Origin of the sequence: Moraxella atlantae NBRC 14588, from assembly GCF_001591265.1 — a bacterium.
Classification (GTDB): Bacteria; Pseudomonadota; Gammaproteobacteria; order Pseudomonadales; family Moraxellaceae; genus Faucicola; species Faucicola atlantae.
This window is the reverse complement of sequence record NZ_BCUL01000001.1, coordinates 288,358-346,028: the sequence shown is the minus strand read 5'-3', so window position 1 is coordinate 346,028 and position 57,671 is coordinate 288,358. Positions and strand designations below refer to the sequence as shown.

44 protein-coding genes and 2 pseudogenes (2 of these 46 only partly in view) are annotated in these 57,671 nt (G+C 49.5%); 34 read left to right on the top strand and 12 right to left on the bottom strand.

Features of this window, described 5'->3' with window-relative positions; translation table 11 throughout:
- From MA2_RS01435 to adk, 5 genes are all read left to right on the top strand, one after another.
- Nucleotides 1–1,306: the 3' portion of a heme lyase CcmF/NrfE family subunit gene (locus MA2_RS01435; protein WP_079351972.1), read on the top strand. Its footprint begins 767 nt before the window's first position; 1,306 of the gene's 2,073 nt are visible here — the last part of the coding sequence; the start codon falls outside the window, past its left edge; the stop codon is at nt 1,304–1,306.
- On the top strand, nt 1,303–1,899 hold the full coding sequence (locus MA2_RS01430) for a DsbE family thiol:disulfide interchange protein (protein ID WP_067055310.1): 597 nt from the start codon (nt 1,303–1,305) through the stop codon (nt 1,897–1,899). Before MA2_RS01435 ends, MA2_RS01430 begins: the two co-directional genes overlap by 4 nt.
- A complete protein-coding gene (locus MA2_RS01425; protein ID WP_067055307.1) occupies nt 1,896–2,393 on the top strand; it encodes a cytochrome c-type biogenesis protein in 498 nt (165 codons plus the stop codon). Before MA2_RS01430 ends, MA2_RS01425 begins: the two co-directional genes overlap by 4 nt.
- 4 nt (nt 2,394–2,397) lie before the next feature.
- A complete protein-coding gene (ccmI, locus tag MA2_RS01420; RefSeq protein ID WP_067055304.1) occupies nt 2,398–3,726 on the top strand; it encodes a c-type cytochrome biogenesis protein CcmI in 1,329 nt (442 codons plus the stop codon).
- Nucleotides 3,727–3,990: 264 nt separating this feature from the next.
- Nucleotides 3,991–4,647, top strand: coding sequence for an adenylate kinase (adk, locus tag MA2_RS01415; protein ID WP_067055446.1), 657 nt, complete (start codon nt 3,991–3,993; stop codon nt 4,645–4,647).
- Nucleotides 4,648–4,736: 89 nt separating this feature from the next.
- Here adk and rpsT read toward each other — a convergent pair whose 3' ends face one another.
- On the bottom strand, nt 4,737–5,027 hold the full coding sequence (gene rpsT, locus MA2_RS01410) for a 30S ribosomal protein S20 (protein ID WP_067055301.1): 291 nt from the start codon (nt 5,025–5,027) through the stop codon (nt 4,737–4,739).
- Between the two features lie 382 nt (nt 5,028–5,409).
- Between rpsT and MA2_RS01405 the strand changes: the two genes are divergently transcribed.
- Entirely contained in the window at nt 5,410–6,111 is a 702-nt protein-coding gene (locus MA2_RS01405) for an NAD-dependent epimerase/dehydratase family protein (RefSeq protein ID WP_067055298.1), read from the top strand.
- Between the two features lie 89 nt (nt 6,112–6,200).
- Entirely contained in the window at nt 6,201–6,743 is a 543-nt protein-coding gene (gene rraA / locus MA2_RS01400) for a ribonuclease E activity regulator RraA (RefSeq protein ID WP_067055295.1), read from the top strand.
- A gap of 17 nt (nt 6,744–6,760) precedes the next feature.
- Here the strand turns inward: rraA and MA2_RS01395 are convergent, their stop codons facing one another.
- On the bottom strand, nt 6,761–7,306 hold the full coding sequence (locus MA2_RS01395; protein ID WP_067055293.1) for a KwaA family protein: 546 nt from the start codon (nt 7,304–7,306) through the stop codon (nt 6,761–6,763).
- A 276-nt stretch (nt 7,307–7,582) separates the two neighbouring features.
- On the opposite strand from MA2_RS01395, the gene mfd reads away from it, so the two are divergent.
- Nucleotides 7,583–11,272 (top strand): transcription-repair coupling factor, encoded by a 3,690-nt coding sequence (mfd, locus tag MA2_RS01390; RefSeq protein ID WP_079351973.1) that lies wholly within the window; start codon nt 7,583–7,585, stop codon nt 11,270–11,272.
- Between the two features lie 39 nt (nt 11,273–11,311).
- The gene (locus MA2_RS01385) at nt 11,312–11,653 is read left to right on the top strand and encodes a hypothetical protein (RefSeq protein ID WP_067055290.1); all 342 of its coding nucleotides are present in this window, start codon (nt 11,312–11,314) and stop codon (nt 11,651–11,653) included.
- 13 nt (nt 11,654–11,666) lie between these two features.
- Here the strand turns inward: MA2_RS01385 and dapE are convergent, their stop codons facing one another.
- Nucleotides 11,667–12,893 carry a succinyl-diaminopimelate desuccinylase gene (dapE, locus tag MA2_RS01380; protein WP_067055286.1) on the bottom strand — a complete coding sequence of 409 codons (1,227 nt, stop codon included), beginning with the start codon at nt 12,891–12,893 and terminating at the stop codon, nt 11,667–11,669.
- A gap of 42 nt (nt 12,894–12,935) precedes the next feature.
- On the bottom strand, nt 12,936–13,592 hold the full coding sequence (locus MA2_RS01375) for a 2OG-Fe(II) oxygenase (protein WP_079351974.1): 657 nt from the start codon (nt 13,590–13,592) through the stop codon (nt 12,936–12,938).
- A 166-nt stretch (nt 13,593–13,758) separates the two neighbouring features.
- Between MA2_RS01375 and MA2_RS01370 the strand changes: the two genes are divergently transcribed.
- The 4 genes from MA2_RS01370 (at nt 13,759) to trmB (ending at nt 19,331) form a co-directional block, all read left to right on the top strand.
- Entirely contained in the window at nt 13,759–14,634 is an 876-nt protein-coding gene (locus tag MA2_RS01370; RefSeq protein ID WP_067055283.1) for a 23S rRNA (adenine(2030)-N(6))-methyltransferase RlmJ, read from the top strand.
- A 116-nt stretch (nt 14,635–14,750) separates the two neighbouring features.
- Nucleotides 14,751–15,614 carry a CDP-diacylglycerol--serine O-phosphatidyltransferase gene (pssA, locus tag MA2_RS01365; protein WP_079351975.1) on the top strand — a complete coding sequence of 288 codons (864 nt, stop codon included), beginning with the start codon at nt 14,751–14,753 and terminating at the stop codon, nt 15,612–15,614.
- A gap of 288 nt (nt 15,615–15,902) precedes the next feature.
- Complete coding sequence (gene gyrA / locus MA2_RS01360) at nt 15,903–18,665, top strand: DNA gyrase subunit A (RefSeq protein ID WP_067055280.1); 2,763 nt, start codon at nt 15,903–15,905, stop codon at nt 18,663–18,665.
- A gap of 6 nt (nt 18,666–18,671) precedes the next feature.
- Complete coding sequence (gene trmB / locus MA2_RS01355) at nt 18,672–19,331, top strand: tRNA (guanine(46)-N(7))-methyltransferase TrmB (protein WP_067055276.1); 660 nt, start codon at nt 18,672–18,674, stop codon at nt 19,329–19,331.
- Between the two features lie 63 nt (nt 19,332–19,394).
- Here the strand turns inward: trmB and MA2_RS01350 are convergent, their stop codons facing one another.
- Together MA2_RS01350 and ppsA are read right to left on the bottom strand one after the other, a co-directional pair.
- Nucleotides 19,395–20,369 (bottom strand): RDD family protein, encoded by a 975-nt coding sequence (locus MA2_RS01350; RefSeq protein WP_067055272.1) that lies wholly within the window; start codon nt 20,367–20,369, stop codon nt 19,395–19,397.
- Between the two features lie 122 nt (nt 20,370–20,491).
- On the bottom strand, nt 20,492–22,867 hold the full coding sequence (ppsA, locus tag MA2_RS01345; RefSeq protein WP_067055269.1) for a phosphoenolpyruvate synthase: 2,376 nt from the start codon (nt 22,865–22,867) through the stop codon (nt 20,492–20,494).
- A 450-nt stretch (nt 22,868–23,317) separates the two neighbouring features.
- Here ppsA and ppsR point away from each other — a divergent pair, with 450 nt between their 5' ends.
- The 15 genes and pseudogenes from ppsR to pepN all read left to right on the top strand — a co-directional run bounded on the left by ppsR (nt 23,318) and on the right by pepN (nt 39,500).
- Entirely contained in the window at nt 23,318–24,133 is an 816-nt protein-coding gene (gene ppsR / locus MA2_RS01340; protein ID WP_245945379.1) for a posphoenolpyruvate synthetase regulatory kinase/phosphorylase PpsR, read from the top strand.
- Nucleotides 24,134–24,328: 195 nt separating this feature from the next.
- Complete coding sequence (sthA, locus tag MA2_RS01335; protein ID WP_245945321.1) at nt 24,329–26,008, top strand: Si-specific NAD(P)(+) transhydrogenase; 1,680 nt, start codon at nt 24,329–24,331, stop codon at nt 26,006–26,008.
- A complete protein-coding gene (gene rsmG / locus MA2_RS01330) occupies nt 26,009–26,692 on the top strand; it encodes a 16S rRNA (guanine(527)-N(7))-methyltransferase RsmG (RefSeq protein ID WP_067055263.1) in 684 nt (227 codons plus the stop codon).
- A gap of 39 nt (nt 26,693–26,731) precedes the next feature.
- Nucleotides 26,732–27,517: a ParA family protein gene (locus MA2_RS01325; RefSeq protein ID WP_067055260.1), complete on the top strand. Its 786-nt coding sequence runs from the start codon at nt 26,732–26,734 to the stop codon at nt 27,515–27,517.
- Between the two features lie 132 nt (nt 27,518–27,649).
- Nucleotides 27,650–28,867 (top strand): ParB/RepB/Spo0J family partition protein, encoded by a 1,218-nt coding sequence (locus tag MA2_RS01320; protein ID WP_067055436.1) that lies wholly within the window; start codon nt 27,650–27,652, stop codon nt 28,865–28,867.
- Between the two features lie 67 nt (nt 28,868–28,934).
- Entirely contained in the window at nt 28,935–29,588 is a 654-nt protein-coding gene (locus MA2_RS01315; protein WP_067055433.1) for a MotA/TolQ/ExbB proton channel family protein, read from the top strand.
- A gap of 2 nt (nt 29,589–29,590) precedes the next feature.
- Nucleotides 29,591–30,067 carry an ExbD/TolR family protein gene (locus tag MA2_RS01310; RefSeq protein WP_067055257.1) on the top strand — a complete coding sequence of 159 codons (477 nt, stop codon included), beginning with the start codon at nt 29,591–29,593 and terminating at the stop codon, nt 30,065–30,067.
- Between the two features lie 5 nt (nt 30,068–30,072).
- The gene (gene msbA, locus MA2_RS01305; RefSeq protein ID WP_067055254.1) at nt 30,073–31,833 is read left to right on the top strand and encodes a lipid A export permease/ATP-binding protein MsbA; all 1,761 of its coding nucleotides are present in this window, start codon (nt 30,073–30,075) and stop codon (nt 31,831–31,833) included.
- Nucleotides 31,834–31,848: 15 nt separating this feature from the next.
- Nucleotides 31,849–32,955 (top strand): tetraacyldisaccharide 4'-kinase, encoded by a 1,107-nt coding sequence (lpxK, locus tag MA2_RS01300; RefSeq protein ID WP_067055251.1) that lies wholly within the window; start codon nt 31,849–31,851, stop codon nt 32,953–32,955.
- 17 nt (nt 32,956–32,972) lie between these two features.
- On the top strand, nt 32,973–33,761 hold the full coding sequence (gene kdsB, locus MA2_RS01295; RefSeq protein WP_067055248.1) for a 3-deoxy-manno-octulosonate cytidylyltransferase: 789 nt from the start codon (nt 32,973–32,975) through the stop codon (nt 33,759–33,761).
- 37 nt (nt 33,762–33,798) lie between these two features.
- The gene (gene ung / locus MA2_RS01290) at nt 33,799–34,515 is read left to right on the top strand and encodes a uracil-DNA glycosylase (protein WP_067055245.1); all 717 of its coding nucleotides are present in this window, start codon (nt 33,799–33,801) and stop codon (nt 34,513–34,515) included.
- Between the two features lie 17 nt (nt 34,516–34,532).
- A complete protein-coding gene (gene tadA / locus MA2_RS01285) occupies nt 34,533–35,045 on the top strand; it encodes a tRNA adenosine(34) deaminase TadA (protein ID WP_067055242.1) in 513 nt (170 codons plus the stop codon).
- Nucleotides 35,046–35,097: 52 nt separating this feature from the next.
- A pseudogene (locus MA2_RS10810) lies at nt 35,098–35,253 on the top strand (IS607 family transposase); the annotation flags it as partial.
- Complete coding sequence (locus tag MA2_RS01280) at nt 35,250–36,407, top strand: RNA-guided endonuclease InsQ/TnpB family protein (protein WP_067055240.1); 1,158 nt, start codon at nt 35,250–35,252, stop codon at nt 36,405–36,407. The pseudogene MA2_RS10810 and the gene MA2_RS01280, both read left to right, overlap by 4 nt.
- Nucleotides 36,408–36,854: 447 nt before the next feature.
- Nucleotides 36,855–39,500, top strand: coding sequence for an aminopeptidase N (gene pepN / locus MA2_RS01275; RefSeq protein WP_211269837.1), 2,646 nt, complete (start codon nt 36,855–36,857; stop codon nt 39,498–39,500).
- 23 nt (nt 39,501–39,523) lie between these two features.
- Here the strand turns inward: pepN and MA2_RS01270 are convergent, their stop codons facing one another.
- Nucleotides 39,524–40,099 carry an anthranilate synthase component II gene (locus MA2_RS01270; protein WP_067055234.1) on the bottom strand — a complete coding sequence of 192 codons (576 nt, stop codon included), beginning with the start codon at nt 40,097–40,099 and terminating at the stop codon, nt 39,524–39,526.
- 68 nt (nt 40,100–40,167) lie between these two features.
- Here MA2_RS01270 and MA2_RS01265 point away from each other — a divergent pair, with 68 nt between their 5' ends.
- The 3 genes from MA2_RS01265 to MA2_RS01255 are packed head-to-tail and all read left to right on the top strand — an operon-like array spanning nt 40,168 to nt 42,586.
- A complete protein-coding gene (locus tag MA2_RS01265; RefSeq protein WP_067055231.1) occupies nt 40,168–41,190 on the top strand; it encodes an aminodeoxychorismate synthase component I in 1,023 nt (340 codons plus the stop codon).
- Complete coding sequence (locus tag MA2_RS01260) at nt 41,187–41,789, top strand: aminotransferase class IV family protein (RefSeq protein ID WP_067055228.1); 603 nt, start codon at nt 41,187–41,189, stop codon at nt 41,787–41,789. The genes MA2_RS01265 and MA2_RS01260 overlap by 4 nt, the downstream gene beginning before the upstream one ends.
- Nucleotides 41,790–41,842: 53 nt before the next feature.
- Nucleotides 41,843–42,586 (top strand): nitroreductase family protein, encoded by a 744-nt coding sequence (locus MA2_RS01255; RefSeq protein ID WP_067055225.1) that lies wholly within the window; start codon nt 41,843–41,845, stop codon nt 42,584–42,586.
- A gap of 219 nt (nt 42,587–42,805) precedes the next feature.
- On the opposite strand, the gene MA2_RS01250 is transcribed toward MA2_RS01255, so the two are convergent.
- Nucleotides 42,806–44,197, bottom strand: coding sequence for an MFS transporter (locus tag MA2_RS01250; RefSeq protein WP_067055222.1), 1,392 nt, complete (start codon nt 44,195–44,197; stop codon nt 42,806–42,808).
- A gap of 50 nt (nt 44,198–44,247) precedes the next feature.
- Nucleotides 44,248–45,413: pseudogene (locus MA2_RS01245) on the bottom strand (RNA-guided endonuclease InsQ/TnpB family protein).
- 438 nt (nt 45,414–45,851) lie between these two features.
- Between MA2_RS01245 and MA2_RS01240 the strand changes: the two are divergent.
- The 3 genes from MA2_RS01240 (at nt 45,852) to cysS (ending at nt 55,221) form a co-directional block, all read left to right on the top strand.
- Nucleotides 45,852–48,890: an autotransporter assembly complex protein TamA gene (locus MA2_RS01240; protein WP_067055219.1), complete on the top strand. Its 3,039-nt coding sequence runs from the start codon at nt 45,852–45,854 to the stop codon at nt 48,888–48,890.
- Nucleotides 48,891–48,936: 46 nt separating this feature from the next.
- Nucleotides 48,937–53,673, top strand: a complete 4,737-nt coding sequence (locus MA2_RS01235) for a translocation/assembly module TamB domain-containing protein (protein ID WP_079352154.1) — start codon at nt 48,937–48,939, stop codon at nt 53,671–53,673.
- Between the two features lie 135 nt (nt 53,674–53,808).
- On the top strand, nt 53,809–55,221 hold the full coding sequence (gene cysS, locus MA2_RS01230) for a cysteine--tRNA ligase (RefSeq protein WP_067055426.1): 1,413 nt from the start codon (nt 53,809–53,811) through the stop codon (nt 55,219–55,221).
- 10 nt (nt 55,222–55,231) lie between these two features.
- On the opposite strand, the gene aroQ is transcribed toward cysS, so the two are convergent.
- The 3 genes from aroQ to MA2_RS01215 all read right to left on the bottom strand — a co-directional run.
- The gene (gene aroQ, locus MA2_RS01225; RefSeq protein WP_079352155.1) at nt 55,232–55,696 is read right to left on the bottom strand and encodes a type II 3-dehydroquinate dehydratase; all 465 of its coding nucleotides are present in this window, start codon (nt 55,694–55,696) and stop codon (nt 55,232–55,234) included.
- A 14-nt stretch (nt 55,697–55,710) separates the two neighbouring features.
- Nucleotides 55,711–56,907 carry a tRNA nucleotidyltransferase/poly(A) polymerase-related protein gene (locus tag MA2_RS01220; RefSeq protein ID WP_067055213.1) on the bottom strand — a complete coding sequence of 399 codons (1,197 nt, stop codon included), beginning with the start codon at nt 56,905–56,907 and terminating at the stop codon, nt 55,711–55,713.
- 136 nt (nt 56,908–57,043) lie between these two features.
- Nucleotides 57,044–57,671 carry the final stretch of an NADP-dependent malic enzyme gene (locus tag MA2_RS01215; protein WP_067055210.1) on the bottom strand. The gene runs 1,682 nt beyond the window's last position, so only the last 628 of its 2,310 coding nucleotides appear in the window; its start codon lies beyond the right edge, outside the window — the gene reads right to left on this strand; the stop codon is at nt 57,044–57,046.

The following is a 57,671-nucleotide window of genomic DNA, read 5'->3' as shown; positions in this document are numbered from 1 at the left end:
TGGTGCGGCATTGCTGCATTCGTTGGCGGTGACTGAAAAACGCGGCGTATTCAAAGCATGGACGATTATGCTGGCGATTTTTACGTTTGCGTTAAGTTTGCTTGGGACGTTTTTGGTGCGCTCAGGGGTGATTACCTCGGTGCACTCCTTCGCCGCTGACCCAACGCGTGGTCTGTTTATTTTGGCGATTTTGGGCGTGGTGATTGGCGGTGGATTGGTGCTGTTTGCATGGCGCGGCTGGCGTTTGACCCAAGAGAGCCATTATCAATTAAAATCGCGTGAGACGCTGCTGGTGGTCAATAACGCCATTATCTTGGTGGCAACGATTGTGGTGCTATTGGGTACGCTCTACCCAATGCTTGCTGATGCGTTTGAGTTGGGGCAGGTGTCGGTTGGTGCGCCGTATTTTAACGCGCTGTTTGTGCCATTGACGTGGCTGCTGTTGTTGTTCTTGGGGTTTGGACCTGTTAGCCGTTGGAAAAAAGACACGCGTCCGTTTTTGGGCATCAGCGTTGCGATTTTGGCAAGCACAAGTGTGCTGGCGGCGATTGTCAGCTATTTGCTAAGCGGCAGTATGGCGTTGTCTATTGTGGTGACGCTGGCGTTGTGCGGTTGGGTGCTGGTGTGGATAGGTGTGGATATTCGTGACAAAACCCGCAATGCGCCAAGCCTTGGGCGCGGTCTTGCACGTTTGCCGCTGGGTTATTGGGGCATGCACGTGGCGCATATTGGCATTTTGCTGACCGCGATTGGCATTGCATTGACGACCAGTTTAAGTATAGAAAAAGATGTGGCATTGGCGCAAGGTGAGCATATCACGGTGCAAGGCTTTGATTTTACCTTAAATCACTTTGAACAAATCCATGCCAGTAACTACGACAGTACGCGCGCGCAATTTAGCGTGACCCACAACGGGCGGCAAATCGCCACACTGTACCCTGAAAAACGCCAGTATGTCATCAGCCAAATGCCGATGACGGAGGCGGCGATTCATTATAGCCCATTGCGCGATGTGTATGTGGCGTTGGGTGAGCCGATCGCGTCAGATACACAACCGACGCAAGCAGGCAATCTTGCCACAAGCGAGCGTTGGGCGGTGCGGATTTATGTCAAACCTGCCGTGCGCTGGATTTGGTGGGGCGCATTTGTGATTGCGTTTGGTGGGTTGCTGGCAATGCTTGATAAACGCTACCGCAAAGCAGGGCGCGTCAAACCTGTGCCTGTCACCGTGTATGAACCCAATGCCGAACGCGCGCCTAAAAAATTGCCAAGCGACACGCTAAATAATCCCAAGGGGGTACTATGAACCAAAAAACGCGACGTATGCTGTGGTTTATCTTGCCATTGGTGGTATTTTTGTTGGCAATTGGGTTGTTTTATAGCCGTTTGGGCAAAGACACGCAAGTGGTCACCAACACTGCTGTGGACAAAACCTTGCCTACAATGAACCTACCTGCGCTGGATCTGGATGAGGCAATAGGACAAGCTACCCGTATGGTCACCAATGCCGATTTACCCAAACAGCCATTTTTGCTCAATGTTTGGGCATCGTGGTGTGCGACATGCCGCGTTGAGCACCCGTTTTTGTTGCAGTTAGCAAACGCAGGCGTGCCGATTGTTGGGATCAATTACAAAGACGATGCCAAAGACGCGCAAGCCTATCTTGCCGAGCACCAAAACCCATTTACCCTAAACGTGCAAGATAGCGGCGATTATGGCATTGATCTGGGCTTGACAGGTGTGCCTGAGTCGTTTGTTGTTGATAGCCGTGGCGAGGTGCGCCAACATATTATCGGTGAAGTCAATGCTGAACGTTACCAACGCCAAGTGTTACCCTGCCTAACCGCGCTGCGTGAACAACGCGATGAGCGTGCCATCATCGAGGCGTGCCAACCATGATAAAAAATACCCCTATATGGGCGGCGATGGTGCTAAGCGTGTGCATTGGCGTGGCACAAGCGGCGATTGATACCTATGAGTTTGACAATCCACGTCAAGAGGCGCAGTATCGCGCATTGATTGATGAATTTCGCTGCCCCAAATGCCAAAACCAAAACTTGGCAGGTTCAGACGCACCGATTGCACAGGATTTGAAGCGCAAGACCTATGAGATGGTCAAAGACGGGCGCACCGATGCCGAGATTCGCCAATACATGAAAGCACGCTATGGCGATTTTATCAGCTATAAACCGCCTGTGCGCCCCTCAACGTGGCTGTTGTGGTTTTTTCCGCCGCTGTTGTTGGTGATGGTGTTGTTGGGCTGGTGGGTCAAAAATCGCCGCGCCAATATGCCGCAGTTATTGCCTACCGAGCCTTTAAGCGACACCGAACAGGCGCGCCTAGATGCTTTGTTGGGCAACCATACCGCGCACGCGCAACAAAATAAAGAGTGATAACATGACCTTGATTTGGTTTTTGGTGGCGGCGTTGTTGCTGTCGTTGGTATTGGTGTTGATTGTGTTGTCTGCGTGGCTGCTTGATCAGCGCAACATCGCGCGCACCAGTACACCACAGCATGACCAACTGCTTAGCCTAAATATTGACGTGTTTCGCGCACGTCTTGCCGAGCTTGATGACGACCATGCCAACGGGCGTTTGGATGATGCAACATACACCACCCAAAAACGCCTGCTTGAGCGTCAGCTGCTAGATATCAGCGGTGAGCCAAGCACCGCCGCCGCGTTTGTACCTAACTGGAAAAGTTACGCGATTTTTTTGGTGTGGCTACCGTTTTTGAGTGCGGCTGCGTATCTGATGATTGGCAACCGCAGCCCTGTGTATGACCTGTGGCAAGCGCAAGATCGCTATGGCAACATTGCCGATGAGCTTTTGACAGGGCGTACAGACACGCCACCTGCCGAAGCCGCGCGCGACCCACAAGCACTATTATCCGCCATTCAGACCAACGTCTATCGCCATGCTGCAGACCCGATGCGTTGGTATCACTTATCCGAGGTGTATCTGGCGGTACAAGCACCCGAACAAGCCATCACAGCGCTGCAACGCGCCTATCGGTTAAGCCCCGATGATGAGCGCATTGCTTTAGCCTACGCCCAAACGCGCTTTTTTGGACAAGGTGGCACGCTTGATGACGAGGCGCGGCAAGTGGTCGCACGCATTTTGCAGCGTGACCCACAGCATGAAGGCGCGCAAATGCTTATGCTCATGGGTGATATGCAGGCAGGCGACTATGACAACGCGCGGCGTTGGCTAACAAACATTCGTCAGCAAATCCAAAATCGCAGCGGCGACCATACACAGGCGCTCAACAGTCTTAGCCAACTTGCCCAAACCATCGATGAACGCACCGCCCAAGCCGATACGCAGGCGACCGCTGCCCAAACGGCGGTGACCATCAACGTGCAAATCGCGCCTGATTTGGTCAATCAAATCGCGCCAAATGACAGCTTGTTTGTCTTGGTGCGTCCTATGGCAGGCGGTGCGCCCGTCGCGGTCAAAAAACTTGCTGCTGCTCAACTTGCCCAAACGCAAGGTAAAGCCAATTTGACCGTTACGTTATCAGACAACGATAGCCCCATGCCAACCGCTAAGCTATCGCAAGTATTGGCAGCAGGAGAGGCTTTAACGGTCTTGGCACGCGTAAGCCATTCGGGCAATGCCATGCCGCAAACAGGCGATTTAACCAGCAATGCCATTGAACTGCCGCCCGATCGAGCCAAATCAAACGCGGCAGTCGATGTGATGGTCAATCACTTGGTGCCATGACACATCGCCAAAAATGACCAAAATATACCGCGCAAAACACATGGGTCAAAAAACCGCTTGAGATTTTGCCGTCATCACGGTATCTTGTTTGCGTGTGCCACGCCTATTTTGCCAATTTTTACTGACATTTTTTAAAAATATGGCAAGATGGCGCGCCGCCACACGCCAAGCCAACGTTACATACAAGTGTTGAACCGATGGCTTTCGCATAAAAATTTTGGGTGCAGTGTAAACACACAAACCAACAAACAGGACACCGTATTGATGAAACGTATCATTCTTTTAGGGCCACCAGGGGCAGGTAAGGGCACGCAAGCTCAAATCATCACCAAGGAATTTGGCATTCCGCAAATCTCAACAGGCGACATGCTGCGCGCTGCCATCAAGGCAGGCACTGAGCTTGGTAAACAAGCCAAAAGCGTCATGGATGCTGGTGGCTTGGTATCAGATGACTTGATTATTGGTTTGGTCAAAGATCGTATTGCCCAGCCTGACTGCGCCAACGGCTGTATTTTTGATGGCTTTCCGCGCACCATCCCACAGGCTCAGGCTCTAGCAGACGCAGGCGTGCAGATCGACAACGTCATCGAAATTGCCGTACCCGATGATGCCATTGTTGAGCGTTTATCAGGACGACGTTCGCATCCTGCTTCAGGGCGCGTGTATCATGTGGTGTATAATCCACCCAAAGTCGCCGATATCGATGACGAAACGGGCGAACCATTGATACAGCGCGATGATGACAAAGAAGACATTATTCGTGACCGCTTGGCGACTTATCACCGCCAAACCGCCGCTTTGGTCGATTTTTACCAAGATTTGGCAAAAACCGATAGCAACGCGCCGCGCTATGCCAAGTTTGATGGCACCCAAAGCATTGCTGAGGTTAGTAAACAAGTGTTGGCCGAGCTAAATGCCTAACTCGCCAAATACTCGCTAAAAAAAAGCCAACACAACGTTGGCTTTTTTTGGTACCGATCATCAGCGATCGGTGATGAAACATGCATCAATTATGCTTGCTCAGCTTGCTGAAACTGAGGTGCCAAAGCTTTGATGGCTTTGTTCAAACGGCTTTTGTGACGTGCCGCTTTGTTTTTGTGAATCACGCCTTTGTCAGCGATACGATCAATCACAGGCACTGCGCGTTTGTAGGCTTCTGTTGCTGCCGCATAGTCTTTTTGGTCAATCGCTTTTACCACGTTTTTGATGTAGGTGCGCACCATAGAGCGTTGAGACGCTTTTAGCTGACGACGTTTAACGTTTTGGCGAGCGCGTTTGCGTGATTGTGCAGTATTTGCCACGAATATCTCCTTGGGTCATCACGTTGGATAACAATGTTAGTAACAATAACGTTTAGCCGCATAACAAGGCGGACCAAACGTGATACAATGATTTGACGGCGGGCATGTTGCAGCCTGACACGCACCGCCTGCACTTGTATGCTTTAATCACCAGACACGGCAAAACATAATCAAGCGATAGCAAGCGTTTTAAAAGCACAATATTATAGCAGCGTCAATAGGCGATAACAAGCCTCTATACAGCGAAAAACGTGCCTGTGGCGTGGCTTGCACGCAACTATATTCCATGCTAAGTTAGCGCAAAATTCCATGCGAAGTTAGCGCAAAGTCGGCAGATAGTTGGCAAAGTTTAGGTAAATCAGCCGTGAAAAAGTGAGTAAAAATGAGCAATCACACGCCGCGTGAAGCAATTTTGATTGGTGCAACGGGTTTGGTGGGACAAACGCTGTTGGCAATACTTGCGCAAGACTATGCCAAGGTGACCGTCATCGCACGGCGTAAACCAAGCACCATCGCACCCAATATTGACGCCCATGTGCTCAAAGACTTTGCAGGGCTTAAAGACTTGCTAGCCACGCTTGCCTTAGACGCAAATACCGATGCGTTTAGCTGCCTAGGTACCACGCGCAAAGCAGCAGGCAGTGCCGAACGTTTTCGCCAAATTGACTATGGCTACAATTTGGCATTTGCGCAAGCATGCCGCGCCCAAGGCGTTGAGCGGTTTTTTTTGTTGTCCGCGATGAACGCCAATGCCAGCAGTCCATTGCTGTATCCACGCGTCAAAGGCGAGCTTGAGCAAGCCGTGCAGACGTTGGGTTTTGCCGATGTGGTGATGTTTCGCCCATCGCTATTGCTCGGACAGCACGATGATCGCCCACTTGAGGCGTTAGCGCAAACAGTGTTTAGCAAAATCAAACCGTTTTTGCCCAAACAATGGCAGCAAGCGGCATTGCGCCCCATCGAAGCTGAGCGCGTTGCGCAAGCGATGGCGCAAACGTCACAGACTTTGCCCGTCCAGTCACGCAAGGCAGCAACGGCGCGTGTTCATATCATCGATAACACGCAAATGTTAGCTATAACCTAGCCCTATGGCATAAAATAGCTAAACAATATTTATGAATAAATTTTAAAAAATTATTTTAAATATATGGGTTTAAACATAAGGACGTGATCATGACACAAAGTAATATCCCACCAAATGCACCCCATCGCCCGTTTGTCACCTGTGATTTACTCGATGCTGCGCCTGAATGCCAAGTCTGCGCACCCGACATCGAGGGCAAGCGGTTTTTCAGCTATGGTGGGCATAGCGCGTTTGGTGGTGAGGTAGTGACAGTCAAATGCTTTGAAGACAATAGCCGCGTCAAAGAATTGTTGGCAACCGATGGCAAAGCGGCTGATGGGCGCGGCAAGGTACTGGTGGTTGATGGCGGTGCGTCGATGCGCTGCGCGTTACTTGGCGACATGATTGCCCAATCAGCGGTAGACAACGGTTGGGCAGGTGTGATCGTGTACGGTTGCGTGCGCGATGTCGATGACTTAGCGACCATGCTCATCGGCGTGCAAGCCTTGGGCAGTACCCCACGCAAATCCAACCGTCAAGGCATGGGCGAAACCAACGTGACGTTAAGTTTTGGCGGTGTGACACTGACTTCTGGTATGTTTGTTTATGCTGACAACAACGGTATCATCGTCAGTGATAAAGCGCTGATTTGATAGCCGTTGGGCGTCACTTAATCTTTTGCGCCACGTTGGATATAAAAATAATCGTTGATTTTTTTGACATACGGCACGTCTACGTCTTTTGTATTTGACAACTTTTGTTTGCTGATTAGCAGCAGTGTTTTGCCTTGCTTGGTACTTAGCTTATAAAAATAATAGCCGAACAAAAAGAAAAACGGATTATGATAAAACGCTTGCGACAAAAACGTGAACACAAACAACGTACCATACACCACAAACACCAGTGGCACATGCCCCGTTAAGCTAATGCCGACAAACGTAAGGCTTAAATAACTGGGCAAAAACTGTTGGCTGATGCTTTCAATGTTGGTGATATCATCAGGATTAAACTGATCATCCGTCAGCCAACGACTCAGCCAAATTGCCAATCCTGTTGCCACGATCGGCACAGCGACATACAGCGCGATTTTGAGCCAATCAAGCGCGGTCAAATCGTCACCTGATACGGTTTTTTTGATCAAATACACGGTCAGTAATAAAAACGTTGAGCTGACTGTAATAGTAAGGCGAAACAAAATATACAAAAAATGGTTCATAACGGATTGATGGCTGGATAAACGGGTGAGCAAAATTTTGGTTCTATCAAAGTTTAACAGGTTTTTTAAGTATTTGCAGGGCAGTAGGTGGTTGAAAATATGATCAGTTTGACCGCATAGCAGATGCAAAATAGCAGATGCAAATTGCGGCTAAACGTCGATATTCGGCGGCAGGTTAGGTATAATACAGCGTTTGATGTGATCCAAACGTCATCTATTAAATCAGCATACTAACACCACCAAATTTCACAAAAGTTGTAAGACTATCCGCGACCTATGAGCCAAGCGTACGCCACCGACCACACACCGCATACAGATACCATCATCACGTTGAGCCGCGCGCTCAATGCCAAGCTATTCACCACCAAAAAAGACGCTGCCAAGTACAAACTTGGCAATCTACAAGGCATGGCACAAAGCCTGTGGCTAACCAGCCTGACCACCGCCGCAAGCGGACAAAGCGATCGCCTCAAAGTCGTCATCACCGCCGACCAAAACCAACTCAACCAGCTGGCGACCGAGCTGCTGTTTTGTGGTATCAATGCCCATGTGTTTCCCGATTGGGAAACGCTGGCGTATGACGCGTTGTCACCGCATCAAGACATTGTTGCCGAGCGCATCGGGCTACTCACCGATATGCCGCGCACAGGCGTGCTGCTGATCAGTGTGCAGACGTTGGGGCAGCGCGTTGCCCCTGCCGCGTGGTTGGTTGGGCAGCATTTTGATTGGGCAGTTGGGGCTCGTTTTGATGTGATAAAAGAGCGTCACCGCCTTGCTTTGGCAGGCTATCGTGCGGTGGATAATGTCTTTGAACCCGGCGAATTTGCCGTACGCGGCAGTGTGGTGGATTTGTTTGCCGTGGGGCAGCCGTTTCCGATTCGTCTTGATTTGTTTGATGATGAAATCGACAGCATGCGCTTTTTTAATCCACAAACCCAGCGCAGCCTAACGCAAGCGGATCTGGACGAATTACGGCAAACCGATCCGTACCAATACGCCAATTTGCTACGGTTTGCTGGGCAGGATGTGCAGCAGATTTTGGGCAAAATTCCGTCGTTTCAGATTTTGCCTGCCAAAGAATTTCCACTTGAAGCTGGCAAAGAAACGTTTCGGGCCAATTTTGCCAGCCGTTTTCCCGATGCCAGCGCGCGCAGGGTAGAATGGCATGGCGATGTCATGAACGGTATCGCGCCGCCGGGTATTGAGTACTATCAGCCGCTGTTTTTTGATCCCGAATTGTGGCAAGCCTCAAGCGATTTTTTCAGCTATTTACCTACCGACAGCTTGCTGATTGTTGAGGAAAACGCGGCGACGGCGTACCAGCATTTTTATCAGCAAGTCAGCCAACGCTATGAAGACCGCCGCCATGACAGTGCCAACCCGATTTTGCCGCCTGAGGATTTGTACCTCACCGAAGGCACGCTCAATGACAAGATCGCCAGTTATGCGCGTGTGTTGGTCAGTAGCCAATCTGTCAGTGAGCGTAGCGGCGCGGTCAATGCCAACACCCAAACACCGCCTAGTCTGCCTGTGGCGCATCAGCTTGCCGAGCCGCTGATGCATTTGCTCGATTTTTTAAAAAATCATCCGATCCCGACGCTACTGGTTGCCGAAACCGCAGGGCGGCGTGAAATTTTATTGGATTTGTTGGGCAAAAAACTTGACGTTGCCAGCGTGGCAGGCTTGCCCGAGTTTTTGCAAGATTTTGCCCAAAGTCCGCTAGATTTTAGCCGACAAGTCGCCATTACCATCGCGCCAATTGAGCGTGGCGCGTGGTTGCCCGAACGCTTTGCCATTATCAGCGAAACACAGCTGTTTGGGCGGCAAGTACTACAGACACGCCGCCGTCGCCAAAGCGATGTGTCCGAGGAGTTTTTGGTCAAATCGGTTAGCGAAATGAACGTTGGCGACCCCGTCGTGCATATCGATTTTGGCGTGGGGCGTTATCAGGGTTTGATTACGCTTGAGATTGATCAGCAGTTACAAGAATTTATCCATCTGACGTATGCCGATGATGCCAGCGTGTATGTGCCTGTGGCAAATTTGCAGCTGATTAGCCGTTATGCAGGTGGTGACACGGCAACCGCGCCGCTACACAGCATTGGCAGCGGCAAATGGGACAAAGCCAAAGCTAAGGCGATGACGCAGATTCACGATGTGGCAGCCGAACTGCTCAACGTGCAAGCGCGGCGCGATGCCAAAGAGGGCATTCATTTTCCCATCGATCCCATTAGCTATGACTTGTTTGCCAGTCAATTTGCCTTTGAAGAAACGCCCGACCAAATGCTGGCGATTGACGCGGTGATCCACGATATGAAACAAAATCAGCCGATGGATCGGTTGGTGTGCGGTGATGTCGGCTTTGGTAAAACCGAAGTCGCCATGCGCGCAGCGTTTATCGCGGTACAGGCAGGCTACCAAGTTGCCGTGTTGGTGCCGACCACGCTGCTGGCAGGACAGCACGAGGACAATTTTTTAGACCGTTTTGCCGATTGGCCAGTGCGTATCGCGTCGCTGTCGCGTTTTGGTACCAAAAAACAGCACGAGGCGATTTTACAAGATTTAAGCGACGGCAAAATTGACATCATCATCGGCACCCATCGCCTGTTGCAGCCTGATGTCAAATTTGCCCATCTTGGCTTGATGATTATTGACGAGGAGCATCGCTTTGGGGTGCGTGATAAAGAGCGTATCAAAGCCATGCAAACCGATGTCGATGTGCTGTCGATGACTGCCACACCGATTCCGCGTACACTTAATATGGCGTTGTCGGGTATGCGCAATATGTCACTCATTGCCACACCGCCTGCCCGTCGTTTGGCGATCAAAACTTTTGTCATGCAGCGCAGTGATAACTTGCTCAAAGAGGCGATTTTGCGCGAGCTGTTGCGCGGTGGGCAGGTGTTTTTGCTGCATAATGATGTCGCCAGCATTGAGCGCATGGCAGAAACTGTGCGCGAGTTGGTACCTGAAGCGCGCGTTGCGGTTGCCCATGGGCAGATGAAAGAACGCGAGCTTGAACAAGTCATGCAGGCGTTTTATCACAAAAAATTCAACGTGTTGGTGTGTACGACGATTATTGAAACAGGCATTGACATCCCAAATGCTAACACCATTATCATCAATCGCGCTGATAAATTCGGCTTGGCGCAGCTGCATCAGTTGCGCGGTCGTGTTGGACGTAGCCACCACCAAGCGTATTGCTATCTGCTGGTGCCATCACTCAAGGGCTTGACCAACGATGCCCAACGCCGTCTTGAGGCAATCAGCCGCGCCAACACGTTGGGGGCAGGCTTTATGCTTGCCAGTGAGGACTTAGAAATTCGTGGGGCAGGCGAGCTACTTGGCAAACAGCAAAGCGGTAACATGCAAGCGATTGGCTTTAATCTATACATGGACATGCTCAACCGCGCAACCAAGGCCATCAAGGCAGGCAAAACGCCCGACCTCAACACGCCGCTATCTTTGACCAGCGATATCAACTTGCAGCTGTCGGCATTGATTCCCGATGAATATTTGGGCGATGTCCACCAGCGCTTGCTATTTTATAAAAAAATCAGCGCAGCAGAAGATAAGAACAGCCTGATCAGCATTCGTAGCGAAATGCTAGACCGTTTTGGTAGTATGCCTGAGCCAACCAAAAACTTGTTTGCTATTCACCAGCTGCGCCTGTTGGCAGAGTCGTTGGGTATTCATAAAATTGATGGCAATGACCGCAGCGTCACACTTGAATTTGCCCCCGACACGCCCGTCGAGGCGATGACAATTATTAGCCTGATTCAATCCCAATCCAAGCACTACCGCATGCACGGACAAACGGGGCTACGCTACACCGATGACAAACTTGCCACACCCCAAGGGCGAATCGAGGCGACCAAAGCGCTGCTTGAACATCTGCTTGCCGCCACGCCTGCCGCGCAGATAGCGGATACAACCACTGAATACTTAAGCTTAAAGCGCGGATAAACAGATGCTTAAAAATAGCCTAAGCAAATAAGGATTTTTATGTCTAGCCAAAACCACACACTACCTGCACATATCCGCCAGTTGGTCGATAAAAAAAACTATGTGATTGCTATTAAGACCCACGCGCAAGAGCAGGGCATTAGCTTAGCAGACGCAAAAGCGCAAATTGATGCCTATGAGCACAGCCAAATGCCTATGCCAGCGCAAACAAAAACAACCGTACAACATAACGATATTGAGCATCTACAGCGTGGCGTAGATCAACATTTAACGGATCACAATATCCGTTTGCCATGGCTCAAACGTTGGCAAAAACGCGTACTGATTTTTGCCGTGATCGTGCTGGTGCTGGGCTTGTTGATATATCGTCAGTTTGGCTAAGACTTACTTGTTATCATGATTTAATCAACAAATTTTTTAAAACAATTTCGTAAATATCCACCAATGCCTCTAAATCCGCTACGTTGACACATTCATCAATCTGGTGAATGGTGGCATTGCACACGCCCAATTCGACCACTTGCGCGCCCATCGGGGCGATAAAACGCCCGTCAGATGTGCCGCCTGAGGTTGAAGGCGTGGCGTGTTCACCCGTTGTGGCAGCAATGGCTGTCTGACAAGCGGCAAGTAACGCGCCGTGCGCGGTCAAAAACGGCTGTCCCGATAGCTGCCAGTCGATTTGGTAGTGCGCCTCGCTGTTGGCAAAATGCTTGGCAAAAATTGCTTCGGTGCTGGCTGTTAGCGCGTCAGCTGTGGTTTCGGTGGAAAAACGAAAATTAAATTGCGCTGTCAAGGTTTGTGGGATGACGTTGCTTGCGCCTGTACCTGCGTTTAGGTTGGCAATTTGTAAACTGGTTGGTGGAAAATCGGCGTTACCGTTGTCCCAGCGCGTGGCAGCCAGCTCTGCCAAGGCAGGCAACGCGTGGTGAATGGGATTGACCGCCAACTGTGGATAGGCAACGTGACCTTGCTTGCCCGTCACCGTTAGATAACCGCCCAATGAACCGCGCCGTCCGTGCTTAATGACATCGCCTACACGCTTGCTGCTCGATGGCTCACCGACGATGCAATAATCAATGCGCTCACCGCGTGCGCGCAAAGTTTGTACCACTTCGGCGGTGCCATGCACGGATGGGCCTTCTTCATCTGCGGTGATGAGCAGTGCAATATCGCCTTGATGCTCGGGATGCTCACCAATAAAGCGTTCTAATGCTACCACAAATGCCGCAATCGCGGTTTTCATATCCGCCGCGCCACGTCCGTACAGATAGCCATCGTGCAATGTCGGCTCAAACGGTGGGTACGTCCATAACGCTTCATCGCCTGTTGGCACGACATCGGTATGCCCAACAAAGCACAGTACAGGTTTTTTTTCAGCCGTGTTTGGCGTTTGGGGCGCATCGTGTTGTGGCATACCGTGGCGTTTTGCCCACAGATTTTTGACTTGTGCGTCGCGCCCTGTGGCTTGGGTATCGCCAAAATACAAAGTTTCGCAGTCAAAACCCAATAAAGCCAGCCGCGCCGCCAAGATATCTTGGCACGCACCATCGTACGGCGTGACAGAAGGCTCACGCATCAGCTGCATGCTGAGTTCTAATACAGGTGAAAGTGATTGCGACATATTAATTTCCTAATTTTTATCAGGTATTGGTTGAATCAGGGGTTAAACCACCGCGACATCACGGCGCAGCCATGTAGCAATAGAGTAGCGCGTGCGTTGGGTGATATTGACTTGATGGCGCAAATCGCTGTTAAAAACCAACAACCGATTTGCCTGTGGCTGGCAAGTTTGCGTACCGCCGTATGCATCAATCAGCACCAATTCGCCGCCGTCGGCAGCGTGCCAGTCATCATTGAGATAAAACACCGCTGAGAGCACACGTTCATCGCGTCCTTGCGGATTGTCAGTATGCCATTGGTAGCCAAAACCTGCAGGGTAACAGGCATAATGCGCCTCGCAGTGTCGAATACCTGTAAATAACGTCGCATTAAACCAATTTGCCAAGCGTTCAATAGCACGTAAATACGCCAAGCCATACGGGCAAGTTTCATCCAGCCAGCGGATACGATCACCGCGAATATCACGCGCGTGTCTGCCTGCGGTTAGGTTTGCCAAGCGGTAGTCGATAAAGCCACTTTCGGCTTGTAGGGCGTATAAAGCAGGCGCAACAAAGCAATCATCGATCAGCAAAAAGCCATCGTTTGCCAATGTATCAAGTCCTGTTTCACCAAGGCGCGCTGCCCAATCGACTGCAAATAGCGTATCTAATGTTGTCTCGCTTAGATCGGCTGTCGGTGTATCTGATGGCAATTGCGTCATATCACCAGATGTTGGTATAAAAGAAATAGTCGTCAAATGATCGTGCCTGTGGCTATAAACCTTAAGTGTAAAAATATCAGCAGCGTGTGTCAAGCTATGCTAACATAGCGATTTGACAATGACGAAAAGCTTTTTGTACAAAAAAATTGGGCGATAAGGGGCACAGATGAACTACTTTCATAGCTATCATGCAGGCAATTTTGCCGATGTGATCAAACATTGCTTGCTCTTACAACTGCTTGCCCAACTCAGCCAAAAGCCTAAGCCCTATTACGTCCTTGATGCGTATGGTGGGCGCGGATTGTACTCGCTGGTTAGTGATGAGGCAAAAAAAACCAATGAAGCCAAGCTTGGCGTGACGCGCTTATTGGCGCATGACAACACCCACGCACCGCCCGCTGTGCAGACGTATTTGCAAGATTTGGCAGCGGCTAAGGCGCGCTATGACAAACACGTGTATCCTGGTTCACCATGGTTTATCGCGCATCATGCTGAAAAATACCCCGAACCTGCCATTCGTGCCGAAGCCTTTGAGCGTCATGCCGATGAGTACGATGCACTTAATTATCAACTACACCAATTGCCGATTGGCATCCACCACCGCAACGCCTACGAAGGCGTGTTGGCAGTCGTGCCGCCGCAAGAAAAGCGTGGATTGGTGCTACTTGACCCACCGTTTGAGCAAGAACACCGCGATTTTAGCAGCCTGGTGGAATTGTTGGTTAAAGCACATGGCAAATGGGCAACAGGCGTATTTGCGCTGTGGTATCCACTCAAAAATTCTGACGCAGTTAGCCTGTTTTACAAAAAAATGCAGCGCACCACCATTCGCCGCCAACTGGTGCTTGAGCTGTACGCCTATCCGCCTGATGTACCGATGGGGCTTAATGGCAGCGGTCTGTTGGTCATCAATCCGCCGTGGCAATTTGACGTCCACGCGGCACAAATTTTGGACTACTTGCAGCCAATCTTACAGCATCCCGACAGTCCACCAATTGCCAAAGACGCGCGCACACAAGTGCGTTGGTTGGTTGGTGAATAGTTTTACTGGTTAACAAATTTATTTAGATTAATCAATCCAGTGTTTAAAAATTACCCAATTGAGCCCATGAGCCATGTTTGCTCAAACCTGCTTAAAAAGTAACGTCACCAAAGACTATGACACCCAACCGCCCCCAACCGCCCCACGTGCCTTTGAGCGAGCAAGAGCAGCGGCATGAACAGCAGCTGCGCCAACAAGCTGAAGGCGATGATTATGACGGCTTAACCTTTGAGGTCATTGAGCACGCGCGTGTTGCCGATAAAACCATCGCGCAAAAAGGCGTGTATCTGATTCCCAATAGCTTCACCTTGCTGTCATTGTTGGCAGGGTTTTATTCAATTACTCAAAGCGCACTTGGGGATGGGCATTTTTATCATGCGTGTTTGGCGATTTTTGTGTCGGCATTGCTGGATGGTCTTGATGGGCGCGCGGCGCGGATGCTCAACGCGCAAAGCCCGTTTGGTGAGCAGATGGATTCGCTAGCCGACTGTATTGCCTTTGGGCTTGCACCTGCGTTGCTGATTTATCATTACGCTCTGCAACCACTGGGGCGGATTGGCATTGCCTGCGCATTTGTGTTCGCGGCGTGCGCTGCTATGCGTTTGGCGCGGTTTAATGTGCAAATCGGTGTGGTGGATAAAAAATATTTTATCGGTGTGGCAAGCCCACTGGCGGCAATTTTGGTGACCAGTTTTGTCATGGTGCATATGAGCTGGCAAGCTGAGCTACCACGCAGTAGTCATGGTTTTGCGATCGTTGCCGCTGTTTGGGTGGTGATCTCGGGTTTATTGATGGTGAGTAATTTAAAATACCATAGCTTTAAGCAGTTTGACAAAAAACGTGTACCGTTTGTGGTGCTGATTTTGTTGGTATTTGCACTCGGTATTGTATTGTACGATATCCCTGCAGGGATTTTAGCCATCAGCGTGATTTACGCGCTATCGGGGATTGTGACAGCAATTTTCAATAAGTTTAGATAATTTTTAAGAATTTAAAATAAAAATATAGACACTTTAAAAATATAGACACTTTGGTATTTTTTGAGGCACAAAAATTAGTTTTTTAAACAAAAATATAGCTATTTAAAGCTTGGCTGTTGTGTAACAGCAAAGTATTTTTGACTGACCAACGCGATGCAAAAACTCCCAAAAAACTTGCCAAAACGGGCATTTTAATCACCCAAAATGCCCGCAAAACCGCCCCAATGTGCTATAATATTACACTTTTTTAACACACAAAAAATTCGTTAAAAACCACGAGGAGCGTGCATGGCAACCGATTCAATCAGCCCAATCGGCATTGTTGAGGAACTCAAACAATCCTACCTAGATTATGCCATGAGCGTGATTATATCGCGCGCGCTGCCCGATGTCCGCGACGGGCTTAAACCCGTGCACCGCCGCGTGCTGTACGCCATGCATGAGTTGTCTAACGATTACAATAAGCCGTATAAAAAATCCGCGCGTGTGGTCGGCGATGTCATCGGTAAGTACCATCCGCATGGCGACACGGCGGTGTATGACGCGATTGTGCGCTTGGCGCAACCGTTTTCGATGCGCTATATGTTGATTGATGGGCAAGGTAACTTTGGCTCGGTAGATGACGACCCACCTGCCGCCATGCGGTACACCGAAGTGCGTATGCAGCGTCTAACCCAACAAATGCTTGGTGATTTGGACAAAGACACGGTGGATTGGGAAGCCAACTACGATGGTTCAGAGCAGATGCCAAGCGTATTGCCTGCCCGCATTCCCAATTTGTTGGTCAATGGCGCGACGGGGATTGCGGTGGGTATGGCGACCAACATGGCACCACACAACCTCACCGAGGTGATCAACGCCTGTTTAGCATACGCCGATGACCCACACATCAGCAATGAAGGCCTGATGCAGCATATCAGCGGTCCTGATTTTCCGACAGGTGGTATTATTTATGGGCGAGCAGGCATTGTTGATGCTTATCGCACAGGCAAGGGACGGCTGCATCTGCGTGGACGCTATTACATTGAGCCGATGAGTGAAAGTGGCGCAAATAAGGATCGTGAACGTATTGTTTTTACTGAAATTCCTTATCAAGTCAATAAAGCCAAACTGATTGAAAAAATCGCCGAACTGGTGCGCGATAAAAAGCTTGAAGGCATCAGCGAGATTCGTGATGAATCCGACAAAGACGGGCTGCGTATCGCCATTGACTTACGCCGTGGCGAGAATGCTGAAGTTATTGTCAATAATTTATTTATTCAAACGCCGCTAGAATCTAGTTTTAGCATTAATATGGTCGCGCTTGATCAAGGACAGCCGAAGCTGATGACCTTGCGTGATTTGATTGCCGCGTTTGTCCGTCACCGCCAAGAAGTTGTGACGCGGCGCACGGCGTTTGAATTAGCCAAAGCATTGGCACGTGGGCATTTGCTTGAAGGCCTAAGCGTCGCACTAGCCAATATTGATGCGATCATTGAAACCATCAAAACCTCTGCCAACCGCCAACAGGCGCGTGAGAATTTGCTGGCAAACACTTGGCAAGCAGGTGGCGTGCTGGTACTGCTTGAGGCGGCAGGTAGCACCTCGGTACGTCCCGACACCATCGAGGGCGAAGACCCCACTGCGCCGTTTGGATTGATTGCTGACCATCAGTATCGATTATCGCCTGAGCAGGTCAATGCGATTTTAGATATGCAGTTGCACCGCCTGACAGGACTTGAGCAAGAAAAACTACAGCAAGAATTCCAAGAAATTCTAGCCTTGATTGCAGAGCTGCAAAGTATTTTGGCAGATTTCACCAAATTGATGGACGTGATTAAAGCCGAATTGCACGATATTGTGCAAAACTTTGGTGACGCGCGTAAAACCCAAATCGTCGATAGTCGCAGCGATTTTAGCCGCGCTGACTTGATCCCCGAACAAACTGTGGTGCTGACGGTGTCGCGCACAGGCTATGCCAAAACCCAACCAATCAGTGACTATGTGGCACAAAAACGCGGCGGTAAAGGCAAATCAGCCACAGCAATGAAAGAAGATGATGTCATTGACCACATGGTGGTAACGTCGACGCACAACAACGTGATGATTTTTACCGACAGTGGGCGTGTGTTTAGCTTACAAGGCTTTGAAGTCCCGCTTGCCAGTCGTGGTGCGCGTGGGCGACCTTTGGTAAATTTGATTCCGCTACAGACTGACGAAAACGTTACCGCGATTTTGCCGCTTTCAGACGTACAAGAGGATCAATTTGTATTTTTTGCCACCGCCAATGGCACAGTCAAACGCGTGGCTTTGGCAGAATTTGGGCACGGCAATATTCGAAAAAATGGCTTAATCGCGCTGAGCCTAGACGATGGTGACAAATTGGTTAGCGTTAAAATCACCAATGGCAGCCAACAAGTTATGCTATTTGCCGATAGCGGTAAGGCGATTCGGTTTCATGAATCGGATGTCCGCGTGATGGGGCGTACGGCGCGTGGCGTGCGTGGTATGCGGATCGATGACAACGAGTCGATCATGTCATTGGTGGTGGTCGAAGACGACGCGCAGGATACACAAGAATTGCTGATTGCCTGTGAAAATGGCTTTGGTAAGCGCACCGATGTTGGTGAATTTAATACCCAAAACCGCGGTGGTGGTGGCGTGATTGCCATCAAAACCAGTGAGCGTAACGGCAAACTGGTGCGCGCATTACGCATTGAAGTGAGCGATGATGTGATTTTGATTTCTAATAACGGCACACTGGTGCGTACGCCTGTTGCCCAAATTGCCCAAACAGGGCGCAATGCGCAAGGCGTGACATTGATTCGTTTGGGCCAAGATGAGCGATTGGTGTCGATGGCACGCGTTGAGGGTAGTGATGATGCGTTGATCGATGATGAGATAGCGGCTAGCCAAGCGCAAGATGCACCAGACGCATCAGACGCATCAGACGTGGCAGCCGATGAGGAATACGACCTAACCGAAGCCATGCAAGAAGACGGGTTACTGGTCGATGATGAGCTGGCAGAGGATGAACGCCTAACCCTTGATGATGCCGATGACGCGCAGTAGTGAGCGATGAACCAAACTACCTTGCCAACGCCAAGTCATCATTTTAAACGCTTGTTGCAGGTCGATAAAATCCGCCACCCACGCGACTTTGTCGGCTTGTCGCCTGCATTTTGGCAAGCGCATAGCGGACGCGTGTGCTTAGAGATTGGTGCAGGTAAAGGCAAGCACGCGTTACAGTTCGCTACTGCCCATCCTGACCACCAACTGATTGCCATTGAGCGCACACAAGAAAAGTTTGCCGCCATGGCAAGGCTTGCGCTACAAGCGGATTTGCCGAATTTGCAGGTGATTCATGCCGATGCGATCGCGTGGAGTGTCTTTGCTTTGCCACCCAATAGCCTAAGCAAAGTTTTTATTTTATACCCCAATCCTGAACCGCATAATCCCAACCAACGTTGGTTAAATATGCCATTTTTTGAGTTTTTGTTATCGCGCGTGCAAGCAGATGGACACATTGTGTTGGCAAGTAATGTTGCGCCTTATATCAATGAAGCTGAGGACAAAGCGGTCAATGTGTGGCAACTGCCAACAACACGCCAGCTTGTTCCCACTGATAGCCAACGCACGCATTTTGAAATCAAATACTTGGCACGAGGGCAGACGTGTTGGCAGCTTGAGATGGTTAAGCCGACAGGCTATGTGACACGGTTTGACGAAGTGGTTTAGATAAAACCGCTTGGTAGGATAACACCGATTTGGCATTATCCTGATTTGATTTTAAACTTGCTGTTATTTTGTGGTGACCTCAAGCGGTGTAGTCTGCGTATCATCCACGCGTACCACGTATGTGCGCGCGATTTTATCATGCAGGCTTTGGCGGTCCGCGTTGGTGAACATCACCACAAAATCAATAATCAGCGCAATGATGCCCACCACTGACATCGAATACACGACCCATGTCAGCACACTACGCAAAATAATAAGATTGAAAAAATTTGGAATGGCGTTGCTTTGACGGTCAAGAATACGAATACCCACCAACATTTTGCCCAGTGTCTGCCCACGGCGCAAAAGTAAAAACAACTGACTAAACACAATACCAATCAGCAAAATAGTTGAAAGCCACAAATATTGCTGCGGCAGTGCCGATAACGCGCCTGTCATTAGGGTGTTTAGTTCACCATACACGTCAGCAAATGGCTTGCCCGATTCGGCAAGCTTAACGATTTGCCCGTAATTGGGGCTTTTCATGATTTGTAGCCACAAAATCAGATTGGGCAATGAAAATAAAATTAAATCAATCAGTTTTGCCAAAATACGGCTACCGATACCTGCTAGCATTAGTTGCTTGCGCGCGCCGCTGATATCTTTGCTTGGGTCTTTTGATGTTTTGGTCAAAATCAGTTTTGCGCCTGTTTTGTCGTCCCTTGGTTTGTGGTTTTGTGGGCTGCGGTGGGAATTTTGGCTATTGTAGCGATCCCACACGTCTGACGATTTTTTGTCTTGTGCGGCGTATTGGTCAGGTGTGTTATTGATAATATAGTCCGCGTCATCATCGGCAGGCGCGACTGGGCTGCTCACCACCACACTGGGGTGGTAAAAATTTTGCCCGTTGGTCATCTCGCCCACGTATTGCCAATTTGCCATGCCTTCATGCCACATCAAGTCATTAAGGGCGACTTGCCCACTTGATAGCATGTGGTTGAGTTGTTCTAAAGTGTACGGCCCAGCTTGCTCGTTGTTGCGCGCCAAAAAAATATACATAAACGCTGCGCTCCCCAAATCATTGTTTAGTGTTTAATCTAAAATAATAACGCCAAGTGACGCTAAAGTCTACTTGGCGTTAGGCGCGTGTCATATGAATAACACGCTAGTTTTGGCAACGCTTAGGCGTCGTCACGTGCTTCACCTGCAAGGAAGAACCATGTGTCAAGCACTGAGTCGGGGTTTAATGATACTGAGGTGATGCCTTGCTGCATGAGCCACATCGCAAGGTCTGGGTGGTCAGATGGACCTTGTCCACAAATACCGACGTATTTGCCTTGCGCGTTACACGCATCAATCGCCATTTTTAGCAGTTTTTTCACCGCAGGGTCGCGCTCATCAAACAACTGTGACACGATGCCTGAGTCACGGTCAAGTCCCAAGGTCAGCTGGGTCAAGTCATTTGAACCGATTGAGAAACCGTCGAAGTATTGCAAGAATTCTTCTGCCAGTAGGGCGTTGGTTGGCAACTCACACATCATAATAACGCGTAAGCCGTTTTCACCACGTTTTAGCCCATTTTTTTCTAACAATTCAAGCACTTTTGCGGCTTCGTTGGTAGTGCGCACAAACGGGATCATGATTTCAACATTGGTTAAGCCCATCTCATCACGAACGCGTTTAAGCGCGCGGCACTCAAGCTCAAAGCAATCGCGGAAGTTTTCTGACACATAGCGGCTCGCACCACGGAAACCAAGCATTGGGTTTTCTTCGGCAGGTTCGTATAGTTTACCACCGATCAGGTTGGCGTATTCGTTAGATTTAAAATCTGACATACGCACGATGACAGGTTTGTCTTTGAATGCAACGGCCAGTGTGGCGATACCTTCGACCAATTTATCCACATAAAAATCGACAGGTGAGGCATAGCCTGCCATGCGCTCTTGGATCGCTTGTACGATTTCACGTGGTAAGGTATTCATATTCAACAAGGCTTTAGGGTGCACGCCAATCATGCGGTTGATGATGAACTCAAGACGCGCCAAGCCAACACCGCGGTTTGGAATTTGGGCAAAGCTAAACGCGCGGTCAGGGTTACCCACATTCATCATGACTTTAAATGCCAATTCTGGCATTGAGTCAATTGAGTTGTTTTGCACCTCAAATGGCAAGTTGCCTTCGTAAATGTAGCCTGTGTCGCCTTCAGCGCATGACACAGTAACTTCTTGCCCATCGGTCAATAGTTCGGTTGCGTTGCCACAGCCAACAATCGCAGGCACACCCAATTCACGCGCAATGATCGCTGCGTGACAGGTGCGTCCGCCGCGGTTAGTCACGATCGCAGCAGCGCGTTTCATGACAGGTTCCCAGTCAGGGTCAGTCATATCAGAGACAAGCACGTCGCCTTCTTGTACTTTCTCCATCTCGTGGATTGATTTGACCACGCGCACGCGACCTGCGCCAATACGCTGCCCGATTGAGCGACCTTCACAAATAACTTCACCGCTTTCTTTTAGAATATAACGTTCCATCGTGTTGTGATTTTCACGGCTCTTGACGGTTTCAGGGCGCGCTTGCACGATAAACAACTTGCCGCTGTCACCGTCTTTTGCCCACTCGATATCCATCGCGTGACCGTAATGTTTTTCGATGATCATGGCTTGTTTGGCAAGCTCAACCAGTTCATCATTGCTTAAACAAAATTGGTTGCGCTCGGTTTTTTCAACAGGTACGATTTTGGTTGATTTACCTGCTGAATGTTGGTCAGCATAGACCATTTTTTGTTGTTTGGTGCCCAAGTTGCGGCGGATGATAGCAGCCTTGCCAGCATTGAGTAGGCTTTTTGAGAGGTAGTATTCATCGGGGTTGACCGCACCTTGTACCACCATCTCGCCTAAACCATAGCTTGCGGTGATAAACACAACATCATCAAAACCGCTTTCGGTGTCGATGGTGAACATCACGCCTGATGTGCCTGTCTCTGAGCGTACCATACGCTGTACACCTGCCGACAACGCCACGCCTGCGTGCTCAAAGCCTTTGTGTACACGGTAAGCAATCGCGCGGTCATTGTAAAGTGAAGCAAATACTTCTTTGATAGCAATCAAAATGTTATCAATGCCGCGAATGTTCAAGAAGGTTTCTTGCTGACCTGCAAATGATGCATCAGGCAAGTCTTCTGCCGTGGCTGAAGAACGCACCGCTACCGCGATCTCATCGCCGCCGCTCATTTCAGCGTAAGCGTCACGGATCGCTTGCTCAAGATCGGCAGGCAAGTCTTGCGCGATGATCATCTCGCGAATCTGTTGTCCCACACGCGCCAATTCTAGCACATCATTCACATCCAAACCTTGTAATGCTGTGCTGATTTTGTCGCTCAAGCCAGTGTCATGCAAAAATTTGTTAAACGCATCTGCGGTCGTAGCAAAACCACCAGGTACGCTCACGCCCAAATCTGTCAAATGGCTGATCATCTCACCCAATGATGCATTTTTACCGCCAACCTTGTCGATGTCATTTTTGCCCAACTTGCTTAACGCAATGACTTGTCCACTCATAGTATATACTCCAATAATAACCCAGATAAATGGTGTTATTTCATGCCGATTATAAAGGTAACTCGATTATAAAACGTTTTTTGGCAAAATACGATAGCTAAATGACAAATTTTGTCAAAATCGACAAATTTTTATTGTTTTATCATTTAAAGATAGTCAAATCACCCAAAAATCTTTGCATGAACCTCAAATTTGCGTGCTGATCAGGCAAGTGGTAGCAAGTGCGGCGCAAAAATTAGTATAAATAGCCAAATTTGCGTATAATACCGACAATCGTGACATGGATATAAATCGGATCGGTATGGCGTGTAATGACCGCCAGCAGATGATGATCGTTAATTATTGGGGCGCACTTGCCCTTATTTGGTTATCTAAATTATGCAAATCACTTCATCGCCCAACAAAACCATTCAAAACAAAGACGCTTTGGGCGGGCATGACGCGCACGCCATGCGCAGTGTATTTTTTATTTCTGATGGTACGGCGATTACGTCTGAAACATTGGGGCGTTCGATTTTAAGCCGTTTTGCCAGTGTGCCGTTTGAAACGTTTGTTATCCCGTACGTCGATACGCTTGAGCGCGCTGACGATGCGGTCAATCAAATCAACATGGCGCATCAACGCTATGGCTACCGTCCGTTGGTGTTTGACACTATTGTTGACCCTGTCATTCGTGAGCGCATCAACGCGGCAGAAGCTTTTAACCTTGATATCTATGAAGGGTTAGTGGGTAAAATCGCCGAAGAAATTGAAGTTGAGCCGTCAGAGAGCATCGGCACGTTTCATGGCGATGTCGATTCAGACAGTTACAAGGCGCGTATCGATGCGGTGCATTTTGCCCTAGACAATGACGATGGCGCGCGCACGACGCATTATGACGCAGCGGATATTATTTTAATTGGTGTATCGCGCTCGGGCAAAACGCCAACGTCGCTATATTTGGCGTTACAGTTTGGTATTCGCGCGGCCAACTATCCTTTGACCGAAGATGATTTATTTGAAAATAGCTTACCCAAAGCGTTACGCCCATTTAAAGACAAGCTATTTGGTTTGGTCATCGACACCGACCGCTTGGTTAAAATTCGCAATGAACGTCGCGCAGGTAGCCGCTACGCCAGTTACCAGCAATGCCAGCAAGAGTTGCGCGCGATTCAGGGCATTTATATTTCACAAGGCATTCCAAACATTGATGTATCAACCATGTCAATTGAAGAAATCGCCACACGGATTTTGCAAATGACGGGGTTAAAACGGCGGATCGGCTGATCTTTTGATTCAAACCTGACCATTTATAGTGCTTGATTAAGCCTATGATGACAAAAGCTGTTTGATCAAAAAATGATTGGCATGTTTAACAGGTTATTAATGAATGTTTGCTAATATATAGCAGGTATGACCATGTGAGTAGATCACAGGCTAACGCTTGATTTAACAATAAATTTAAAAAATTGAGGAATTACCATGGCAAAACGCGCCAATAGCAAAAACGACAACACCACCGCACCCGAGGATATCACCCAAACTGAAACCTATGAGCTCAATACCGACAGTGTGTTGGATAGTGAGCCTGTAGAGCCACCTGCCACCGCGCCAAAAACCATCAGTGAGTCGGGCAAAAAAGCCAATACCGACAGTATCGGGCAGGAGGATGACAAATCCAAAGCGTTTGACGACGCTGTGCATTTTGACTTAATCAGCCCATTGGACAATACGCGCATTAATCTAAAACGCTTTAGTGCCAAGAAAAATGAGCACAAATACGATTATGATGCGGTGGTAATTGGGGCAGGCCCGGCAGGCGAAGCTGCGGCGATGAAAATCGCCAAAAGTGGGCTCAAGGTTGCGGTGATTGATCCGCGTAAACAAGTGGGCGGTAACTGCACCCACGTGGGTACAATTCCAAGTAAGGCGCTGCGCCAGTCAGTGTTTAATATCATTAGTAATCGACGTGATCCGATTTTAAACCAAGGCATTGATTATCATTTAATTCCTTTAAATAAAGTTTTGTCAAAGGCGCGTGAAGTGGTGCGTAACCAAGTCGATACCCACACGCGTTTTTATGAGCGTAACCAAGTCGATTTAATTCACGGCTGGGCAAGTTTTAAAGACCGCCACACGATTCAAGTCGCGCTATCAGACGGGGCTGAACAAGAAGTTACGTTTGAAAAAGCCATCATCACCGTTGGCAGCCGTCCGTATCGTCCCGATTTTGTCGATTTTGATCATCCGCGCGTGTTTGATTCAGATAAAATCTTGCAGATGGATTACATCGTTCAGCGCATTATTATTTATGGCGCAGGTGTAATTGGCTGTGAGTACGCGTCAATTTTCACAGGTCTAGGTTATAAAGTTGATTTGATCAACACCCAAGGGCAGCTATTAAACTATTTAGATGCCGAGATCTCAGATGCGTTGTCGCATGACTTTCGCCAATTTGGCGTGTTGATTCGCAACAACGAAGAAATTGACCGCTTAGAGACGTATGACGATTGCGTGATTTTATACCTTAAAAGCGGCAAACGCATCAAATCTGACGCGCTGCTGTGGTGTAATGGACGCTCAGCCAATACCGACAGCCTAAACCTTGGCGCGATTGGCCTTGAGCCGATTCGACGCGGACAGCTTAAAGTTAATGAATTTTATCAAACCGATGTTGATAATATTTATGCCGCAGGCGATGTTATCGGCTGGCCGTCGCTTGCGTCAGCGGCGTATGACCAAGGGCGCTGTGCTGCAGCTTATATGGTTGGTGATGAAAACGCGCGCCCTGTACAAAGCGTACCGACGGGAATTTATACAATTCCAGAAATTTCAAGCATCGGTAAAACCGAGCAGCAGCTAACCGAAGAAAAAGTACCGTACGAAGTTGGGCAGGCGTTTTTTAAACATTTGGCACGTGCGCAAATCATCGGTGAGCGCAGTGGCGTGTTAAAAATTCTGTTCCATCGTGAGACGCTAGAGATCTTGGGTATCCACTGCTATGGCAATCATGCGTCAGAGATTATCCACATCGGACAGGCGGTGATGGAGAGCAAAGGCGGCAACACGTTAGAGTACTTTATTAATACCACCTTTAACTATCCGACGATGGCAGAGGCGTATCGCGTGGCGGCACTAAATGGGTTAAATCGGGTGTTTTAAGTGGTACAAAATAAAACGATTAAGCTTGTCGTACCGTTTGATGCGCTGCAGCCACAGTTGGCGGCGGCATGTCAGTCGTTAAAGCTTACACTATCTGACCACCAACAGCGGCAGTTGTTGTATTATTTGCAGCAGCTGTTGGTGTGGAACAAAGCATTTAACCTAACTGCGATCAAAGATCCGCATGAGGCGTTGGTGAAGCATATTTTTGATAGCTTAGCTATCGTGCCGCATATCAATGCCGTCTATCAAAATACCATTGGCAATAATTCTGCCCAAACGTTGCTGGATGTGGGTACAGGGGCAGGTCTGCCTGCCGCGGTGATTGCGATTGCTTTGCCTGATCTTGCGGTCACCGCGCTTGATAGCAACGCCAAAAAAGTGCGTTTTATCAAACAGATGGTCGGTGAGTTGGGCTTGAACAATTTATACCCGATTGCCGAACGCATTGAGGCGCATACAGGGCAATATGCCATGATTACATCGCGCGCGTTTGCATCGTTGCCTGATTTTGTCAGCCAAACAGCGCATTGCTTGGCGGCTGATGGCACGCTATTGGCGATGAAAGGTGTGTTGCCGGTAGATGAAATTGCGCAATTTAGCGATACATGGCAGGTACAAACGTGTGTGCTAACCGTGCCACAGCTATATGAAGCGCGACATTTGGTGCAAATGACACGGTAAAAAATTGGCACAGTGATTTGAAAAGTTGAGAAACCAAACATGGATATTTTAGCGGTCGCCAACCAAAAAGGCGGCGTGGGCAAAACCACCACCGCCGTGAATTTGGCAAGCGCACTGGCATATAAAGGCAAGCGCGTACTGCTGATTGATTTGGACGCGCAAGGCAACGCCACTACCGCGTCAGGCTTAGACAAACGCGCGTTGGATTACAGCGTTGCCGACGTGTTGCTAGACGGTATACCAATGCGTGAGGCGATTGTAGCAAGCGAGGTTGGCTATGATGTGCTCGGTGCCAACAGTGATTTGTCGGGTATTGATTTGGCGTTGAGTCAAAAACCCAACAATTACGCGATTTTGACCCAAGCCATGCAAGCTTTAAGCGCGCCCAATCAAACAGCGGCGTATGATTTTATTATTATTGACTGTGCACCAAGTCTGAGTCTTTTGACCATCAATGCCATGTGCGCCACCCGCGGCGTGATTATCCCGATGCAGTGCGAATACTTTGCCTTAGAAGGTTTGGCAGATTTATCACGCACCATCGAGCGGCTAACCGAGCTCAATCCAGACTTACACATTCGTGGTGTGCTGCGCACATTGTTTGACCCACGCAATACCTTATCCAACGATGTGTCTCATGAGCTTGCCGCGCATTTTGGCGATACGTTGTTTAACACCTTTATTCCGCGGAATGTACGCCTTGCCGAAGCCCCTGCGCACGGCATGCCGATTGACCAATACGAACCAAGCTCTAAAGGGGCAAAGGCTTATCAACAACTTGCCGATGAAGTGATTGCCCAAAGCCAAAAGTTACAGCTGATTTAGTCGGCAAAAAAGGTTGTGTTGTGTGGCTGAACTGATTAAGATAGCCGGTTTAGGTGAAAGCTTAGGCGTTTTGGCGGTGCCGCGGTCAAAATGCGCATGGTTGCGGCAGGATGGTACAAAAGGATTGGGGTAATGGCAAAAAAACGCGGGCTGGCGTCAAATCGGGGATTGGACGCGCTGCTAGGTTCAATTAAAACCGAAAAGCTGATTGCAGGTAATCTGGTAGCCAGCCCGATTGTCACGCCCAACTCAGCACCCACTGAGGCTAATCATGCGCCAACCACCGAGCTGCTGGCAACGCCTGAGGTGACGGATGCCAATGCCAATACAGGACAGCACACAGACGAGCATCCGACCATCGCAAGCCTTAATAGCCAAACCCAAACTGCAGATTTTACCCAGTATCTGCAGGATCTAAACGCGCACAGCTTAGCGGCTGAACCATCACCTACGCCATCCACGGCAAAGCAAGCCGGCGCCCAACCCAACGCTGCGCCAAAACCTTTGCATGATCACAATACAGCTGATATCAGTATTGATAGCACGATCAATCTATTGCATATTGGTGTTGAGCGTTTACAACGCGGCAAATATCAACCGCGGCTAGATTTGGGCGAAGATACTTTGCAAGAGTTGGCAACCTCAATTCGCCAACATGGCGTGATGCAGCCGATTGTCATTCGCCCATTGCTCAAACCTGAGCCTGATTCACCCGTTACCCATGAGATCATTGCAGGTGAGCGGCGTTGGCGCGCGGCACAAATTGCAGGCTTAAGCCATATCCCTGCTATTGTTCGCCCGATTTCTGATGATTTGGCGATTGCGTTGGCACTTATTGAAAATATCCAGCGTGAAGACTTATCAGTCATGGAGCAGGCCGTTGCGCTACAACGTTTTCATGATGAATTTGGCATGAGCCATGCCCAGATTGCTGATGTGGTCGGTAAGGCGCGTACCACAGTGTCAAATTTATTGCGCCTTAATCAGCTGCATGAAGAGGTTAAAACCTTGCTCAATGATGGGCAGCTAGACATGGGGCACGCGCGGGCATTGCTTGCGATTTCTGCCGAGCAGCAACCACAAATAGCCAAAAAAATTGCCAATGAACAGCTGACCGTACGCCAAACCGAACAGCTGATCAAACAAATTCTTGATCCCAAAGCCAATACACCAAAGACGCAGCCGCTGGATTTTGAGCGTTTACGGCTAAATCAGCAGCTGTCTGAACGCCTAGGCGCGGTGGTCAAAGTCAAGGGTTCATCGGCAGGCAAGGGCAGCATTGAGATTTTTTTTCACAATGCCGATGAGCTGCAAGCTTTATTAAGTCAGCTGCAGCCTGCGTCAGAATAAGTCGCATTGGTTCATAAATTCGATAGTTTTTTCAATGATCAAACAAATGCGAGGTAGCGGTAGTAGCATGTGGGAGTTGATTCGGGCAGGCGGTTGGTTGATGGCACCGATTGTGGTGTGTTCGATTTTAATGCTGATTGTAATTATCGAGCGCGCTTTAAAGCTCAAAACCTCAGCGGTCGCACCTGCGCACTTGCGTGAACAGCTATTGGCGCGGCTGATTGAGCAGGGCGATATCTCACGTGAAGATTTGACCAATGTGCAAGCCAATTCACCGCTGGGTGACATCTTGGCAACGGGGCTGCTGCATCGGCGGTATGGTATAGAGTCTATGACCCTGCATATGCAAAATCGCGCCAGTGTGCAGATCCATGCGCTTGAAAAACACATCAATCTACTGGGTACTATTGGTGCGATTGCACCGCTACTGGGGCTTTTGGGCACGGTGGTGGGTATTATCAGCTCGTTTTTGGCATTGACTGAAGGCGCAACCCAAGACCCAACCATGCTTGCGGCAGGGATTTCACAGGCGTTGATTACCACGGCAGGCGGTATGGTGGTAGCGATTCCTGCGGTCATTGCGTATCGCTATTTTCAGCGTCGGGTGGTGGATATCAGCGTCCGCTTTGAGCAAGAGGCAGGTTTGCTATTACAAGAGCTGGCAGAGCACGGTTTGTTAAATGCCGCCGCTCATGCGACACCCACGGCGGAGGGTGCATAGCTATGCGGTTTCGTCGTCCCAGTGTAGAGCCCGTTGAGATCAATCTAACGCCAATGATTGATTGCTTATTATTTCTGATCGTTTTTTTGTTGCTGTCGATGACGTTTAACCATTTTAGCAAGCTAAATATCGTTTTGCCGCAAGCTGAGGGTGTGCCAATTGTCGAAAAAGACAAGCGCATTGAAGTGAGTATTCAAAAAGATGGCAGCTATGCGGTCAATGGCATTGCGTTGTCAGGTACGGGTGCAGGCGAGCTTGCCGCCATGGTTCGCCAAGAAGCAGGTGATGATCGCAACATGCTGTTTGTGATTTCTGCCGATGCCGATGCCACTCACCAATCGGTGGTGCGCGCGATGGATGTGGCAGGTAGCCTTGGCTTTATTAATCTAAATATCAGTACTATAATACCTGCAGGAGCGGCGGTTGATTTACCCAACGCCTCACCGACTGCCGCCAAGCCAGTAGGGGTGGCGCGTTGAGCCCAATGCTAAAATCCGCTGACAGCGCAGCAGCCGAACCAACCCGTTGGCAGACGTATCGCAGGCTGTTGGGATATTTAACCCCCTACAGTTGGGCAGTGGCGTTGGTGGTGATTGGTTTTGCGATCAATGCAGGCACTGAGGTTGGTGTTGCTAAGTTGATGAAATACATCATCGATGCCATCAACGCAGGGCAGCAGCAGCGCATGAATTTGTTTCCGCTGCTTGTCGTGTTGCTGTTTTTGCTGCGCGGTATGGGCACGTTTTTGGGCAATTATTACAGCGCACTGATTTCGCGCAATTTGGTGTATCGCCTGCGTACCGAGGTGTTTGCTAAGTTGTTGCGCTTGCCAAGTCAGTTTTATTTGGACAATCCACCAGGGCAAATTTCTGCCAAGTTGATTTTTGATGTTGAACAGGTCACGGCGGCAGGTACTGATACGCTAAAAACCCTATTGCGTGATGGCTTGACGGTGATTGGCTTGTTGGGCTTTTTGCTGTACACCAATTGGCGGCTAAGCCTGACGCTGTTTGTTGTTTTACCACCGATTTTGTGGCTGGTGCGCTATGCCAGTAAGCGTTTTCGGCGGTTGTCGCGCGACATTCAGCAGTCGATGGGGCAGGTTAGCCATATCACCAATGAAGTCATCACAGGCTTTCAGGTGGTAAAAAACTATGGCGGGCAACGCACGGAGCTGGCGCGATTTGATGCCGCTTCACGTAACAATTTGCGTAAGGCGCTAAAAATCGTTGTCACCAACAGTCTAAACACGCCTGTCATTCAGCTGTTGATGGCATGCGCGATGGCGGTGGTGGTGTGGCTTGCCATGCGTCCAAACGTCATGGGTAGCAGCAGCGCAGGTGATTTTATCGCCTATATCAGTGCGGCAGGATTGTTAAGTAAGCCTGTTCGCGCCTTAACTGATATTAACCAAAGTTTTCAAAAAGGCTTGGCGGCAGCAGATACGATTTTTGCCTTGCTTGATTTGCCTGAAGAGCGCGATATGGGCACGGTTGAGCAGACTTTGACGGGGCAGATTGATTTTCGCGATGTGGATATTCGCTATCCTGATGGCACGTTGGCAAATCAAGACATTAATTTAACCATTACTGCAGGGCAAACGGTGGCATTGGTTGGGCGTAGCGGTGCAGGCAAGACGACACTGACCAACGCTCTGATGCGCGCGGTTGATGTCAGTGGTGGCAATATTTATCTAGATGGCACAGCGATTGACGCGCTGCGCTTGGATTGTTTGCGTGCGCAGATTGCCAGTGTCAGCCAACAGGTGGTGTTGTTTAACACAACCATTGCCAATAATATTGCGTATGGTGAGTTGCACAATAAGTCGCGTGCTGAGATTGAGGCGGCAGCAAAAGCGGCGTATGCCCATGATTTTATCATGCAGTTGCCGCATGGCTATGACACGATGATTGGTTCGGCAGGTTTGCAGCTGTCGGGCGGACAACGCCAGCGCTTGTCGATTGCGCGCGCGTTGCTCAAAGATGCGCCGATTTTGATTTTGGACGAGGCGACCAGTGCGTTGGATAATGAGTCAGAATTTTTTATCCAACAAGCGTTGGCGCGTGTCATGCACGAGCGCACGACGATTGTCATTGCCCATCGTTTAAGCACCATTCAAAATGCTGATAAAATCGTGGTCTTGGATGCAGGGCGGATCGTTGAGGTTGGCACCCACGATGAATTGCTTGCGCGGCATGGACAATACGCTAAGTTGTATGCGCGCGATTTTGTGCTAGAAGAATAGGGAAGATAAACGCGCATGAGCCTTGAGCAGCGTTTGAGTCGAGCATGGCAGCGGCAGGCGTGGTGGCTGTGGCTGCTGCTACCGCTGACGGGGCTGTACGCGCTGGCAGATGGCGTGCATCGCTGGCTGTACCATTGGGGGCTAAAAAAAACCGATTACCCACCTGTACCCCTGATTGTGATTGGCAATATCACCGCAGGCGGTAGTGGCAAAACGCCGTTATTGATTGCACTGGTCAAGTATTTACAGACGCGTGGTGTGCGTGTCGGGGTGATTAGCCGTGGGCATGGCGGTGCAGGCGCGCGTCATCCGCAATTGGTGCGTGTTGATTCGATGGCCAAAGAGGTGGGCGATGAGCCGTGTTTAATTGTACAAAGCACAGGCGTTCCCATGGCGGTGGGCACTAAGCGTGGCGCGGCGGTCGATTGGTTGTTGCAGCACTATCCTGATACCCAGCTGATTTTAGCCGATGATGGCTTGCAGCATTACGCGCTTGACCGCGATGCTGAGTGGATCGTTGTTGATGCCGAACGCGGCTTTGGCAATCGCCAACGGCTACCAACGGGTTTTTTGCGCCAGCCTATCAAGCGCTTATTTGCGCCCAATGCAACGGTGATTTGGCACTGTCGCGACTGGCAGCAGCCACCCATGGCAGATACACGCCAACGTTTGGCGCAAGCAGGGCAGCGCACGGATTTGTTTATGCGCCTAAAGGTGCAACCGTTGATGGCGTTGTGTGCTGACCACACGACCGCCCAGACCCTTATGCCGCAAAATTCGCCGCAAGTAGTTGCCATGACGGGTATTGGCTATCCGTCAAGGTTTTTTGCCAGCGTCGAGCGGCTGGGCTTTGGCGTTGTGCCATTTGCGTTTGATGATCACCACGCATTTACATTGGCAGATTTTATGCCCGTGCAAAAAGCGGATTTAGCGTCGCTGCCGATTGTGATTACGACAAAAGACGCGGTTAAAATCCGTCCGCTGTTGGCAAATGCTACGAACGCTGCCGCGCAAGCCCTACGCGCACGGTTGTGGGTGCTGCCTGTCGAAGCTGAGCTGTCGCCTGCGGTGTTTGCCACGCTTAACCAGCAATTGATTAAGTTTAATATTTTTAAGTCTTAAATAACGTCAGGTTTGCTATGAGCACGCCCCCCAAAACCCACATTGTCATCCCAGCACGCCTTAAAAGTACCCGTTTACCCAATAAGCCATTGGCTTTGATCCATGGCAAGGCAATGATTTTGTGGGTCATTGACCGTGCGCAAGCCGTGCAGCGGGCAGGCGTTGCCGATGATGTGTGGGTGGCAACCGATGACAACACAATCGCTGATTTGTGCCGACAGTACGGCGCACAAGTGGTACTGACCAATCCCAATCACCCATCGGGCACAGATAGACTTGGCGAGGTTGCCCAACAGCTTGGCTGGCAAGCCGATGACATCGTCATCAATATGCAAGGCGATGAGCCGCTGGTGCCCGTGGCGTTGATCGAGCAGGTTAGTAGGCTGCTACGCGCGCAACCTGAATGCGTCATGGCAACGCTTGCCGAACCGATCGGTGCGCTTGATGAGTTTTTACGCCCGTCGGTAGTCAAGGTGGTGATGTCGCCCAATCAGCACGCGTTGTACTTTAGCCGTGCGCCGATTCCACACCATCGTACCGCTGATCCGACCGCACCCGTCAGTCTGCCGCCCAATGCCTTGCGCCATTTGGGTTTGTATGCCTATCGTGTCAGCCTGCTACAAGTATTTGGCGGTTGGGCTCAGGGTGTGCTTGAGCAAATCGAAAGCCTAGAGCAGCTGCGAATTTTGGAACATGGTGGCAAAATTGCTATTGACATTGCCCGTGTTGCCTTGCCTGCAGGGGTTGATACGCCTGCTGATTTAGAGCGACTAAACCGCATGGATTTGGCGCAGTTTTTGGGGTAAGATAGATAGCACTTTTGACCAAAAATAAAACACCGATATGCCAACGTATACCCCCGAACAACAAGCGATTTTGGACAACGTCAAACTGCCTGATGATTGGAAAGCTGCACTTGCTGATGAACTAACCAGCGATAACATGGTGAATTTGCGTCAGTTTTTGCGTGCCGAATACGACGCAGGCAAAACATTATACCCACCTGCTAGCAAGATGTTTATAGCGTTTGACCTGACACCGTTGTCACAAGTCAAGGTAGTGATTTTGGGACAAGACCCGTATCATGGTGCCAATCAAGCCATGGGCTTGTCGTTTTCGGTGCCCAAAGGCGTGCATATTCCACCAAGTCTTAATAATATTTTGCGGGAGTTGGCGCAGGATATCGGCATTACGCCATCACGCCACGGCGACTTGACGTATTGGGCGCAGCAGGGTGTGCTACTGCTTAACAGCATGCTGTCGGTGCAGGCAGGCAATGCAGGCAGTCATCAGGGCAAAGGTTGGGAGCGATTTACCGACGCGGTCATCGCGGCAGTCAATGATAAGTGCCAACATTGCGTGTTTATCCTATGGGGTAGCTACGCGCAGAAAAAAGGGCGCTTTATCGACCCAAAGCGGCATTTGATTTTAACCGCCAAACATCCATCCCCCTTGAGCGCAAATCAAGGTGGATTTTTTGGTACGCGCCCATTTTCTAAAGCCAATGACTATCTAAAAGCACACGGCAAAACGCCGATTGACTGGCAGTTGCCGCAGTAACACGCCGCGATTGTGCCATGATCTGTAATGATGTGCGCTTAGAGCCGCCAGTTTTTAGCGATTTAGACAGCAGTTTTATGACCATCGCGCTGGGGTGTGCAGCATACGGCGGTAGCTTGGGCGAAGTGCCTGTGGGCGCGGTGTTGGTGCATGATCAGCGCATTCTTGCGACGGGGTTTAACCAGCCGATTTTGCGCCACGACGCGACTGCACATGCCGAAGTGGTGGCGGTTCGGCAGGCGTGTGCGCGACTAAAAAACTACCGTTTGCCACCTGATTGCACGCTATACGTTACGCTAGAACCATGCACAATGTGTTTGGGCGCACTGATCCATGCCCGTGTGGCGCGGTTGGTGTTTGCAGCAACTGAGCCCAAAGCAGGTGTGATTGTCAGCCAGCAAAATTTTTGCCAACAAACGTTTTATAATCACCACTTACAGGTAGAGCAAGGGCTATTGGCAGAGCAAAGTCGTATTTTGTTGCAAGATTTTTTTCGCAAGCGTCGTGCTGCCAAAAAGCAGGGTTACTAACTGCTTATTGAAATCTAACTAAATCTATTCAATAATACCCATGATGAATAGATTAATAAGCATCAATCAAGGCGAAAACCTATCCTTTGAAGAGGAACTCGCCCAAGACGTACTCGAAATTATCACCGTATTTTGAGCACGGCTTTACGGCTCACGCAGTAAGAAAAATAAACAACTACTCGAAGCCGTCAAAGAGGTTTTAGAATGACCGTCATTCGTGGACACATCATTCGACTTGACCCTACCGACAAACAAGCCACCTACTTTGCTAAAGCTTGCGGTGTCGCTCGCCTTGCCTATAACTGGGCGTTGGCAGAATGGCAAACCCAATATCAAGCAGACAAGGCTTACCGTGATGATTGTTTAGCAAAAGGCATTGAAATTGACATCACCAAACTAAACAAGCCATCGCAAGGCAGCTTGCGTAAACAGCTTAACGCCATCAAACGCACTCAGTTTCCCTTTATGTTAGAAGTTACCAAATGTAGCCCACAGCTTGCCATTATGCAACTCGGGGACGCATTCAAACGCTTTTTTAAAGGGGAAGCTAAATACCCACAATTTCGCAAAAAAGGCGTAAACGACAGATTTAGCCTCTCCAACGACCAATTTAAAATAGATCACAAACGTATCAAAATTCCTAACCTTGGTTGGGTCAAAATGCGTGAACCCTTACGCTATGATGGTAAAATCCTATCTGCCAAAGTTTTTAAGCGTGGTGAAAACTGGTTTGTCAGTATTGCTGTTAAACTCGAAGCTGTCACAAACCATTTACCCAAAACAGGTAAAGCAGTGGGTATTGACTTAGGTATTACCGACTTAGCCGTGTTATCAGACGGTACAAAAATCCAAGCACCCAAACCACTTAAACAGCAATTACAAAAACTCAAACGCCTAAGCAAACAACTTAGCCGTAAACAAAAAGGTAGTAACAATCGTGCCAAAGCGAAAACCAAGCTATCACGATTACACGCCAAAATCAGCAATATCCGCCAAGACTTTAGTCACAAACTCACCACACAGCTTGTTAAAGGCTATGATGTGATTTGCCTTGAAAATCTGAATGTCAAAGGCATGGTACAAAACCGTAAATTAAGCCGAGCCATTAGCGATTTAGGTTTTTACGAGTTTAAACGCCAACTGATTTACAAGGCAAACCAATGGGGCAAAGTCGTTAAAGAAGTGGATAGATTTTATCCGTCAAGCAAAACCTGCTCAAATTGCGGTTTTGTTATGGCTAAAGCGGATTTAGCCTTGAATGTGCGTAACTGGCAATGCCCTAGCTGTCACAAACAACATGACCGTGATGTAAATGCCAGTATCAATATTTTAAACAACGCAACAAAAGTTTTAACTGCCTAGGCAGTTAATAAGGCGGTGAGTTCCACCGTGTCAGTCTATGGAGTTGATGTAAGACTTTAGCCCAATGGCAGCAAGCTAACAACGGTGAAGTAGAAAGAAAACGCTAAATTTGCCATTTGGTAGATTTAGGTAGGTTTTTCGGAACGGAAACACGGCAAGCGGATTGCCGCCAAAATGGGTTTCGGCAAATACATTAACCAGATGGTAGGGGTAAGTTTTCATCGATTTTATCAAGCGCAAGCGTGAGATTTTTGTGACAAGATTTGCCAAATCGGTGCTAAGTGCGCATAATTGAGAATTTGACACTTAGCCCTTATGATCTAAACCAACCAATCGCATTTTGCCAAATTTTTGGGTAAAACTTTTTAATAACTGAACAATATTGAGAATATCATGACCAACACGCTAACCGACCAAGTCGCCGCCCCCGAACTCATCAATCCTGAAATGCCCGATGTGCCTGCCCATCTGCCGACCCCAGAGGATGAAACAGCGCAAGCACCCACCGACACGCCTGACAACGCACCACAAAAAATCTATCTAAAAGATTACACGCCGCCTGCGTTTGGTGTTGAGCATATTGATTTGACCATTCAGCTATTTGATGATCACGCGCGTGTGGTGGCAAATTTGACCTTGCAGCGCAAAACGGCAGGCGATTTGGTGCTATTTGGGCGTGACTTGACTTTACAATCCATCAGCCTAAACGGGCAAGCATTAAGCGCGGCAGATTATCAGCTTGATGCCGAGCAACTGGTAATTGCCAACGCGCCTGATACTTGCCGCCTAGAAACTGTCGTCACCATCGTGCCACAGACCAATACCAGCCTTGAAGGGCTGTATCAAGCAGGCGAGGGCAGCGACACCATGTTTGTCACCCAATGTGAGCCTGAAGGTTTTCGTAAAATCACCTTTTACCCCGACCGCCCCGACGTGTTGGCGACCTTTACCACGCGTATTGAGGCGGATAACCGCTATCCAACGTTATTGGCAAACGGTAATTTGATTGACAGCGGTAAGCTCAACGAGAACCGCCATTTTGCTGTGTGGCAAGACCCAACCAAAAAACCCAGCTATTTGTTTGCTTGTGTGATGGCGGATTTGGTGACGCTAACCGACCATTACACAACCAGTGAAGGGCGCGAGGTACTACTGGAGGTGTATGCCAAGCCCGAGAACATCGAGCAATGCCACGTTGCTATGCAGGCCCTTAAAGATGCCATGCGTTGGGATGAAGACAACTACGGGCGCGCGTATGACCTTGACCGTTATATGATTGTTGCGGTCAGCCAATTTAACATGGGCGCAATGGAAAACAAGGGCTTGAATATCTTTAATACCGCGTGTGTGCTATCGAGCCCAGAGACCACCACCGACCGCCGCAATTTTAACGTTAAGTCAGTGATTTCGCACGAATATTTCCACAACTGGACGGGCAACCGCATTACTTGCCGTGATTGGTTTCAACTGTGCCTTAAAGAAGGCTTTACCGTGTTTCGTGACCAGTCATTCTCGGCTACTTTGCATTCGCCTGCCGTACAACGCATTGACGATGTCGCCACGTTGCGCGCGTTTCAATTTCCCGAGGATGCAGGTCCATTGGCGCACCCACCGCGCCCCGACCACTTTGTTGAGATTAACAATTTTTATACCGCAACTGTGTATGAAAAAGGCGCAGAAATTGTGCGCATGATCGCCAATTTCTTGGGTAAAGACAAATTCCGCCAAGGTACCGATGCCTATTTTGAACGCTTTGATGGCCAAGCGGTGACGGTAGAGGACTTGCTGTCGGCATTGGCAATCGCCGATGACAAGGTGCATGACTTTTTGGCATGGTACACACAAGCAGGTACGCCTGTATTGGCAGGTGAGGTGCGCCAAAACGATGCAGGACAAGATAACGCGGGTCTGACGCTTGAGCTGACCCAAGCAGTGCGCCAAGTGCCCAATTATCCTACCGCCCGTCCATTGCCAATTCCCGTGAAGATGGCGATTTTTGATCGTGCCACGGGCAAAGTGCTGGTTGAAGACTTGTTGTATTTGACCCAAGCCAAACAAGAATTTTATTTTGCTGACATCACAGGCGATGTTGTTGTGTCATTGTTGCGCGATTTTTCTGCCCCTGTGCAGCTAAACTTTGCTTACAGTGCCGAGGACTTGGCATTTTTGATGCAGCATGAAACCAACGGCTTTAACCGCTGGCAAGCAGCGCAGATTTTGCTAAACCGTATTTTGTTGCAATACCATGAGCCTACCGCGTATATCGCCGCGCTGCAAGCCAGTTTGCCAAGCCTTGCCAAGACTGACCCGATGTTGGCAGCGCGGCTGCTGGATATGCCAAGCGAGCGCGAATTGGCAAGCGGCATGACGCACCATTATGACCCAGAGCGTGTGGCAGCGCGGCATCGTGAAATTAAGCAGCAAGTTGCCGACAGCCTATGCGATACTTGGGCAGCGTTTTATCAAGACACGTTTGCTCAGTTGTCACAAGGGCAGTATGAGGATACGGCAGCGGCTATGGGCGTGCGCGCGTGGCGCAATGTGGTGTTAGAGATGGCATTGACCGCAGGTGTGGCGCAAGCGGCAGATTGGGCGCAAACACAGTATGATTCGGCGGCGTGCATGACTGAGCGTTTAGGCGCGTTATTGGCGGCGATTGAGCATGATTTACCAAGCAAAGATCAGCTATTGGCAGACTTTTATCAACGCTTCCATCATGACGCGTTGGTGATGGATTTGTGGTTTAGCGCGCAAGCCAGCAGCCGTCATAGCAGCGTACTTGACATCTTTGGCTTGATGCTGCATGCCGATTTTGATATCAACACGCCAAACCGTGTACGTGCGGTCATCGGCGGCTTGTTATCACAACCCACCAAGCTGTGGACAGCAGACGGTGTGCGCGAGTTTTTGGCGGTGATTGTGACCTTAGATGCGCGCAATCCGCTGCTTGCGTCGCGCTTGCTGCAAGGGTTATCAAACTGGCAAGCGTTGATTGAGCCGACCAAATCGCATATCCAAGCCGAATTACAAAACTTTGGCAAAAAAATCAGCTCAAAAAATGTCAAAGAAACCTTGGCAAATATGTTGGCGTAAACTGCGTGTCAAAGACGAGTCGGTCACAGGCGAACAAAGTTGCGGATTATTTGTTCGCCAAATGCTGAGATATAAGACTCAGGGTGAAACTGCACCCCAAAAATTGGCAGACTGACATGCTCAATCGCCATGATTACACCATCTTGGCACGTGGCGGTGATGCGTAAACATTCGGGGAAATTTTGCCGCCCGATCGCCCAAGAATGATATAAGCCTACCGCAAAACTGGGTGCAAGGTGGGCAAAAATTGGGCTGGTGTAATACGGAGCAAGCGTTACCTTGCCTGTCATACCATGGCGTGGAGTTGCCAAGTTATAGGTCGTCGCGCCAAAAAACTCACCGATGATTTGATGACCCAAGCAAATCCCAAGAATGGCTTTTGAACGATAATACTGGCTGAGCATGGTATAAATTTTGGGATAAGCACGTGGGACATCAGGGCCAGGCGAGATGATGAGATGCGAAAATTTTGCCACATTATCAAGTTGTAGATCACCAACCTTGATTACCACAAAGTCACAGGACAACTGACGCAGCAGTTCAACCAAGTTGTAGGTAAATGAATCGTTGTTATCAATGAGTACAATGTTGTTAGCCATGATTTGATCTTTACAAAATGGTTGGGTTTTGACTAAGCTATAGGCAATACTTTTTTTGATACCTGACCATGACGTTTGAATACTTTATCCAACAAGCCAACGTATTTGGCAAGCTGCGCGCGCCGTTTTTGTTTGTGATTGATTTTGAACAACAAAAGCCGTTGATTGTGCCACTTGCGCAAGCCAAGTCGGTAGGGGTGCTGTATGATATCACGTTTGGCCAGCAACACTTGCGCAATTTTGCGGCGACCGATGCACCGCCGCCGCTTCCTATCACGCTACAGGCGTGGCCACCAAGCTTTGATCATTATCGCCAAGCGTTTGATCATGTGCAGCGCGCTCTACAGCATGGCGACACCTACCTGCTTAATTTGACCTGCCCCACGCCGATTACACTTGGCACAAATTTTGAGCAGCTGTTTTACCAAGGACAAGCCAAATACAAAATTTGGCTAAAAGATGCGTTTGTTTGTTTTTCACCCGAGTGCTTTGTTGAAATTCATCACAACCAAATTCACACCTACCCGATGAAGGGCACGATAGCAGCAAACCTTGCCAACGCCGAACAACAACTGCTGGATAATATCAAAGAAAAACAAGAGCATTACACCATCGTTGATTTGTTAAGAAACGATTTAGCCATGGTTGCCACTCACGTTAAAGTGGATAAATTTCGCTACGTGGATAGCGTCACCACGCATCACGGCGATATTTTACAAACCAGTTCTCACATCACGGGCAAATTAGAGCAAAATTGGCAAGCACGGATTGGCACACTCTTGGCAACACTGCTGCCTGCAGGGTCAATCTGTGGCGCGCCTAAACAAAAAACGCTTGAAGTTATCCGCCAAGCAGAGGGACAACCGCGCGGCTATTACACGGGGGTGTTTGGGCTGTTTTTGGGTGAAGCATTGGTTAGCGCGGTGGCGATTCGCTACATTGAGCAACAAGGCGAGCAATTGTATTTTCGCAGCGGTGGCGGTATCACAGCATTGAGCGATGCCAAACAAGAATATGACGAGCTGCTTAAAAAGGTCTACTTGCCTGTTGCCAATTCAGCCAGCTCACTGACCGATGGCGCGGTATCATGACACAGGTTAATCATCCGCGCGTTTTTGACTTGTTTGAAACCATCGCTATTGTGCAAGGCGAACCGCAAAATCTTGCCCACCATCAGCGCCGCTATGCGCACAGCTTGGCAAGCTTTTATCCAAAACAATGTTATCAAGTGTTTGATTTGGCAAGCGTTTTACAAAAATTTTTGGCAGATAATCCGCCCAACCATTCGCTCATGCGCTGTCGGATTGATTATAACGCCAGTGACATGGCGATGCATTTAGTTGGCTATCAGCGTAGAGGCAACCTAACGTTTCAACCCGTGATTTGTGATGACATTGATTATACGCTCAAATTTACCAACCGCGATCAGCTCAATACACTACTACAGCAGCGCGGTGCGTGCGATGAGGTGATCATCATCAAACACGGCTTTGTCACAGACTGCACGATAGGCAATTTGGTGCTTAAAAAAAATAATCACTGGTACACGCCGAGCACGCCATTGCTCAATGGCACACAGCGGGCAAAACTTTTGGCAGAACATCGGATTTCGGCGTGTCCGATTTTGTTACGCGATCTTGATCGTTATGAAGAAATACGGCTGATCAATGCCTTAAACCCACTTGTTTGACCAAAAAACAAGCCAATTTAACATCAACACCAAGCCACTACCAAGGAATAACCATGAACCCAACGCTGGCTTTAATCGACCAACACCGCGTGTATCGTGAGTTTGATCCCAACGCGACCATTAGTGACGCAAACTTGACCGCTATCATCCACGCCGCCCAACGCGCCCCGAGTTGGATGAACGGGCAGCATTACAGCATCATCAACGTCAGTGACCCTGCGCAGCGACAAGCAATTGTCGAATTGCAACCCAAAAATCCGCAAATCGGGCAATGCAGCGTGTTTTTGGTGTTTGTGATCGATGGCTATCGCGCGTTTTTGGCAAACCAAAGCCAAAACCAAGACAAAAGCGTAAGCTTTGCAGGATTTGCTGACGCAGATACGCTGATCACCTTGACGACTGATGCGGCAATGGCAGCACAAAACGCCACGTTAGCGGCAGAGAGTCTGGGCTATGTCACCTGTCCGATTGGTGGCTTGCGTCAGGCAGGCAAGGCGTTGATTGACTTGCTTGCGTTGCCCAAATACACCTATCCGATTTTTGGGTTGTGTATCGGCACGCCTGTGGCGGATATGCCCATCAAACCACGCCTGCCGATGGACGCGGTATTTTTTGACAATCGCTACCAAACCGACGCGTTGCCCAAGTTACTGGCACAATACGAACAGACGATGCTTGAGTTTGGCGAAGCGCGCGAAAAATTGCCATATCGGCAAAAATTTGCACAGTTTTATCGTCAGCCATATGTGGCCGAAGGCGAGGCGTGGCTAAAATCGCAAGGATTTTTGGCTCAATAACAAGGCGTTAAAACCAAAACATAAAAGACCATTCGAGATTTTTTGCCCCAATTGTCCAGCCAATTTCTAAAATCAAGCTCACTTACCCAAGTGGGCTTTTTTAATGCGTTTTAGACACTTATCCGCTAAAGCGTTTAAAAATCTTGTCTATCCACTTGCACCACCGCAGCCAAAAAAAGCCAGTATGGTTAAACTGGCTTTGATCGCATCAAAATAGACTCACGTGCGGGCATGATCAATATTTTGATTTTGCGCCTGTGGGGGCAGATTTTTTTGCTCACGCTTTAGGTTTACATACGCCCAGCCACCCACCACAATATTGATGACCCCCACCACCGCAAACAACATCGGCAGCGGCATTTGAATAACCGTTAAGCAAATAATTGCAAAAATCGCCGAGCCAACCATAAACAGCGCGTTAAAAATGTTGTTCGCGCCAATCACGCGCGCGCGGTGGCTATCGGGTGAATACGCCTGCATAAAGGCATACAGCGGCACAATATAAATACCGCCTGCAAACCCAAGCAAAAACAAATCAACAAACACGCGCCACACACCTGCCACCTGCCACAATTGGCGAATACCAAACGTGACATCAACAGGCGCGTTAATCACCAAACCTGACAGCGCAAAATACAAATCAATGGCAAAAATCGACAAACCTGCCATGCCAAATGGTAGCAACTTGAGACTAACTTGGTTTTTAGTCAAACGCTTACACAGCAGTGAACCTGTTGCCGTACCCACCGAAAACAGCATCAGCATAAAAATAATCACGCTCTCATCGCCGTGCAGCAAGGTCTTGCTAAACTCAGGCACTTGCGTCAAAAACGTCGCACCATAAAACCAAAACCAACTGTTGCCCATAATAGTAAACCACATGATCGGCAAGCGGTATAAATACACAATTGTTTGCCAACTGGTACGCGCGATGTTCCAATCTACAGCCAAATTGGGCTCAGGTGCGGGCAGAGATGGGATAAAACGCGCTGCCAAATAGCCTAAGCAAGCCACTGCCAACACAAAGCCTGATAGCCACCACATCATATGTGTTTGTTGGGTCAAAATACCTGCTGCAATCATACCCGTCAAAATCGCCAATGACGTACCCATCTGAAACAGTCCATTTGCGCCGACCAGCTCATCAGGCTGCATGGCTTGCGGCAAATAAGCGTATTTAATCGGACCAAAAAATGTCGAATGCGTACCCATCAAAAACAGCGCGATAAACAGCAGCCAATACAATTCAAACACAAACCCCACCGCTGCCAACGCCATAATGATAATCTCTAACAGCTTAATCAGACGCGTAAGTTTTGCCTTGTCGTATTTATCCGCCAGTTGCCCTGCCAGCGCAGAAAACATAAAAAACGGCAACACAAACAACATCGCCGCAAGGTTATTGAGCAGACTTAAGCTGACACCCAACTTGCTTGCCGCAACAAAGGTCAAGACCAAAATCAGCCCTTGCTTAAACAAATTATCATTAAACGCGCCCAAAAACTGGGTGATAAACATCGGTGTAAAACGGCGCTTGCTAAATAGCGCAAACTGACTGCTATTGGCGGTAGAATCAGACGATTGGTTGCTAGAATTGATCGACGTTGGCATTGTTATTGTTCGCTAAAATCGTGATTGATTTAATTGACTTCCTCCCCTCCCTAAAGTGAGGGGATTCCCGCTCCTAGACGGTCAAGCCCGACCGCAAGAATGTTCCGACTGGCGTTAATATCTCTATCATGCCGTGTGCCACACTTCGCACAAGTCTACTGCGAGCATAGCTCTTGTCTTGCGAACGGGCAAAGCAGTGCTTTGCTTATCCGTTCTCATCTCTTATTCGCAAACCTGCGCTACCTTTCGGACTATTGCGGTCAATTTGACCGCAACACGAACAAGTTTGGGTAGTGTATCGTTCATTTACGATTTCAAAACGGCAACCTGCGTTCTGGCACTTGTAGGTCAGTTGTCGTTTGAATTCAAACCAACCTGCATCGTAAACCGATTTGGCTAGTTTGCCTTTTTTGCTGTTAAATTGGGTGGTTTTAACGTCACCAACCACGATTAGCGCGTTATCTTTGACTAATCGGGTGGTGAATTTGTGGATGAGGTCTTGGCGTGTATTTTTGATTTTGGCATGGATTGCCTTAACACGCTGTTTGTTTTTTGCTCGTTGGGCGATAGCTAATTTTTTAGCCCATGCTTGGGTCTGTTTGATTTGCAGTTTATCACCTTTTGAGGTGGTGGCACTGTCTTTAAGCCCTAAGTCAATACCGACACTACCTGCTCCGCATTGGGTTTTAGGATATTCTTTGACGGTGATACAGGCATACCATCGGTTACGGCTGTCTTGGACGATTTCTAGTGTGTTGATTTGGTATAGGCTAAGGTTGTAGCTGTCCCATACGTCTATCAGTAGCTTTTGCCCTTTGGCTAGGCTTAATTGTAACGTCGATTTTAAGCCTTTTTTATTCGTTTGGTGGGTGGCAATGTGCTTAATAGCGGATTGTTTAAATGGTAGCCAACCGAGTGATTGACGTTTTGAGTTTGGGTTGTTGGTTCGCCATGATAGTTTGGCTTTTTTGCATTGGCGACGCGATTTGGCATGGGTTTCGTTGATGGCTTGGATGGTTTGCGAGTGTAAGCCAAGGAATTCACCGCTACCTTTGGTATATTCGTTTAGGTCATAGGCACTAAAGAATTTGCCTGTTTTTTGTAGGTGCTTATAGCTCAAGTCATTGACGTAGTTCCACACAAAATTGACCGAACCGCTTAGGCGGTTAAGCTTCGTTATGTGTTTGTCTCGTATGCGTAGCTTGAGTGTTTTCATGGGTTTATTTTAACATATTTAGTATCTTATCGTGTGTAAGCATAGCTACAGAGTTGCCTTATATCCACCGCCTGAAGTCGGTGGTTTTACAGCAACGGAAGATAAATGAAAAAACGTTGAAAACATACGCACTATACATGGTAAAAGCGCGCGTAAATCAAAGCGTTATCTTAGCAAACTTTGGCTGAAAATGGGCGAATTTATAGCGTGGCATATAAGATAAACCTATCAATACAAACCGCACACCATCAAGCCACCAGCCGCGCTATTTAGCAAATTAAATAAACATCATCGATGCTGTGATTTAATTACAAAAATTTTGGTAAGGCATTGGGCAACAAAATAGAATATGCTACAATTGACGCTGTTTTTGCTATGAAACCGTTACGCCACGCTTGCTACAAACAATGCAGTGAATGAACAGGCTAGGAATGCTTGATGAAAAAAAACCGTTGGTACCGCCCTGTTTGTATTCCTGCTGCCAAAACTGTCGCGCCGTGCGTGTTGTTGCCCTTGGCAGCCTTGCCGATGACCACCCACGCGGCAACCGCCGATCATACCACCCAATCAACCAAAACCAGCCAAACGGATGTCAATCAAGCTTCACCGCTCAAAGACTTAAGCGACATCATCCCCGAGGTCGCGCAAGCCAATACCATGCAAGACAGTACCGAGGCAGCTGTCAATTCGTCCAACGATTTTTTGCCGACCAGCCAATTTGTGCCTGCCACCACACCGCAAGGCATTTTAAATCAGCTAAAAAACCAACCACTGGGCGATTTTGATAACTTTAATCAGCCTGTTGCTAGTTTAAAACAAAGCCGACCAAGCATTGGCTATGATCCTAGCCGCGATATCGGCAATCAACCAATTGCCACCGTACCTGCCCAACAAGTCAAACAAGCGCACAACCAAGTACAAGCGCAAATCAACCGCAGCCCAACATCCAGCACGGCGCAGTCTTCAAACGCCCAGCCTTCAAACGTGCAGCAAGCACAGGCTGCTGCTAACGTAGCAGGCGAGCTCAATCAAAACATCACCGCAGGCGCGACCCAAACCACCGACAACGCCCCTGTTGTTAGCGAAACACAAAACCTTGCCAATCAAACCCAAACCACGCAGCAAGCGGCGAACCAAGCCCCCGATCAAATAACAGACATCAGAGTGAATGATACCATCAATCCCGATGACTATTTGCCTGCCTATCAGCAGCAAGCCGCCGCACCGAAAGCTGCCACTGCCCAACCTATGCATGTGCGCCGCAAAAAAAATCCGTTCAAACAGCTGGTCAATCGTGTATTGCGCCGTGATCCAGGTGTGACCTATCTAGAAGCCAAAATCACCAACGCTGATCCCGAACAAGAGCCTGCCAAAAACATCAAAGCGGCATTAGAGCGCATCACCGCCGAGTCGGTTGAGGATTTTCCTGCCAGTGCAGGGCGGCTGCGCCAAATTGTCACCGATGCCGCGCAAGCGGTCGGATATTATGACACCAAAGTAGCGTTTCGCCAATTAGCAGATGACTATATTGAGGTAATCGTCAGCCAAGTTGGTGAGCCTGTCATCGTCAAATCGCGCTTTGTTGATATCCGTGGCGAAGGCGGCGAGGGCGATAATGCGCTACCTGTGTATGAGGCAATCGAGCAAGAAATTGCGCCTAAAGTTGGCGATGTGCTCAATCATGGCGTGTATGAGCAGGCCAAAGCCACCATCCAAAACGTGGCGCGTACCAATGGGTTTTTTGATGCGCGTTGGCTCAGTCACTCTGCCGACGTGATTTTGCCTGACAATACCGCCGATATTGACTTGATTTATGACACCCAATCGCGTTATCAGTTTGGCGACATCAAGGTGTATAGCATCGACAAAGACGGCAATTTGACCGACAATCCCGACAAAATGCCAATTTCGCCCAAGCTGCTGGATCAGTTGATGACATACCAGTCGGGTGATCCGTACTATCAGCCGTTTGTTACCGCATTTAGCAATAATCTGACCGCAACGCGCTATTTTAATGGCGTGGATGTCGATGTGGTGCTACCGCCCGATGACGCAGGCAATGCCGATTTGGCGTTTGACAAGCCGCAAAATCCTGATCCAAACGCCGACCCCACTGCCCAAACCACCACGCCTGAGACGCGTGTACAAAATCCTGAGGATTATGCACCACTACAATTTAGCCAAGATGACACGTTGCGTGAGCGGCTAAACGCGATTTCAAACAAAGCGCAAAACCTGCTCAACGCCCCCGAGGACATCCAACTGGCTGCCGATGAACGTACAGGTTGGGGGCCATTGGCAACCATCGCCAATACCATCAGCAAAATTGCCAAAAAAATTGACCGCGACGATACGCCAACGCGCCTTGCCCAAGCCAGTCAGCAAGATATCATCGCCAAGTCCACCCCTGAGCAAGTGTATACCGACAAGCGCGTGCCAACGTATGTGGTGCTAGATGCCAACAAGCCGCATGAAGCGCAAGTTGGTATCGGTTATGAAACCGACGTTGGCGTGCGCCTTGTGGGCAAGGTCAATAACAACTTGGTCAATCGCAATGGCTTGCAAGCAGGGATCAACACATCGCTGTCAAAAAAAGACCAACTGCTTGAAGTCACCGCCAGTCATCCATACAAGCACCCGATCAATGACAAGCTGACCGCGTCCATCGGTTATCAGCACAAAAAAGACGATGATTTTAGCGATAGCTTTGAGACTGATTCGGTGTATGCCAATATCGCCCGCAACGTACGCCGCGAAACAGGCTGGAATCGTACCTATTCATTGCGCTATCGTATGGATAAGCTCAACCTCAATGACGGCGTGTATGACATTGAGGAATTACCGCCGCCGTTTAACAACACGTCATCGGATGCCAACCAACAAGCGTTGTTATTTGGCTATGGTATTTCGCGCGTTATCACCAACAACTCGCTCAATCCCACCAAAGGCTACAGCCAGCGCTATTCCATCGAAGGCGCGGTCAAAGACGTGTTATCAGATACTTCGTTTGTCATTGCGCGCGCAGGCTTGGCAGGGATTTATACCTTTGGCGCGAATTTCAAACATCAAGTGTTGGCACGTGCCGATTTGGGTTATATTTATAGCGATGATTTTTATCAAGTGCCGTATCGGCTGCGCTTTTTTGCAGGCGGTGACCAAAGCATCCGCGGCTATAGCAACGACAGCCTAGGTCCGCGTTATAAAAACGATAAATTTTTAATCGGCGGTGACGCGCTGGCGGTGGGTTCGTTTGAGTACAACTATCAATTTCGTGATGGGCTGCGCGCTGCCGTGTTCACCGATTTTGGTAACGCCTATGATATCAAAGGCGATGAGAACAACTCAACCAAAGTCAGCGTTGGTACGGGTATTCGCTGGGCATCGCCGATTGGGCCTGTGCGCCTTGATGTCGCGCATGGCTTGACGAGCGACAACGATGGCTTTAAAGTACACTTTTTTATCGGCTCACCGCTGTGATGTCGGCTTGTTGTATGTTGTAACTGATACTTAGCATGATAGTGCCATGACCGAACACACGCCCCCGACAGACCCCAAAGACCACGCCAAGACGCACGACGGTAACAACGTTGAGCCGATGACAGCAGAAAAAACCGACACACCTGCCAGTTCAACCAAAAAATCCAACTGGCTGCGCGCATGGTATCCGCTGTCATTGATCGGACGGGTGGTGTTTTGGTTGGCGGTCGTGCTGTTGGTGTTGGTGGCGGCAGGTTATTATGTGGTCGGCACGCCGTGGGGCACGCGCTTGATCATTCAAACCGTTGCTGACCGCACGGGTATTCGCCTTAAGACAGGCGAGGGCAACCTACGCGATGGGCTGTGGATTTATGACCTACATATCCCTGCCAGCCCGCCCAAGAGCAATATCCAGATTGATGCCGATAAAGCCTACATCAAAGTCGGTTGGCGCGCGCTGCTTTTGCATAAAAACGTGCATTTGCGTGAAGCTCATATAGGCACGCTCAAAATAACCAACCTAAAACCGCCGAATAATCAGCCGTTTAGCTATCCGACAGTCAATTTGACAATGAACGTGATTTTGGACGATACCACTGCCGATTTGGTGCGTTATCAGCAAGTCACGCGCGAGCCGATGGATTTTAAACAAGCCAAGGTCAAAAACTTCACGTGGCAAGGTACGCAAATGACGGTGGAAAGCGGTGCGTTTGCCTACAACGCGCTGCTGTCAATTGCCAATTTGCAAGGCGGTATGAATTTTAGCGGCGATTATCCCATCAATGCGCACGGCGACTTGGTGGTCAATGCATTAAGTAAAGCCTATTTTGACACCTTGCACACCAAGGTCACAGGCAGCCTAAAGGATTTGTCGGCGGATATCCAAAGCCGCTACAACAACGCCGATGTCACGGGGCATCTACGCGCCCACCCGATGGAAGACCACGCGCCGTTTGATGCCAAATTGCAATGGCAGGACGCGCTGTTGCCGTATGCCAAATCACAAAATATTCGCCTCAAAAACGGCACACTGATCGCATCGGGTATCACCAGTGATATTCGGCTAAAACTTGACACCCATTTGACCGCCAAAGACATTCCCAACGGGCGCTATACGGGCACAGGGCGCATTGCAAACAAACAGCTTGATATCGAGCGGCTACATATGCAGCTTGCCGAAGGTGAGCTGGTCAGTAAAGGCACGGTTAATTGGCAAGACCGCACCCACATCAGTCTCATCAGCAGCGGGCAAGGCTTTACCATTCGCAAACTGTTGCCCGAATCGGTTGCGCCATACGCACCGCGCACTTTGACGGGTAAGCTGTTTTTTAATTTCGATGCCGCAACTGACAATCAACCACAGCATTATCAGCTTAGCCTACAGCAGGACGATGGCGAGCAGATCAACGCCAAGATTGAGCAAGCCGTCAAGCCCAAATCAGCGCAGCCGCAGCCATACGTGATTGATGCCAATTGGCGCAATGTTATTCGCCGTGACCTGCCCAATATCGGCGATTTTAACAGCCCCAGTGGGCGCGCACAGGTCAATTACCTAGACGGCAATACGCTGTCTGCGCAGGGCAACGCACAAATCGTTAAGCTCAACATCGCGCCAGCAGGTGATTATCAATTTGCGGTCAAAAAACGCAACGAGCATATCGATATCGCCCAGCTAAACTACCAAGGTGACGCAGGCAAGCTTGATGGCACAGGCGCAATTACCTTGGCGCGGGCAGGGCAGCCACTGGCATGGCAAATCAACGCCACCACCAATCAGCTCAATGCCAAGCGCGTCATTGACAGCGTACCTTTACAAAATTTAACAGGCACGCTGCAAGCCAATGGCACTTTGCGTACCATTCGCCAAGCACAAGGCGCACGTCTTAGCCAGCATGATATTCACATCGGTCGGGTGAATATGGCAGGCGATCTGCTTGGCGCGCAAAACAGCAAAAAACATCTGGTGCTAGCAGGAGCAGGGCAAGTCAAGGTCGATTTGGCCGAAAACAGAGGCAAAAATGACCTTGAGTATTTGGCGGTCAAATTTGACGGCAATCTCAACGCGCCAAACGTACCGCAAGGTGCGCTCAATATCGACATTGCAGGCACGACCAAACAGATACAAATCAACCGTTTTGAACATCAGGGCAAAGACGGCGGTATCAGTGCGCGCGGCAAGCTTGATTTGACCCAAGGTATCGGTTGGCAACTCACCGCCGACATGAACCGCTTTGATGCCAGTTATTTTGTACCACATCTGCCCAGCCAAATTACAGGTAAAATCAACACTGACGGTTTTTGGCGCAAAGATGCTCAGTTTGTCCATATCAGCGACATGAATTTGTCAGGCAAATTAAAAAATAAACCTTTGACTGCCAGCGGACAGCTCACCGCGCGTTTGCATCTGCCCAGCGACAGCAAAAAATTTGCCGATACCTTTAAAACAGGCAATAGCGAACAAATCGCCAACCAAACGCGGCGCATGGTCGAGCAGCTAAACGCCAACAACGTCCAAGTACAGTGGGGCAACAACCGCCTGACAGCTAACGGCGACCAAAATCAGCTCAACGCGCAAGTGGATGTCAGCACGCTACACGAGCTGGTGCCGTCACTCAAAGGACAGCTGAAAGGCAGCGTGATTGCTACCCAAACCGCCGCGCAAACCATGCCCAACGTGTTGGTGGATTTGGTCGGTCGTGGCATCGCCTTGCCGAATTTTGCCGTCAGTGATGCCAAACTGGTTGGTAAACTGGTCAATCTTGCCAAATCGCCCAGTCAGCTACAGCTTGACGCGCGTGGCATCAATATCGCCAATCAGCCACTGCGCGCGTTGCAGCTGCAGTTTAATGGCACCCAAGCTAGCCACAACATCAGCTTTAAAGTCGATAGCACGCGCGGACAGGCGCAAGGCTTGCTCAAAGGACAAGTTGATTTGGACAAAAAGCAATGGTCGGGCGCGCTTGGCAATGCCCAAATCGGCAGCCGTTACGCTACTTTGCAGCAAATGCAGCCTGCGCAGATGGTGCTTGATTGGCAAAAGCCGCGTATCGAGCTTGCTGCGCATTGCTGGCAAATGGTCGGCAAAAACGGATATTTGTGCTTTAAAAATAACCTCACTGCATCACGTGAACAAGGTCAGGTCAATCTTGCCATTCAACAAATCGATAGCCAAGCGTTGTCGGTATTTATGCCCAAAGACATCGCGTGGTCAGGCACGCTCAACGGCAGCGCATTGGTTAACTGGCAACGTGGGCAGCACCCAACCGTCAATGCCAGCTTATACTCCGACAATGGCGTGATTGGCACCAGCCCACAAACACCTGAGGACGAAGCCACCACCATCGCTTATGATCGCGTTAGCGTCATTGCGCGCTCAACCGCTGAAGGGCTCAAACTGCGCGGTGATTTAAAAACCTCAGGCAGCGGCGGCGTGGGCTACCTTGATGCTACCATCAACCCGTACCAAGCCAACAAGCCAATAGCAGGCACATTGGTGTTCCAAGATGTTAATTTAGCCATCTTCAAGCCATTTTTCCCATCGTTTGAACGCTTGACAGGCAATGGATTGGTTGCAGGTAAAATCAGCGGTACACTCAACCAACCCAAGTTTGTCGGTGATATTGAAGCACAAGACGCAGGGCTTGCCATCACAGGCGTACCAATGAAATTTAGCAACATTAACTTATTGGCGCACATTGACGGCAGCCGTGCCAACCTTGATGGACAATTTAAAGCAGGTGAAGGCACAGGTAACATCACAGGCTTGATTGATTGGCAAAAACAACTACAAGCGCACATCAAGCTGCAAGGCAAAAACCTATCCGTTAGCCAGCCGCCGACACTTGCCGCCCAAATCAATCCAACGTTTGATGTCGTCGTGCGCCCAAGCCAACGCTATGTCAATATCGTGGGTGCGATTGATGTGCCGCGTGCCATCATCCAAATGCCTGAGCAAAGTGCCAATGTGGTCAACAAATCGCCCGATGTCAATGTCATTGACCGCCGTCTTGCCGCGCAAGTTGATGAAGTACTGCGCGTGACCCAGCCGTGGTCGATCAACGCGGATATTGGCGTGGACTTGGGCAATCGTGTGATATTCCGTGGCTTTGGCACGAGCTTGCCATTGGCAGGCGCGCTGCACTTGACTCAGCGCGGACAAGGCAGCATGAAAGCGCAAGGCGTGGTGCAGGTTGCCAAACGCTCACGTGCCGATATTTTTGGGCAAAGCCTGACGATTAATTTTGCCCAAGTGCGCTTTAACGGTGAAGTCAAAAACCCAGGGCTAAACATCGAGGCTGTCAAAACCGTGCAGGGCACCCAAGTGGGGGTCAAGGTGCGCGGTACAGCAAGCAAACCTGAGATTACCGTATTTAACGATGGCGGCTTGACCGAGCAGCAAGCCATGAACGCGCTGGTAACAGGCAGCATCAACAACACGACAGGACAAAACACCACCAATCAAGAATTTGTTAATCGTGTCAATAATGCATTGGCGGCAGCAGGCCTAAGCTATGGCTTGAGCAGTACGCGCGGACTGACCAACCAAATCGGGCGCGCGTTTGGCTTACAAAGCTTGACGCTAGATGCCGTTGGCACCAGCAGCGACACCGAGGTTGGCTTGATTGGTTATATCACGCCTGATTTATACATTCGCTATGGCGTTGGCGTGTTTAATGCCAATACCGCGCTGAGTATGCGCTATCAGCTCACCCGTCGGTTGTATGTTGAGGCAAAAGCCGCTACCAACAATTCGGTAGATTTGATTTATAACTGGCGTTATTGATGCATCAAGCCACTAGCCAACTTGCCCAAACTTGCGTATGATAATGGGTTGATTTTGATCGAGACGACTTTGCACGATTTAGGGGATACTGTGAGCCAAACCACCGCCAACCAGCCATCTGATACCAACCAACCCATGCCGCTACAACTGTTTGACACCCTAAGCGGACAAAAACGCCCGTTTGTGCCGCGTGAGGCGGGCAAGGTCGGCATGTACGTGTGTGGCATGACAGTGTATGACTATTGCCATATCGGGCATGCGCGGGTTATGGTTGCGTTTGATGTCATCGTGCGTTGGCTGGCTGCCATCGGCTATACAGTCACTTACGTGCGTAACATCACGGACATTGATGACAAAATCATCGACCGCGCACAGCAAAATGGCGAAACCATCGGTGAATTGACCACGCGGTTTATCGCTGCCATGCACGAGGATGCCGACGCACTTGGCTGCTTGCGCCCAACGCTTGAGCCACGCGCCACCGACTATATCGATGCCATGCAAGCCTTGATTGGCACGCTTGCCGACAAAGGCTTTGCTTATCAAGGTAAAGACGGCGATGTGTACTACGCGGTAGACAAATTTCCCGACTATGGCAAGCTGTCCAAGCGCAAACTCAGTGATTTACAAACAGGGGCGCGTATTGCTACCGCCGATGACAAACGCGCGCCGTATGACTTTGTACTGTGGAAAGCCGCCAAACCCGACGAGCCGCATTGGGCATCGACATGGGGGGCAGGCCGACCAGGTTGGCACATTGAATGCTCTGCCATGAGCGGTTGCTGCTTGGGCGCAACGTTTGATATTCACGGCGGTGGGCATGACCTACAATTTCCCCACCATGAAAACGAAATCGCCCAATCTGAAGGCGCGACAGGGCAGACTTACGCCAACAACTGGCTGCACGTCGGTTTTGTCAATGTTGATGGTGAAAAAATGTCCAAATCGTTGAACAATTTTTTCACCATTCGTGACGTGCTGGCACGCTTTCACCCCGAAACACTGCGCTTGTTCATTTTAGCCAGCCATTACCGCAGCCCCATTAACTTTTCTGATACCGCTTTGCAAGAGGCGCACGCCAGTTTGACGCGGTTATACCAAGCCTTGCACAACGCTGAACAGCTAACCACCAGTACAGCCAGCCTGCAAGCGTCATCATCTGTCAATACATTTGAGGCGCAGTTTAGCCGCGCGATGTGCGATGACTTTAACACCTCTGAGGCATTGGGCGTGCTATTTAGCCTAGCGCGTGAGGTCAATAAAGCGTGCCAAAACCACGACAGCGCGCAAGCTGCGGCATTGGCAAATCAGCTCAAAACGTTGGCAGCGCCGCTGAATATCTTGCAGCGCGCGCCACAAGAATTCTTGCAAGCCGCGATTGGTGAGGCAGGGCTATCTGAGGCTGATATTGTGCAAGCCATTGCCGAGCGCCAAGCCGCCAAAGCTGCCAAAGACTACGCGCGCGCCGACCAAATCCGCCAAGACTTACACGCGCAAGGCATTGAATTGGCGGATGGCAAGGATGGCACGACATGGCGCAGAATTTGATGATCTCACATTAGACGTTTTGGTCAAATTGTTGGAGCAAAAACGCCAACGCCGCTTGATAGCCCTGCGCGCCCAAACCACAAATCACCGCCAATGCCTTGTCGCTAAAATACGAATGGTGGCGAAACGGCTCACGGCGGTGAATGTTCGACAAATGCACCTCTACAAACGGCTTATCAACTGCCAGTAATGCGTCACGCAGCGCGACTGACGTGTGGGTAAACGCGGCAGGGTTGATAATCACCGCGTCAATCAAGGCGTCGCGCTCAGCAAGCAAACCGTGGTGCTGAATGCTGTCAATCAGTACCGCCTCGCTGTTAGATTGCACAAACGTCACACGCGCACCTGCCGCATCGGCTTGTTGGCGTAAGTCCGCCTCAATATCCGCGAGCGTCTGCGTACCGTAAATTTTTGGCTCACGTTTGCCCAGTAAGTTGAGGTTTGCCCCATTGATAACCAAAACATGCTTGCTCATGGTTGCCCTTATCCTCAAAATTGATGTTTAGAATTGATTTGCGCCAATCGTGCCACACGCACCGCATCCAACGCATGCCCAATCGCTGCACCTGTCAGATTGGGTGCGATATCTGCCATGCTGACACACTCGACTGCGGCTAATTGCGCATCTAATGCCATTTGCTGGCGTGCCATGTGCCATAAATTCACAATTTGTAATGCCTGCCGTAAGCCATCGGAATTTTTGGGCGCATTGAAACGCTTGAATAACGCCAACCGATCCGCTGCGGTCAAGCTGTCAAAGTTTAACAAATATTGCCATTGGCTTAGCAGCAGCATGGCAAACTGCCGATAGGCTTTGGGCAGTTTTAAGCCTTGCGCAAATTGCTCAAAGCGTTGCGCGGCAAAATCTGTCGCCTGTGTAACACTGGGTGTTAAAAAAATCAGCGATACAATCGCCAAACCTGCCACCGTGTCAATGTCGGTGTGATAGCGCGTTTGCTGGTAAAGCCGAAACGCTGCTGCAAGCGTTTGCCAATCGCCGCGCGCCTGTGCCTGCGTCAAAGCAGCGGCAAAATCGGGCATGATATCTACCAACACCCCCAAGTCCTGCAAACGCGTGAAAAACGTATCAGCGCGCGCCTCGCGCAATGCCTTGTGCGTCTCAAGCCATACCCGCTCGGCAACCAAATGCGCCAATTCACCTGTCGCCTGCATGGTTTGCACCAGTGCACGCGTGTCTTCAGCAACTGTAAACCCTAACGCGTCAAAGCGCGCACCAAATCGCGCCAAGCGCAGCACACGCACGGGATCTTCGGTGAATGCCGCTGATACATGGCGCAGCTGGCGTGCTGCCAAATCCGCTTGCCCACCGTATGGGTCGATCACCGTGTGGTCTGTAATCGTGCTATCAAACAAACCTGTAACGGGCAATGCCATCGCGTTGATGGTCAAATCACGGCGCTGTAAATCCTGCGCTAGCGTCACCGTTGGGTCAGCATACACATGAAAGCCCAAATAACCATGCCCAAACTTGCGTTCGGTGCGTGCCAGCGCGTATTCTTCGTGGGTATCGGGATGCAAAAACACGGGAAAATCTGCACCCACTTGGCTAAAGCCGAGCGCGGTCAAATCTTCGGGTAGTGCGCCGACCACGACAAAATCACGCTCATGGTTCGTCACACCCAGCAAGCGGTCACGCACCGCCCCACCAACCAAATACACCTGCATGAGCCGATTTCCTTTTGGCTTGTAAATACAGCGTCATAAATTTTATATAAAAATGGGTCAGCGTAGTACAAACCGCTAACCCCTATTGACACACGATTTTTTAAATTTTTTTAAGAATTTTTAAAATAAAAAATACTTAAAATGTTTTTGTCGCTTGCTGCGCTTGTGTAACAGCAACAGCAGTCATATTGACGATACGGCGCGCAGTTGCTGATGTTGTCAAAATATGCACAGGACGGCTAGCACCCAGCAAAATCGGCCCAACCGTCACACTGTTGGTCGCAGTTTTTAGCAAGTTAAAGGCGATGTTTGCCGCGTCTAAATCAGGCATGATCAGCAAGTTTGCCGAGCCTGTCAGCGTGGTAAAGTCGTAGTTGGCTTTACGGATACGCTCATCGAGCGCGGTATCGCCGTGCATTTCGCCATCAAATTCAAAATCCACATCCATCTTAGTGAGGATTTCACGCGCACGGCGCATTTTGCGCGCGCTTTCGGTGTCCATCGAGCCAAAATTTGAATGCGACAGTAATGCCACACGCGGTGTAATGCCAAAGTTACGCACCGCTTGTGCTGCCAAGATTGTCATTTCTGCCAGCTGCTCAGGTGTTGGGTTTTCTTGCACATAGGTGTCAGCGATGAACAGGTTGCGCCCCTGAATGAGCAAGGCATTTAGCGCGTAAAAATCTTTGACATGCTCTGCTTTATCAATGACTTGCTGCACATAGCGTAAGTGCAAGTGGTATGACCCAAATGTACCGCAAATC

Excerpts from the sequence above, each read along its gene's own strand:
- sthA (WP_245945321.1), top strand. The coding sequence starts at position 24,329 with ATGGCAAAACGCGCCAATAGCAAAAACGACAACACCACCGCACCCGAG.
- rraA (WP_067055295.1), top strand. The coding sequence starts at position 6,201 with ATGACACAAAGTAATATCCCACCAAATGCACCCCATCGCCCGTTTGTC.
- MA2_RS01280 (WP_067055240.1), top strand. The coding sequence starts at position 35,250 with ATGACCGTCATTCGTGGACACATCATTCGACTTGACCCTACCGACAAA.
- lpxK (WP_067055251.1), top strand. The coding sequence starts at position 31,849 with ATGAGCCTTGAGCAGCGTTTGAGTCGAGCATGGCAGCGGCAGGCGTGG.
- aroQ (WP_079352155.1), bottom strand. The coding sequence starts at position 55,696 with ATGAGCAAGCATGTTTTGGTTATCAATGGGGCAAACCTCAACTTACTG.
- ppsR (WP_245945379.1), top strand. The coding sequence starts at position 23,318 with ATGCGCAGTGTATTTTTTATTTCTGATGGTACGGCGATTACGTCTGAA.
- trmB (WP_067055276.1), top strand. The coding sequence starts at position 18,672 with ATGAACCAAACTACCTTGCCAACGCCAAGTCATCATTTTAAACGCTTG.
- MA2_RS01320 (WP_067055436.1), top strand. The coding sequence starts at position 27,650 with ATGGCAAAAAAACGCGGGCTGGCGTCAAATCGGGGATTGGACGCGCTG.
- MA2_RS01375 (WP_079351974.1), bottom strand. The coding sequence starts at position 13,592 with ATGACGCAATTGCCATCAGATACACCGACAGCCGATCTAAGCGAGACA.
- MA2_RS01350 (WP_067055272.1), bottom strand. The coding sequence starts at position 20,369 with ATGTATATTTTTTTGGCGCGCAACAACGAGCAAGCTGGGCCGTACACT.
- ppsA (WP_067055269.1), bottom strand. The coding sequence starts at position 22,867 with ATGAGTGGACAAGTCATTGCGTTAAGCAAGTTGGGCAAAAATGACATC.
- MA2_RS01270 (WP_067055234.1), bottom strand. The coding sequence starts at position 40,099 with ATGGCTAACAACATTGTACTCATTGATAACAACGATTCATTTACCTAC.
- MA2_RS01430 (WP_067055310.1), top strand. The coding sequence starts at position 1,303 with ATGAACCAAAAAACGCGACGTATGCTGTGGTTTATCTTGCCATTGGTG.
- gyrA (WP_067055280.1), top strand. The coding sequence starts at position 15,903 with ATGGCAACCGATTCAATCAGCCCAATCGGCATTGTTGAGGAACTCAAA.
- MA2_RS01235 (WP_079352154.1), top strand. The coding sequence starts at position 48,937 with ATGACCGAACACACGCCCCCGACAGACCCCAAAGACCACGCCAAGACG.
- MA2_RS01310 (WP_067055257.1), top strand. The coding sequence starts at position 29,591 with ATGCGGTTTCGTCGTCCCAGTGTAGAGCCCGTTGAGATCAATCTAACG.
- mfd (WP_079351973.1), top strand. The coding sequence starts at position 7,583 with ATGAGCCAAGCGTACGCCACCGACCACACACCGCATACAGATACCATC.
- MA2_RS01265 (WP_067055231.1), top strand. The coding sequence starts at position 40,168 with ATGACGTTTGAATACTTTATCCAACAAGCCAACGTATTTGGCAAGCTG.
- msbA (WP_067055254.1), top strand. The coding sequence starts at position 30,073 with ATGCTAAAATCCGCTGACAGCGCAGCAGCCGAACCAACCCGTTGGCAG.
- MA2_RS01405 (WP_067055298.1), top strand. The coding sequence starts at position 5,410 with ATGAGCAATCACACGCCGCGTGAAGCAATTTTGATTGGTGCAACGGGT.
- MA2_RS01385 (WP_067055290.1), top strand. The coding sequence starts at position 11,312 with ATGTCTAGCCAAAACCACACACTACCTGCACATATCCGCCAGTTGGTC.
- ung (WP_067055245.1), top strand. The coding sequence starts at position 33,799 with ATGCCAACGTATACCCCCGAACAACAAGCGATTTTGGACAACGTCAAA.
- adk (WP_067055446.1), top strand. The coding sequence starts at position 3,991 with ATGAAACGTATCATTCTTTTAGGGCCACCAGGGGCAGGTAAGGGCACG.
- MA2_RS01395 (WP_067055293.1), bottom strand. The coding sequence starts at position 7,306 with ATGAACCATTTTTTGTATATTTTGTTTCGCCTTACTATTACAGTCAGC.
- MA2_RS01255 (WP_067055225.1), top strand. The coding sequence starts at position 41,843 with ATGAACCCAACGCTGGCTTTAATCGACCAACACCGCGTGTATCGTGAG.
- ccmI (WP_067055304.1), top strand. The coding sequence starts at position 2,398 with ATGACCTTGATTTGGTTTTTGGTGGCGGCGTTGTTGCTGTCGTTGGTA.
- MA2_RS01425 (WP_067055307.1), top strand. The coding sequence starts at position 1,896 with ATGATAAAAAATACCCCTATATGGGCGGCGATGGTGCTAAGCGTGTGC.
- MA2_RS01325 (WP_067055260.1), top strand. The coding sequence starts at position 26,732 with ATGGATATTTTAGCGGTCGCCAACCAAAAAGGCGGCGTGGGCAAAACC.
- pepN (WP_211269837.1), top strand. The coding sequence starts at position 36,855 with ATGCCCGATGTGCCTGCCCATCTGCCGACCCCAGAGGATGAAACAGCG.
- MA2_RS01315 (WP_067055433.1), top strand. The coding sequence starts at position 28,935 with ATGTGGGAGTTGATTCGGGCAGGCGGTTGGTTGATGGCACCGATTGTG.
- MA2_RS01370 (WP_067055283.1), top strand. The coding sequence starts at position 13,759 with ATGAACTACTTTCATAGCTATCATGCAGGCAATTTTGCCGATGTGATC.
- pssA (WP_079351975.1), top strand. The coding sequence starts at position 14,751 with ATGACACCCAACCGCCCCCAACCGCCCCACGTGCCTTTGAGCGAGCAA.
- MA2_RS01250 (WP_067055222.1), bottom strand. The coding sequence starts at position 44,197 with ATGCCAACGTCGATCAATTCTAGCAACCAATCGTCTGATTCTACCGCC.
- tadA (WP_067055242.1), top strand. The coding sequence starts at position 34,533 with ATGATCTGTAATGATGTGCGCTTAGAGCCGCCAGTTTTTAGCGATTTA.
- dapE (WP_067055286.1), bottom strand. The coding sequence starts at position 12,893 with ATGTCGCAATCACTTTCACCTGTATTAGAACTCAGCATGCAGCTGATG.
- MA2_RS01220 (WP_067055213.1), bottom strand. The coding sequence starts at position 56,907 with ATGCAGGTGTATTTGGTTGGTGGGGCGGTGCGTGACCGCTTGCTGGGT.
- cysS (WP_067055426.1), top strand. The coding sequence starts at position 53,809 with ATGCCGCTACAACTGTTTGACACCCTAAGCGGACAAAAACGCCCGTTT.
- MA2_RS01260 (WP_067055228.1), top strand. The coding sequence starts at position 41,187 with ATGACACAGGTTAATCATCCGCGCGTTTTTGACTTGTTTGAAACCATC.
- kdsB (WP_067055248.1), top strand. The coding sequence starts at position 32,973 with ATGAGCACGCCCCCCAAAACCCACATTGTCATCCCAGCACGCCTTAAA.
- MA2_RS01240 (WP_067055219.1), top strand. The coding sequence starts at position 45,852 with ATGAAAAAAAACCGTTGGTACCGCCCTGTTTGTATTCCTGCTGCCAAA.